The organism is Acinetobacter sp. GD03645 (genome assembly GCF_029845285.1).
Classification (GTDB): domain Bacteria; phylum Pseudomonadota; class Gammaproteobacteria; order Pseudomonadales; family Moraxellaceae; genus Acinetobacter; species Acinetobacter corruptisaponis.
Genome location: NZ_JAOCLL010000006.1, coordinates 1 through 57671 on the forward strand (window position 1 = coordinate 1; position 57671 = coordinate 57671).

A 57671-nucleotide genomic window follows, 5' to 3' on the forward strand; every position below is an offset into this window, starting at 1 on the left:
AAGGATACCTGAAATGGGTATCCTTTAGTCTAGTGCTTTAAATTAAGGGGCAGTCTGTTCAACATCTGAGTCTGAAACAGGCGGCGCTGGTTGCATTGGAGGAACATCTACAGGCATAGGGGCACTGACAGGACGTGGCTCAGACTGGGTTTGCGACATGCGGCTCTGGGTTTCAGGCGTTGTACCCGCTGGTGGAGCAGGTGGCTGGAAAGCTAGTTTGCCAGCATCATCATTTTCACAAACACCGTTGAAAACAACACCCTTATAGGCAAATGAAACGGCATCGCCCTGTTTTTTACCTTTACATACCTGTTGATACTTCTGTGTTTGCGGGTCTTGAGTGGTTTTGGCATTTGCCTGGACTGCAAGGGTAAAACACAGACCACAAATCAGTGATGAAAGTACAAGTTTCGTGTTCATATCATTGTCCTAAGTATTTGTTATGCATGTTTTAGAATAAGAAATTCATCAAATAAAACAGTGGTGATCAAGTTAATAATTATGGGGCGATGTGTTAAAAGTGCGATGAAAATGCAACATAACGTTTCTTTTTGTGTATTCAACAGCGATATCAAATTCTTGCGAGCGGCAAGAATATCGACAGTTTTTGTCAACTTAATAGAAAAGTCCTGTATAATACTCTGTCATTTTTTGAATACACATTTACCACTATGCACTATCCTAAAGTTTACGACGTTATCGTGATTGGTGGCGGTCACGCTGGTACGGAAGCGGCGCTGGCTGCGGCGCGTATGGGACGACAAACCTTATTGTTGACGCATAATATTGAAACTTTGGGGCAGATGAGCTGTAACCCAGCGATTGGTGGTATTGGTAAATCACATCTTGTTCGTGAGATTGATGCGCTTGGTGGTGCAATGGCGCTTGCGGCGGATAAAGGTGGTATTCAGTTCCGTATTCTGAATTCGCGCAAGGGTGCGGCTGTACGTGCAACACGTGCACAGGCTGACCGTGTCCGTTATAAGGCTGCAATTCGTCATACGCTGGAAAATCAGGCAAACCTTGATATTTTCCAGCAAGCGGCGGATGACCTGATTGTTGAGGGAGATACCGTAAAAGGTGTCGTGACACAGATGGGTATTCGTTTTGACACCAAAACGGTGGTGCTTACAACAGGAACATTCCTTGGTGGCGTAATCCATATTGGTTTGCAAAACTCAAGTGGTGGCCGTGCGGGCGATCCTCCATCCATTGCCTTGGCACATCGCCTACGCGAACTTAAACTTCCAGTGGGTCGCCTAAAAACAGGGACACCACCCCGTATTGATGCTCGTAGCGTTGATTTCTCGGTCATGACACCTCAACCAGGTGATTTTCCATCGCCAGTGATGTCATTTATGGGTGATGTGTCGATGCACCCTGAACAGGTGAATTGCTATATCACGCATACCAGTGAAAAAACCCATGACATTATTCGTGGTGGTCTGGACCGTTCACCGATGTATACAGGTGTGATTGAGGGTGTTGGCCCACGTTATTGCCCATCAATTGAAGATAAGATTCATCGTTTTGCTGATAAAGATTCGCATCAGGTGTTTCTGGAGCCTGAAGGTCTGGATACCCATGAGCTTTATCCAAATGGTATTTCGACTTCATTGCCGTTTGATGTTCAGTTCAACTTGGTTCGTTCAATTCGTGGTATGGAAAATGCGCACATTTTGCGTCCTGGCTATGCGATTGAATATGACTACTTCAATCCACAGGCATTGAAGTTCACGCTTGAAACCAAAGCCATTCAAAACCTGTATTTTGCGGGTCAGATTAATGGTACAACAGGATATGAAGAAGCGGGTGCGCAAGGTTTGCTTGCTGGTCTGAACGCTGCGCGCCGTGCATGGGAACAGGAAGAATGGACACCAAAACGTGACCAAGCCTATATGGGTGTGTTGGTGGATGACCTGATTACGTTGGGAACCAAAGAACCGTACCGTATGTTTACCTCTCGTGCTGAATATCGTTTGATGTTGCGTGAGGATAATGCCGATCAGCGTTTAACCCCAATTGGTCGTGAGCTTGGCTTGGTGGATGATGAGCGTTGGGCTGCCTATAGCGAGAAAATGGAAGCGGTTGAGCGTGAAACTTCCCGTTTGCAGCATCTATGGGCTGCACCAAACAATCCAATGGGTAAAAAGTTTGTTGAAATGACAGGGGCTGACCTGAGCAAGGAATGTAGTGCGATTGATTTGCTGAAACGTCCAAATATCAATTTCAGTCAAATTGCTGAATTGACGGGTTCGGAAGTGTCTGAGCAGGTGGGTGAGCAAATCGAGATTGCAGTGAAGTATGAGGGTTACATTAACCGTCAGCATGATGATGTTGCACAAATGAAGCGTCTTGAGGAAACCAGGATTCCTGATGATTTTGAATATGATGGTGTTTCAGGTCTGTCCCGTGAAATCACACAGAAGTTGAAAACTGTACGTCCAGAGACATTGGCACAGGCCAGCCGTATTCCTGGGGTAACACCAGCCGCGGTTCAGTTGGTGATGATTACAATCCGTAAAAACAATATGGCGAAGAAGTCAGCGTAATTTTTGACGATATAAGTTTGATATTGAAAACATCCTTTGATGAAAAGGGTGTTTTTTATTGATTAAAGGTCCCACAAATTTGTGGGAATTTTTTTCTAATAATAAGAGGATATTGGGTAAAGCTGTGTAATACAGCCACTTAGTATTGAGAATAATAGAGAATTGAGGAAATTGATGGAACACCATTGCTCTAAATAAGTTGCTTAGTTTTATAAAAAATGGATTGCTACTGGGCGCTGTATAAGAGTGGATTATCAATAAATAAAAATGTTACAAAAGATTAAATATTTAGAATATTATTTTACTTTTCAGTTATTTATTGCCTATTTATGTCGTTATTTTAAATGTAATTTATAATATTGTAATGAAATTATATTAAAAAATGATGTCTAATCTACATTTTAATAAAGAAAATACTTATTATTTCTCAACTATCTTATTTAGGTATTTAATAAATTCTTTTATATCCTATATGGATAAATCACATAATAAAATTATGGATTTATTTTTTATAACTGCTAGATTAAACAGGCAATTTAAAATAACAAGGAAATGTTAAAAATGTATATTAAGACTCTTGCTGGTTTATGTTTATTGGGACTTAGTCAACTAAGCCTTGCACAATCTCCAGATGATATTATAGGTCGTTGGCAAGCTATCGATGAAAAAACTGGAGAGCCAACTACACAAATTGACATCAAAAGAGAAGCAAATGGGATGTATTCAGGAACAATTAAAGTTCCTACTCCGCGTGTTGGTTATGAACAGCCAACACATTGCGTCAATTGTCCATCCCCTTATACAAATCAGCCAATTGTAGGCTTAAAATTAATGACCAATTTAAAATATGATAAGGAATTAAAATATAAAGATGGTAGTATTATTGATCCCTTTATTGGTAAGGTTTATCGTTTATCGGCAAGACTTAAACCGAATGGACAACGCTTAACTTTACGTGGGTATATTGGGGTTTCAGCTTTAGGGCGTAGTCAAACTTGGGTTCGCGTCAATCAAACAACAGACAAAACCAGTTTGGACAATTAAAATCATACAGAAATATAATTTGATTTCAAATTGATAACAAACCTCACTGAAATAAATTTCAGTGAGGTTTGTATTTTCATGGTAATTGTAGATTTTAAGTCATGTTTTATGGGATGACTTAACTGTGTGAGAGTTACATATTTTTATTAAGATGTGCACTTTGTAAAAAGAAATTGAGCCCAAGTGAGCTCGATTTTGAAGAAATTTATTACTGAATAGACCTTATTTATAACGCCACCTCAATTCCCTGACGTAGATTCAACTGATCAAGCTGGGTGTTTGCATCAATCTTCGCATAGGCTTTGGGTAATAAACGGCGTGCTGCATTATTGACTCTTTTTTCTAACCATTTTGGCATTTTTATTGCCAAAGGATTGGTTTCTGTCACGGATACATCGGTCATTACCCGTGTTCCCATAATGTAGTCAAACCAGGGTTTCGTTACACACCAATTAGCATTCTGGTTGCTGGTCATGTGATGGTCATAATGCCAGGGGATACGTTTCTTTGCGTATTCGGGATCCAGGTGTGACTTTGCATGAACTTTCCAATAGTTCCAGATGCCGTAATACAAACCCGCAGTAAAGAAAGGCGCAACTGGAAGAAAAATGGTGGCTGCTGCCGTTAAGCCAATCAAAGCCGTTTTCTCATTATAAATTTCAGCGTTTTTAAACATGGATTCAGCATAACCCTCATCATGAAAGCCATTTAAACGGGCACGTTTATGATGGGCGATATGGGTAAAGAATGGGCTGTTTCTATTCTTGCTTGGAAATTCATGTAGCCAAACCTTGTGGAAATACCACTCCATGCCATTTGCAACAAAAATACCTGCTGGAAAACCGATCATGCTAGATTACCTCTTAAAACATGAATCAGAGTCTAAAAACAATAGGCTGAAATTGTTTGACTGAATTGCAGGTTTTTTCCTGCCTATAAAATCAAGTCAAGCCTGTTTTCTTTGTCGATAGGCGCTTGGTGTTTCTCCAGTCCAGCGTTTGAATGCCCTGGAAAATGCGGAAGGTTCTGAAAAGCCTGTTAAATAGACAATCTGGTCAATCGATTCCTGTGTATGTGAAAGCAAGCGTCGGGCAAGGCGTTCCCGATAATGTGCAATCACTTTTTCATAGGTTGTGTTCAGTAGTTGTAAATCGGCCCTTAAACTGCGTGCGCTACGGTTTAAACGTTTAGCCACAATATTCTGGTCGAACTCACCTGACTCAAGTATTCCACTGGCCAGAATCTTTTCAATATCATGGATGAGCTGGTGTTTATTAAGCAGCTCAAGTTGTGTTTCGGCAAGCGATTCATGGATTTTGAGCAATTCAGGCTCATGGGCAGGAGATGAGTAAGATAGCAGTGTTGAATGGAAACAAATACAACCATCCGTTTGTCCAAGCCTGACATCACATTCCCATATCTTTTTATATTCTTCCAGCTCTGCACCATGCTGATACGGCAGCCAGATTTCTGTGGGAGCAAAATTGTTTTCACTGATATATTTAAAAAAATTCAGCAAGATGCCAATCGCACATTCCAGATAATGCCGAACAGGATGATTTAGTCCAGAAATTGAAACAGTGTTTCCATCAAGTTTCAGTTTAAAAGACATGGCGTTGGTGAGTAGGGCCTGATAGCGCATTGTCCTTTGCAGGCCCTCACCAAAGGTTGGGCTACTGAGAAATAGATATTCAATCACCTGACCACGAAACGGAGGGACATTTGCACCGACATGCAGGCCAATATCCTGATCCTGACTGATTTCTTCAGCAGCTCGCCAAAAACGTTGCTGGGTTGAATTATCACGGCGAACAAATTTGTCTGGTGGCTGGTCGGGTAAGTGCACACTGGCAAAGATTGCGGCAGCATCAAGATTCATTTTTTGCATGGTCTGGTAAACCATCCATAAAAAGACGCCTGCATCACTGGTGTTTTCTGAGCTCATAAAACGGGATAAATATAGGTTTTAAAACAATATACTATGTTATTTTTATGATAGGAACTGATTGTAATTGGAATAAAAGAAGCAAAGGCACTTACAAAAAATGTAAATGTAAGTGCCTGAATGGCTTACTCCGTCACTTCAACGGTAACGCTATAGGTGTAGCTTTGAGCAACAGGTGGCTTGGTATTGTCATTGCCAGCTTCTGGATAAGCTGTTGTGATTAAATAGATACCTGCTTCATTGAATTTAACTTCAACTTCACCTTTGGCATTGGTTTTTACATGAGGCTGTTCACGTTTGGCATTTGGCTGGTAGCTATCCGCACCTTTAAATACATCAACTTCAAGATTTGGAACGGGTTTGCCATCGAGCAAAACCTGCGCTTTCAATGATTCGCCAGCATAAAGCTCATTTGGATGGGTTAGGAACTTGAACTCAAAACCTTTATTGGTCACTGCTGGAACAGGGCTTGGCTTGCCTTTGGTGACAAAACTTTCAGCAATATAGGTATTGATGGTTTGAGCAGTTTTAGCATTGGCTGGAATCTGGTCTTCAGCAATGAAGCGTGGTGGCTGATTTGCTGCTGGTTGTTGTGCTTGAGCATTTTCAGGTTTTTTCTGTTCACCATTACCGCGTTCACCACCCATAGGGCCTGCATTCGCAGGGCGGGGAGCGCGAACACGTAACCAGCGGCCATCAATCAGGGCATATTTTCCTGGCATGCCTACAGCATCCTGAGTACGAATACGGTAAGTCCCTTCATTCGCCAGATTAAACTCACCAACATTGAATTTTTTTAGTTCTGCTGCTGGCTTGATGGTTGCAGTTTTGCCATCAGGGGCTGTGATTTGATAGGTCGTTTTAAAGTTACGGCTCGCCACGAAAAATTTTTCTACGGTAATGCCGCTTTGGAAACTTACATGATCAGATTTGCTGTCAAATACTTCAGGTAATACAAAAGGGCTGGCGGTATGGGCAAAACCCAGAGTTGGCAGGGCAGAAAGCAAGGCGAGGCTAAGCAAATGGCGCATATAAAGATTTCCTAAATAATTAAACAAAATGCAAAAGAATTGCTACAATTTACTTGATAACGAGTATCAGTTGCAATATTATTTCGATAAATTTTAGTCATGATCTCGCTTGCTCAGACATGCTGATTAAAAATATGCTAGTTTGCTAGTCACGATTTAAAACTATTTAGAAATGATTGATTTTATTTGAAAATAATTCATCTTTCTTTAGATGGCTTTAGAGCGCAGATCCTTAGCAATTCAGATAAAGTTAAGTTATTTGCCTTAAAATTTCTTCTATGGTTTTGGTTTAGGCAAATTTTAAAGAATGGAACTTTGTGTATGTCATCAGCTCAACAACTTTTTCGCCCAGTTCAGATCATTTTTCGTTTATCGCCGTTGATGGCAGCTTTGGCTGTATTTATCTCGCCAATCACGACAGTTCAAGCAGATGAGACAACCTCAACTATAAATAAGCTGGAAGTACCTGTTCAGTTACCAAGCTACCGTTTTCATCAGGACCATGTTTTAGGAACCTCTTTAGATGTTGTGGTGACCACAGCAAACCAGAAAGATGCAGAAAAGGCCTTAGAGGCAATCCAGACCGAAATTGCCCGACTTGACCAGATTTTATCGGTTTGGCGTGATGACAGTGAAATTAGCCAACTGAACCGTGAACAAAAAATTTCGGCTTCATCAGAGCTGTATGATGTGATTGCAGCCTGTGAGCAATGGCGCAGTGCAACCTGTGGTGGCTTTGACGCGCGTTTAGGTCAACTGATCAGCCTGTGGGAAAACAGCAATCATGTGCAAACGCTGGATGACCAGACTCAGGAAGCACTACTACAACAGCTAAAAACACAAAGTATTGAGTTAAATCCACAGACCAAACAAATTACGCTGGCTCCAGCCATTAAGGTTGCTCCAGATGCCTATGCAAAAGGCTATGTGATTGACCGTGCCTTGGTTGCGGCACAGCAGGCTGTTCCGCATTTGCAGGGTATCCTGATTGATATTGGTGGTGATATGCGTGTTTGGGGACAGTCTCCACAACAGGCAGGCTGGAAAATTGGTATCCAGAATCCAAATGAACGTTTTGATAATGCGGTACCAGCACAAATCCTCAATGTTAAGGATCAGGCTGTGGCGTTCAGTGGTCAGGGTTATCGTGATCTTGCGGGACAATCTCATCTACTTAACCCACATACAGGTAAGCCTGTGCAAACGGTGGAACAGTGTGTGGTTGTGGGGCAATGCGCTGCTGATGCCGATGCTTTGGCAACCGCTTTAACTGCAATGCCTGCACATGAGGGGATTCAGTTGATTGAACAACTGGTGGGATATGAGGCGCAGTTGGTCAGCACTGATGGTACACAGTATCAAAGTTCGGGCTGGTCAACACTGTTAGATGCCAATCAGCCAGCCATCATGCGCCATGTTGCAGCAGGTGGAGCGGCAACCGCATGGCCAAAAGGCTATCAGGCACAGATCGAAGTCAATATTCCAAAAATTGCGGTAGACAACTATCGTGCGCCGTATGTATCAGTATGGGTGACAGATGCCAATAAGAAACTGGTCCGTACCATTGCGGTTTGGGGTAAGGATGAAAAATGGATCAACTCCAACTATGTTTGGTGGCGCCGTTATGGCCGTCAAATGCCAAATCTGGATGCGGTGGCGAAGCCATCACGTCAACCTGGTCAATATAAATTGGCCTGGGATGGCAAGGATGAAGAGGGCAAGGCTGTGAATGCAGGTAAATACCTGATTCATATCGAGACCTCACGTGAGCATGGTGACCACTCTTATCAAACCATTGAGTTGGATGTTGCACCAAAAGCCGCCACCCAAACGCTTCCTGCACAGGCAGAAATTGGTATTGTTAAATTGAACTTCCAACGTGGTGCTTAATTTAATTTCTTCCTGAATCCATGAGAGGCTTGTCTCTTGTATCAACGCCGTGATTTTTACCGCCATGCACGTTATGTGCATGGCTGGCTTTCTGCCTTTGCCTTTATTGTCCTGCTTTTCTTTGCCGCCACAGGGTTGTTACTGAATCATCCTGAGTGGTTTAGTGCCTCCAATCAGGAACAGACAGTCAAGCTTAGCTTGCCTGAAAGTTTTGTTGAGACAGTTCAACAGCAGGAAAACCCAAGTCAAAGTATCCTTGACTATGTACGTGAAAAACATTCGCTGGTTGGTCGCTATAAGAGTAGTGAGGTACTGGATGGCGAGGTGATGATTCGTCTGGAAAGTCCAGCAGGCTCAACCGATGTATGGGCGTTGCTCGATACAGGTGAGGTTGAGATCACCCAAAAACCTGCAACCACAGTATCCCTACTCAATGACCTGCACCGTGGCAAAAATGTGGGTACAGCCTGGAGTTGGCTGATTGATGTCAGTGCCATCATCATTATCCTGTTGTCGTTGGCAGGTTATATCCTTTTCCTGACCATCAAAACGCGTTTGGTCACACATTTGCTGTTAACCGCATGCAGTTTATTCGCAATCATTCTGCTCATTTGGTCTGCCATCTAAGGTGAAACAATGACTCAAGCTGTCATGACAATTATTGTGATACTCGCAATATTATTGAGTCTACATATTTTTATCATTGTATGGCTGCTATGGCAGCAACGTAATGGCAACAAGTCACGGGTTCAAAACGATCATGCCTATTTGGTGGTCTATGCCAGCCAGTCAGGTCATGCTGAATCCTGGGCAAAACATACCACTGAGCAATTACAGCTTATTCATCAGCACGTCACGCTCAAGAACATTCAAAAATTGACAGCCACTGACTTGATCCAGTATCAACGGATTTTGTGGGTGGTCAGTACCTATGGCGAGGGTGATGCACCTGATGATGCCCAGCATTTTGTGCATAAAATATTGTCACAGCCTGTAGATTTATCACATTTGTCTTTCGCAATCCTTGCGTTAGGTGATAAACGCTATACAAACTTCTGCCAGTTTGGGCAAAGCATTGAACAATGGCTTTTACAGCAAAAAGCCCAACCTTTATTTTCCACAGTTCTGGTGGATCAGCTCAATAGCCGTGATCTGGAACAATGGCTAACAGGGTTGGAACAGTTGACCGCAACCAAGCTGACAGCACTGGACAATAAACGGGAAAATATTGAACTCAAGTTTGCCCATCGTCAGTGTTTAAATGTGGGCAGTGCTGGCGAACCAATTTATAAGATTCAGTTGGTTGCTGAGCAGGAACTGGTTTGGTCATCAGGCGATATTCTGGAAATTCAGTGTGAAAACAACATTACTGAGATTCAACAGTTTCTAGTTGCGCATAAGCAGGATGATTTTAATGATATAGATGTATTAAAAACTCTGAATTTAAGACGATTGCCAAATCGTGAGCATCATTCATTTGCCACATGGCTGGAACATTTTGATCGATTACCCAAGCGTGAGTATTCAATTGCCAGCTTGCCTGAAAATGGCTTGATTGAGCTGGTGGTGAGACAGCAACAGACGGAAACAGGTCTAGGACTGGGTTCTGGCTGGTTGACGGCAGGTTTGCAGCACAACCAGCCTATTCAGGCTTATATACGCAATAACCCAAGCTTTCATCTACAGCATTGTCCACAGCCTTTAATTTTAATTGGTAATGGGACGGGGATTGCAGGTCTGGTTGCGCATTTAAAGCAACGGGAACAGTGGGGCTATGGGCAAAACTGGCTGATTTTTGGGGAAAGACAGCAGCAGTTTGACCATTTATATCATGCGGAAATTCAGTATTGGCAACAGCATGGCTTTTTACAGCATGTTGACTATGCATTCTCACGTGATCAAGCTGAAAAAATCTATGTGCAGGATATTCTAAAACAGCAGTCTACACGTTTAAAACAATGGATCGAACAAGGTGCGGCAGTTTATGTTTGTGGTAGCTTGAATGGTATGGCTGGTGGCGTAGATCAGGTTCTAAAAGAAATTTTAGGTGATGAGCTGGTTGAACAGTTGAAGCATGAGCAGCGTTATCAACGGGATGTTTATTAAAAAATTGACCAAGAAAGAAGCGAGTGGGGTTGAGCTTAATGGTCTTTTATTTAGGTGTTTGAATTATAGAATTCTTTTAACTAAGTTAAAAACTATATATAGATCAATCAATATGGCACAGCCTCATAAGTTTAAAGTTAGCCAAGGCTTTTTGTGTATAGGCGATTTCCTACTTTGTTTTCGGACAAAGTAGGCAAAACCATTTGTTGGACTGACGGTACGTCCTTGCTACCGCAGTCCAACAGGCGGCATCCATGCCACCTACCACGATAGCCACTGTTGATTTTAATTAAATGTCTAAAATTAGAGATTAGTATTAAAATTTCTTTTCAAGCGTAAACTGGAAACTCGGAATAGCTTCGTTATTACGGGCCTGATAAAGGCTGCCATCAGACTGGTTGGTTAAACGCTCTTTATAGTCAGTGCTTAAAATGTTGTTCAGGTTTAGGCTGGCTGACCAGTTTTTGGGAAAGCGTTTGGTCGCTGCAATGTCAACATTGAAACGTTGATTGGTGGTACGGTTATAAGGTTGACCATCCAGGGCACGGGTAAATTCAGGTGTGTAATTGACATTGATGCTGGTGGAGAGCTGCCAAGGCTTGTAGCTGTATGAAATGCCTGAACTCGTGGTATAAGGTGCAACATCACTGACCAGACGGTCATTGTGCTGGGCATCTTCAATGGTTGCACGTACGGTTGAGACTTGTCCATTGAGCATAAAGGCATGTCCAGCTTCAGTCTGTTTCAGTGCATAGCGGCCAGAGAATTCCACACCATAGGTGGTGGCTTCATTCTGGTTTTGTGGGCGTTCAACATAACGGCTACCCTCAAGCGCAATCACTCGTTCAATATAGTCCTTGATTTCACGGTGATAGGCGGTTAAGTTCACGCCACCACTGGCAGAATCAAATGCCAAGGTTGACTCAAATGCCTTGATCTTTTCTGGTTTTAGGTTTGGATTACCCCCACGGTCAGGATTGTTGAGCGAACCCGCATCACTGTCCGTGGAAACTGTTACGTTTGGAATCAGTCGATCAGTGTTTGGACTGCGGAACGCCTGACTTAAATTGGTTTGAATCGACCATTGGTTGGTGAGGTCAAAACGGTAGGCAAGCACAGGGCTTAAATGATGGTCCTGATAATCCACCAGACCTGAACGGTCCAGCCATTCCTGACGCGCACCCAACGTGACAGTTTGGCGGTCAGTAAAGCGCCAGCTTCCCTCACTGTAGAGGGCATAGCGTTGTTCATCCAGACTTTGGCTGACATTGCTGTCCAACTGGCTGTTGTTGGCACTGACTCCAAACTTAATCTGGCGGGTTTGATCAAACTTACGCACGCCATCATAGGCCAAACCATATTCATCCACGGTTTCATCAGTATAAATAGTGTTGAGTGGGGAGCGGGTCAATTGCGTTTCAGTCTGATGTTCAACTGTTAAGCGAACCTTGTCACTGAGGTCTTTATCCTTACGTTCATAACGTGTATTCAGGCGAATACTGTCATTTTTATCATCCTGAATCTGGTCGCCACGTACCCCTGTGCTTTTATTATTGCGATAAAACAGTTCAGCGATGAGTTTTTGCTGGTCATCCAGTTCATATTGCAGACGAGGGGAGAACATTTGGCTGGTACGGTTGGTGGTGCGTAGCTGTTCACGTGTGCCTGTGGCTGTTTCCGTCTTGGTAATGGAGGTGGTGTCATTCCACATCTGGTTGGCAGACAAGCTGTAGACCCACTGATTGTCACGACCATCGGCCTGAACGCTGACCTGTTTGCGTTCGGCTTCCTGCTTGCCACTATCGCGTAAACCATAGCCGAGCTTTACTGAACCATTTAAACGGGTATCCAGCGGTTCCTTTAAAATAATGTTGATGACTGCGGAAGATGCGACAGATGCCTGAGCGACACTTGGCTGCTTGACCACCTCAATCCGTTCGATCATGTCTGGGGTAATGGTATCAACAATCGACATGCCACTACGTGGGCCACCTTGCACAGGTTCACCATTGATCAGGAATGTCGGTGCGCCACCACCACGGAAACGCATGCCAGAAGCACCATTTCCGCCACGTGGGCCTGGGCCACCTGGTAACTGGAAACCAGCGGCACGACGCAAGGCATCCATAACCGTCTGGTCGCCATACTGGAGCATTTCATCACGGGTGATGATGGTTTTAGGCACTGCACTGATATCATCATCTTTTGGTTTTTGTGGTTCCGCCGATGCCTTGAATGACAGTGTAGGGAGTACCTGTGCTGTCTGTTCAGCAGGAGATGAGGCTGGCGCTGTGGTGGATTCAACATCATTTGCTAAAACTGAAAAACTTAGGCTGAGTAAAGCCGAGCTGAGTACGGTCAGCTTTCCATAGCAGAATGGATGCTTCATTGAAATTACCCCAAAACATTGATGATCAAATTATTTTGAATATAGACTAATGTAAAATTGTGTAGAAAAATCGAATATTAAGCAGGGAAAGACCTGAATTTTTACATTTAAATTATTTTCATTCATTTGATCAGAAAATCAGAATAAATATGTAAAAAAAGATGCAAATGAGAATGATTTTTATTAAAATTTGTATTGATTTGTTGTTTTTAAGCTTTGTTAAATTTTTGTCTGAGTTATTTTGGGAAATTCCATGAAACCTTTAAACCTTGGTGCAAGCCACACACCTATTTTTAAGTTTAGCTTGCTCAGTATGATGCTGCTTCAGGCCCAGTATGCTGTTGCGAATGACGAAAATAATAGTCAAACCGCTGTTATGCCAACCATCAAAATTGAAGCCATGAGTGAGCTTGACCCAGTTAAAAGCTATATTGACTATGATCAGGCCAGTGTCACACGGAATGGTTTAAAGAAAAAGGACATTCCACAGACCATTGACACGATTGATGTTCAAAAATATAAAATCTATGGTTCAAATGATTTAAGTGTAATGTTGCAGGGTACACCAGGTGTATCCACCAACTATGACATGCGTGGGGATGGAATTAGCCTACGTGGTTTTAATGCCGATACGGGTGATGTCTATCGTGATGGTATTCGTGAAAGTGGGCAGGTACGCCGTAGCACGGCCAATGTTGAACGCATTGAGATATTGAAAGGGCCAGCTTCTGTGCTGTATGGACGTAGCGCGGGTGGTGGCGTGATCAATATGGTGAGCAAGTTTGCCAATTTTGATTCAAAAAGCTCAGTAGGTGTGTATGGTGGTTCTTATAATAATTATGGAACAACCGTTGATTTTAATCAGGTGTTAAATGACAACCTTGCTGTACGTTTAACAGGTGAATATGGTCAGTCGGATAGTTTCCGTTCAAGTATTGAAAATGAAATTGAAATGCTTTCGCCAAGTTTTACCTATAAGAATGATGATGGCCTAAGCTGGACCATGCAATATACCTACGACAAGCTGCATCGTGTTCCCGACCGTGGCCCGTCATTTACTGCACTTCCAAAGGGTACCTCAATTAAAACTGGATTTGCCCAGGACGGTGACTTTGTCAATGATGTACTACAGGTGGTTCGTTCTGACCTCAACTATCAATTTTTACCCAACTGGAATTTCCATTGGGCGGTGAGCCACCGTCAGGCTGAGCAGAATTTTGACCATTTTTACTTGGGTGGCCTTTGCTTAACAGATGACACCAAAATTTCAAATGCAGGTAGTTGTAATGGCCATGTTGGTGAAATTTCGCAGGTGTATTACTGGCAAGAAACCAGCAATAAAACCACAAGCAATACCTTTGATATTAAGGGCGAGTTTGATACAGGCCGTTTAAAGCATAACGTGGTTGTTGGGGCGGACTGGACCTATGAGCAGCGGGAACCCTTGCTTGCCAATAAAAATCAGAATGGTTCAGCAATTTATGGTTATGTAAATCCACTTACAGGGCAGCGTACAAGTTCTCGTGGAACAGGTGACTTGAGTATAAATACCCACAACTACAATCAGGGTACAAATTATGGTTTGTTTGTACAAGACCTGATTGGCTTAAGTGATCAGCTAAAGCTGATGTTGGGCATGCGTTATGATCATTATGATTTTTCCACAACCAACAAGTTGCCGAATGTTGATCCATTAAAACGTAAAAGAACCGTTAATGACGAATCTTTTAGTCCGAATGTGGGTATTGTTTGGCAACCGACAGATCAGCATAGTTTCTATGCCTCTTATAGTAAAAGTTTTGCACCATTTGGCGGGCAGGTAGGTGTTAGTGTTGTATCCGCTAGCGCTGACCTCAAGGTATTTGATGCAGAGCCACAATATAATGAGCAGTATGAAGTGGGTGTAAAAAGTGACTGGTTGGATGACCGTCTAAATACGCAGCTTTCAGTATATGACATTCGTAAAAACAATATTCGCTATCTGCCAAATCCAGAAAAGACCGATGAATGGGCTGTCGCTGGACAGCATCAGTCTAAAGGGGTGGAAGTCAGCTTTATTGGACGTGTGCTAGATAATCTGTTTATTCGTGGTGGTTATGGCTATACCGACGCAACGGTAAGAAAAGATGTGAAGACACCTGCCAATGTGGGTCATGAATTAGCCTACAACTCAAAAAATACAGGCAACTTATTCATTCGTTATTTACCGATTGAAAAGCTCTATGGTGAAGTGGGTGTGACCTATGTTGGTGCCTACTATACCAATCTGAACAACCTAACGCAGGTGGATGGCTTTAACCGTGTAGATGCTGCGATCGGTTATAAAGATGAGCGTTGGGGCGCGACAGTTGCTGTAAACAACCTGGGCAATAAGGAATATTGGCGTTCTGAGTCCATGCCTGGGACACCACGTAGTTTCCTGGTTCGAATAAATTATCAATTCTAAAAAAACGGTAAGTTTTGCCAATGAAAGTTCAGCATCTTTGCCTGTGCAAAGATGCTTTTTTTATCAATTAAAGCCCTGATAAAGTGTTTAAAAATAAACCTTTTGGTAAATTTTTAAAAATATTTGATATCTATCTTATTGAATAATATAAAAAGTCATTGATTTAAAAAATGGAATATTCTAGTATCTAAATGGGTGAAAAATGTACAAAATTAATATTTAAATGATCATATAATTGTGACTTGTTTTTAGTTTGTGATTATTAAATGTTAAGCAGTTCTCATTTTTGTTCCTTTTTGTTAGTATTAAAGAAAACCATACAATAGAGATAATAATAATGAAGATATTGCTTGCACTGGTTATGGTCTGTTCAGTCCTTGTTTTAGGGTATGCCGCCTATATGGATTCCCAAAACAAGAAACGCCAGGAAATTACTAAAATTGTGAATGATGCTGAACATAGCTTGAATACAATCCAGCATCATACCAATTATGTAAATTCCACCCCTATCTCCTCCTCAAAACACCATAACTAAGGATGGAGTTCTATAATGATGCGGTAGGTGAGGTGCCTGATATTTTTTGAACTCAGGAATCCATGTGCTTTTTTATCTGGCCATGCGCCAGTTTTGTATGGAATCTGCTAAAATATTTACCATTAAATAAAAAGCTGCATCTTGTTATGCGGCTTTTTACGTTCTGATAGCGGAATCGAATTTTATATGGATTGTTTGTGTAACACGTATGAAACTGGCATATAGATTGCTTTGTCGCATGATATGCCGTTTTGTGTCCATTGAAAAAATGTTTGAACACAAGCGTATAGATTTCAATTCTACGATCTTGGATTTTACAGGTGCCATGTTATGACAACGCCTCATGCTTCGGCTGGTTTGTTGGAACGCTTATTTAAACTGAGCGAAAATAAAACCAGCTTTAGAACCGAAGTTCTAGCAGGTGTAACCACATTTTTGACCATGTGTTACATCATTATTGTAAACCCGCTTATCCTGTCTGAAACGGGTATGGATCATGGTGCCGTGTTTGTTGCGACCTGTCTGGCTGCCGCAATCGGCTGTTTGGTTATGGGGCTTGTTGCGAATTATCCAATTGCACTTGCACCTGGGATGGGTCTGAATGCCTATTTTACCTATTCTGTCTGTCTGGGAATGGGGGTGCCGTGGCAAACCGCACTTGCGGCGGTCTTTGTTTCGGGAATTGTGTTTTTAGCGATTAGCTTCTTTAAAATCCGTGAAGCGATTGTCAATGCCATTCCCATGTCGCTGAAATTTGCCATAGGGGGCGGTATCGGTTTATTCCTTGCCTTGATTGCGCTTAAAAATGCAGGAATTATTGTGGATAACCCTGCGACTCTTGTTGGCCTGGGTGACATCAAGCAGCCAACGGTATTGCTTGCGCTGTTTGGCTTCCTGATGATTGTGGTTTTGCATCAGTTTAAGGTACGTGGTGCCATCATCATCAGTATTCTGGTGATTACTGGAATTGCGACAGCCTTGGGCCTAAACGAGTTCAAGGGTGTTGTTGGACAGGTTCCATCCATCGCACCGACATTTATGCAAATGGATTTTGAGGGCCTGTTCACCGCAAGTATGGTGGGCGTGATTTTTGTCTTCTTTATTGTTGACCTGTTTGACAGTACGGGAACACTGGTGGGCGTGTCACATCGTGCTGGTTTGTTGCAGGATGGAAAATTGCCACGTTTGAAAAAGGCCTTGTTCGCAGACTCAACCGCAATTGTTGCGGGTGCGGCCTTGGGTACATCATCCACCACACCTTATATTGAATCTGCTTCTGGGGTTGCGGCAGGTGGGCGTACAGGTTTAACCGCAGTTGTGGTTGCCTTGTTGTTCATTGGCTGTTTATTTCTGGCACCCTTGGCGCAGTCAGTACCTGGCTTTGCGACGGCACCTGCATTGCTGTTCATTGGCGTGTTGATGATTCAGGGCATCACCCATATTGACTGGGAAGATATTACCGAAGCGGTTCCTGCCTTTTTAACCATCGTATTTATGCCATTTACCTACTCAATTGCAGATGGTATCGCGATGGGTTTTATCAGCTATGCGCTGGTTAAATTATTCACGGGCAAGGCAAAGACCGTTCCCTATATGGTTTGGATTATTGCAGCACTTTGGGTATTTAAGTTTATTGCTTTTGGCGGTTAACATATCAATCAATAAAAGGATGTCGTTATGGCTGGCGACATCCTTTTTTCTTTGGAGAAAAATGATGAATGCAATTGAACTGATACAGGCTTTACCAAAAGCTGAATTGCATGTGCATATTGAAGGGACATTTGAACCAGAGTTGATGTTTGCCATCGCACAACGCAACCAGATTCAGATTCCATATCAATCTGTTGAAGAAGTGAAGCAGGCCTATAACTTCCATAATCTTCAGTCTTTTTTGGATATCTACTACGCAGGCGCCAATGTGCTGGTATATGAGCAGGATTTTTATGATCTTGCCTGGGCATATTTTGAGAAATGTGCAGAAGATCGTGTAGTGCATACAGAGATGTTCTTCGACCCTCAAACGCATACTGAGCGTGGGGTGGAATTTGCAACGGTGATTGCGGGCTTAAAACGTGCCTGTCAGGATGCACAGCAAAAGCTAAGGATTAGTTCTCAACTGATCATGTGTTTCCTGCGTCATTTAAGTGAAGAAAAGGCGTTTGAAACTCTTGAGCAGGCATTGCCATTTAAGGATGAGATTATTGCGGTTGGTCTGGACTCAAGTGAAGTTGGACATCCACCTGCGAAGTTTGAACGTGTCTTTGCCAAAGCCCGTGAAGCGGGATTCCTGATCGTGGCACATGCAGGTGAAGAGGGGCCACCCGAATATATCTGGGAAGCGCTGGATTTATTGAAAGTGAACCGTATTGATCATGGCGTGCGCTCAGAGGAGGATAAGCAACTCATGGCCCGCCTGATCGCAGAGAAAATGCCTTTGACAGTTTGCCCACTCAGCAACTTAAAGCTGTGTGTTGTGAATGACATGAAAGAGCATAATATTCGCCGTTTGTTGCAGCAAGGTGTGCATGTCACGGTCAATTCAGATGATCCATCTTATTTTGGTGGTTATATGAATGACAATTTTATTGCGATTCAGCAAGCTTTAGACTTGAGCAATGATGAATTAAAGCAACTTGCGATCAACTCTTTTGAGGCATCATTTATTCCTGATCAGGAAAAGCAGAAGTGGATTGCAGAGATTAAAAAGCTTTAAGTTTAAAAAAAACCGCGTGAAGCGGTTTTTTTATAGCTGTTATTTTATTTAGGTTGTCTCAACATGCTGAGCAAGACATTATCCTTATCAATCACATGATGTTTAATGGCTGCCAGAATATGTCCAGCAATCAATAAACCAGCAAACCATGACAGGTAAATATGCAAGGGTTTGACGATGGCAAGCAGTTCGGGATTGTCCTGTACCAGACGTGGAATTTCAAATAAGTACAGCACAGGTGCAGGGTGGCCAGCACTCCAGCTAAATAAACAGCCTGTGATGGGCAAGGCCAGCAACATTAAATAAAGTAGAAAATGTCCAATGTGTGCCAGTGTTTTCATCATGGGTGACATGCTATCTGGCAGTTTGGGTGCAGGGTGGGTGTAACGCCAGAAAATACGGATTACTACCAGAAAAATGATTGTGGTGGCAATATTCTTGTGCAGGGTAATCACATTGCCTTTGAAACTACCATCCACATCATAACTGAGAAAATTACCGCTATAGAAACCAATCAGCCAGGCAATAATGAAAATAGCGGCCATGAGCCAATGCAACACTTGTGCTGTGCGGGTGTAATACTGTGCTGAGGTTGACATTGCAACATCCTGGCTGTTCGAAATGAACTGATTTTAAATAGGGCTTTTTCTGACTGATACAGCATCGCTGTAACGGAGCGTTTTATGTGTGCAACAGTCCCGATAAAACCTCAATTTGTAATTGTTATATTATGTAAAGATGACTGTGGGTTATTTCATAAAATAAGCCATTTAGGCACAATACGCCTGACAAAATTGAGATACAGGTAAGAATCGTGAAAAAGTTATTATTGATTGCTGCTCCCCTTGTTTTAGCGCTATCTGGATGTGTTGCCCCGAATGGAACGAGTCCAGCAACCACAACTTCACAGCAGTTGGGTATGGCCGCGCTTAAAATCGCTGTAAATGCGAAATGCCTGAATGAGATCAATACATTGCCTGCATGGAAAACAGCGACACGTTATATGACGGCTGACCAGCGTGACAACATCCAAACCAATGTCTGTGGCTGTGTCAGTGACAAGGCACCGAACAGTGTAACTGCTGTTGAACTTGCAACCGCTGCCATTGACCCATCCGCACGCGCAACAATTGTCAATCAGGTGGTTTCACAAACGGTGAATGCCTGTGTTGCTGAAACCTTGAAACAAGTGCAATAACAAAGACCAGGCTGAGAGATCGGCCTTTTGTGAGATGAAGATGAAAATAGCAGGTGTAGATGAAGCTGGAAGAGGGCCACTGGTTGGTTCTGTTGTGGCCGCCGCGGTCATTTTAGATCCAGACAATCCCATTGTGGGCTTGAATGACTCCAAGAAACTGACTGAAAAGAAGCGTGAAAAACTCTTTATCGAGATTCAGGAAAAAGCGTTGGCCTGGTCAATTGCTGAGGCAACACATGCTGAAATTGATGAGTTGAATATCTTACAGGCAACATTTCTTGCCATGCGCCGTGCGGTCGAAAGCTTGAACATCCAGCCAGAAAAAGTCATTGTGGATGGTAATCAAATTCCAAAGGGCATTAGCATTGCATGTGAGGCTATTGTTGGGGGAGATGCCAGTCATGCTGAAATCAGTGCCGCCAGTATTTTAGCGAAAGTGACACGTGACCGACAAATGCAGGCTCTGGATTTAATCTACCCTGATTTTGGGTTTGCCAAACATAAAGGCTATCCAACCAAGGCTCATTTTGAGGCAATTGCTGCACATGGCGTTATTCATGAGCATCGACGTAGTTATGCACCCGTGAAAAAAGCACTGGGTTTATAATAGGTATAAAATACGCATCCCAAACATAATTAAAGCGACTCATATTAGTCGCTTTAATTATTGGAGAAGAATTCTGCGTATTAACGATTAAAGTTATTATGTCGAGGAAAATCGTTATTATCTTCTTCATAGGAAACTTGATAATCTTGATCAAGATGTTGTAAATGCTCATGCATGGCACGTTCATGTTGGATACGTTGGTAAATTTCCTCACGATGCACAGAAACCTCTTTAGGAGCATTTACACCAATACGCACCTGATTGCCTTTTACGCCAAGCACAGTGACACTGACTTGATCCCCAATCATTAATGTTTCTCCGACACGACGGGTCAGAATCAGCATGTTTATCTCCTTGCTAAACGCTTAAACTTGCAACAGGGAATTGTTTGAAAGCACAGCCTTAATATACAGAAAAATCTAAACAGAAATAAGTAAAAACAATATTTTTTTTCGTAAGTTCTGTTGAGATGCTCTGAAAAACATCATGGGTTAATATAACAGAGCCACTGTAGTAAAAACTATAGTGGCTCTTATTTTTTTACTATTTACTTGAAAGTAAATATGTTTAAGCAGCTATTAATTAAGCACGTGCACTACTTTCGCCATGTTCACGGTCTAAACCAAAAGCAGTATGTAAACAACGTACCGCAAGCTCTAAATAGTTTTCTTCAATAATCACTGAAATCTTGATTTCAGAAGTGGAGATCATCAGGATATTGATGCCTTCTTCAGCCAGTGCAGTAAACATTTTGCTTGCCACACCTGCATGCGAGCGCATGCCTACACCCACAATGGACACTTTTACGATATCGTCGCGTGTAGCAACTTCACGTGCGCCAATGGCTGTGGCCGTTTCTTCCAGAATCTTTTTCGCTTTCGCAAGCTCGCCACGGTTTACTGTGAAAGTAAAATCAGTGGTGCCATCTTCTTCCACATTCTGGATAATCATATCCACTTCAATGTTTGCGGCACCGATTGGCGACAAAATTTTGGATGCAACACCTGGAACGTCAGGAACACCCAAAATTGTTAATTTTGCTTCGTCACGGTTAAATGCGATACCTGAGATAATTGGTTGTTCCATGTCGTCTTCTGCCTCAGTGGTAATAAGTGTGCCTACGTTTTGTTTAAATTCTTCATCGAATGCGCCATCGTCATCATTATCAAAGCTTGATAATACGCGTAATGGAACCTGATATTTACCTGCGAATTCAACAGAGCGAATTTGTAAAACCTTTGAACCCAAAGATGCCATTTCCAGCATTTCTTCAAATGAAATACGATCCACTTTTTTAGCTTTAGGTGCAACACGAGGGTCAGTGGTATAAACACCATCCACATCGGTATAGATCTGGCACTCATCTGCCTTTAATGCGGCAGCAAGTGCAACGCCAGAGGTATCAGAACCCCCACGACCTAAGGTTGTGATATTGCCATCGGCATCAAAACCCTGAAAGCCTGCAACAACCAGAACACGGCCTGCATCAAGATCAGTAGACATAACGTCAGTATCAATGGATTCAATACGGGCTTTGGTAAATGCGCTGTCAGTCTTGATACCAACCTGACGACCTGTATAGGATTTAGCTTCCACACCAATCGAGTTCAGCGCCATCGCTAACATGGAAATCGTAACCTGTTCACCCGTTGATACCATTTGATCAAGTTCACGTGGATCAGGTGTGCTGGTAATGGCTTTTGCAAGCGCAAGCAGGCGGTTGGTTTCACCACTCATTGCAGACACAACCACGACCACCTTGTGACCGTGATCATGCCAGCGCTTGACACGACGAGCAACATTTAAAATGCGCTCAGGAGTACCCATAGAGGTGCCGCCATATTTTTGAACGATTAATGCCATAGTTGTTCCATATAAGCCATGACCCTGAGAGGCATCAGGGTCAGTTACACAAAAAGTGAAGTGTTTATTATTGTTCAAGCCAAGCAGGCAGGGCTGCAATCACTTGATCAAACTTCTCGTTGAGTGGCGCGCCACCTTGTGCCAAGTCAGGTTTACCACCACCTTTGCCACCTAGCTCCTGAGCCAGGTGTTTGATGATGTCACCCGCTTTTAGATGTGCAGTATATTGTTTTGCAACGGAGGCGATTAAACTCACTTTATCGCCCTCAACGCCAGCTAAAATAATGACTGCATCATCTAATTTTGATTTTACGCTGTCATGTAGGTTGCGTAATGATTTTGCATCTAAACCTTGTACAGTGGTAATCAGGGTTTGACGACCTGCAATTTCTTTCACCTGATCAAGCAGGTCAGCCGCCTGAAAGCTCGCCAGTTTCTGATTCAGTTGTTCAATTTGCTTCTGTAGGCTTGAAACTGTTTCAACAATCGCTTCAACTTTCTCTACAGTTTGATCTTTCTGCGCCTTTAACAAGGCGTTGATGCTGTGAATGTCAGTATCAACCTTTTGAACCACTTCAAGCGCTTTCGTACCCGTAACCGCTTCAATACGACGGACACCCGCAGCCACACCGCCCTCGGAAGTGATCTTGAATAGGCCAATATCACCTGTACTTTTAACGTGAATACCACCACACAGCTCGATGGAGAAGTTTTTCTCTTCAATTACAGAACCCATAGACAGTACACGAACTTCTTCGCCATACTTTTCACCAAACAGCATCATTGCGCCTTTGGCTTTTGCTGACTCAATATCAAGCAATTCAGTGCTAACTGGTGTGTTGGCGATCACTTCGGCATTCACCAAACGTTCGATCTGCTGCAATTGTTCAAATGAAACAGGTTGGTCATTGGCAAAGTCAAAACGTAGAATGTCGCTGGCAACCAGTGAACCTTTTTGCTGAACGTGTGAACCTAGAATCTGACGTAAAGCGGCATGTAAAAGGTGGGTTGCAGAGTGGTTACGTGCGGTTGCCGCACGAATGTCTGCTTTCACAGTTGCTTCAACGTTTTGTGTCGCTTTGAGGCTGCCCATCGTCACGATACCTTGGTGGACAAATGCACCACCAGATTTCTTTGTATCCTGAACTTCGAAAATACCCGTATCGTTCTTGAATAGTCCTGTATCACCGATTTGACCACCGCTTTCAGCATAGAAAGGGGTTTGGTTCAATACGATAAGCGCTTCATCGCCTTCGTTGATTTCATCAACCTGTACACCATCTTTATAGATCGCAACAATTTGACCTTGGCCTTGAGTTGCGTCATAGCCATCAAACTGGGTTTCGCCCTCAACTTTGACAATGCTGTTATAGTCAACCGCAAACTTGCCTGCATCACGCGCACGTTGACGTTGTGCCGCCATTTCCACTTCGAAACCAGCTTCATCAATGGTTAAGTCACGTTCACGTGCAATATCGGCAGTCAGGTCAGTCGGGAAGCCATAGGTATCATACAGTTTAAATACTGTTTCACCTGCAATGACGTTACCTTTGAGTTGAGCGAGTTCACCCTCAAGCAATTTCAAACCTTGCTCAAGTGTTTTGGCAAACTGTTCTTCTTCACGAATTAAGGTTGCTTCGATTGCATCTTTACGCGCAGCAAGTTCAGGATAGGCTTCACCCATTACTTCGATCAAAGGCTGCAACATTTTGTAGAAGAATGTGCCTGTTGCACCTAACTTGTTACCGTGACGGACTGCACGACGAATAATACGGCGCAATACATAACCACGACCTTCATTGGATGGATTGACACCATCAGCAATCAGGAAGCAGCAAGAACGAGCATGATCGGCAACCACACGTAAAGATGGTTGCCCTTGATCTTCAATACCGATGATGTCAGCAGCAGCTTTTAACAGGTGTTGGAACAAGTCAATTTCGTAGTTTGAATTGACGTGTTGCAATACAGCAGAAATACGCTCCAAGCCCATACCTGTATCAACAGAAGGCGCTGGAAGAGGGTGCATCACACCATCCGCAGTACGGTTGAACTGCATGAAAACATTGTTCCAGATTTCAATGAAACGGTCGCCATCTTCTTCAGGTGTCCCTGGTAAGCCACCCCAGATGTGGTCGCCGTGATCATAGAAAATTTCAGAACAAGGACCACAAGGACCTGTATCACCCATTGCCCAGAAGTTGTCGGAAGCGTATTGACCGCCTTTATTGTCACCAATACGGATAATGCGCGCAGCATCAATACCAATTTCTTTGTTCCAGATATCAAATGCTTCATCGTCAGTATGGTAAACCGTGACATATAGACGTTCTTTAGGCAGTGCCAGCCATTGTTCGCTGGTCAGGAAATCCCATGCAAACTTGAGTGCATCACGCTTGAAATAATCACCAAAAGAGAAGTTACCCAACATTTCAAAGAATGTGTGGTGACGTGCGGTATAACCGACATTATCTAGGTCATTATGCTTGCCACCTGCACGCACACATTTCTGTGATGAAACGGCACGCACGTAATCGCGTTTTTCTAAACCCAGGAAACAATCTTTAAACTGGTTCATACCAGCATTGGTAAACAATAAAGTTGGATCGTTGGCAGGGACAAGAGAACTCGAAGCGACACGTGTATGCCCTTGCGATTCAAAGTAACGCAAAAATGCTTCACGGATTTCAGCGGATGTCATAAAACGAGTACTCACAACCAAGCGTCCATAATTTTGAAAGTGCTAAATTATAGCGGAAAATGTGTGCCCGACCAACGATTTTACAAGCAATCTTAGATAAAACTGTGTTTAGGCTAAAAATCTATATTCAATGCTGGCTTGCATGTTTTACCATATAGCATAGAAAAGATGATGTTTTGATGAATTAAGGGCACCACATGCAACGTATCGCGATTAATGGATTTGGCCGAATTGGCCGCAATGTGCTACGGGCATGGTTTGAAAATCCCAAACAATTCCAGTTTGAAATTGTCGCAATTAACGATATTGCTGATGTTCAGACACTGGCACATTTATTTAAGTATGACACCACACATGGGCGTTTTGCAGGTCAGGTTGAAGTCCAGATAGAAGATGAAAAGATTTTCTTGAATATTCAGTCCAATCAGCGTCATTTACATTTACAGGTACTGAAACAGGCCCAGCCAGAACAACTTCCCTGGAAAGATCTGAATATTGATGTGGTACTGGAATGTACAGGATTGTTTCGTTCCAGAGCCGATGCGACCCGTCACATATTGGCAGGAGCAAAGCGGGTGATTATTGGGGCTGCGCCTTTTGACTCTGTTGATGCTGCAATTGTCTATGGTGTCAATCATGCCGAAGTCAAAGCCACGGACCAGATTATTTCCAGTGTGTCCTGTACCACACAGGCTTTGGTGCCATTGGTGAAAATTATTGATGATGCCTTTGGTATTGAAACGGCATTGATGACCGAAATCCATGCGGTCACTGCGGATCAATCCGTGCTTGATCATGCCCATCGTGATTTGCGTCGTGCGCGTGCGTCGGGACAAAATATTATTCCAACCACATCCAGTGCATTAGGTGCATTAAAACAGGTGATGCCGAAAATGGAAAACCGTATTGATGGTTATTCCATTCGTGTTCCTACAATTAATGTTGCAGCGATTGACCTGACTTTTATTTCCCAGTCACCTATTACCGTACATAAAGTCAATGAAGTCCTGACTAAGGCTGCGAAATTTGACTATGCCCAGATTATGCAGGTCACAGATGAAAACCTTGTTTCAAGTGACTTTAACCACTCACCATATTCCTTAATTGTAGATTTAACCCAGACCATAGTGGTTGGACATCAGGCTAAGGTCTTTGCGTGGTATGATAATGAATGGGGTTATGCGAATCGCTTACTTGATTTATGTGAATCATTTGATTCAAAAAAATATTAAATAACAACGGATTTGGAGAGAGGAATGATATTGATGTTGATTTGGGGTTTTATTGGTCTGTTATTGATTGCAGTTACTTTCTTGTTTTGGTTTCAGTTTAAAAATAAACAGCAACCTGCTACTGATCCGCAAGTATTGTATCTGGAAGAAAAAGTCCTGCATCTGGAATCCCACCTTAAAAAGAGTCTGGAGATTATGCAGGACCTAGCAAAGAAAATGCATGTCCAGCAAGAAGTGTTAGATCGGACTGTTGCAAACATTGCCGCGTTGGAAAAGCAAAATGTTGAGTTGGTCAATGTTTTGGAAGTGGTTGTTAAAAATGGGAAAAATATGTCCTAAATTTGTCCCCCTTGAATAGGGGGTTGACAAATTAATTTGTATAACTATTTGTTTTTGTTAAATATTTTGATACAAATTTAAAGAAATTAAGCAATATATTTCAATCCATAAAATCTATAAAAAACAATTATTAATTTTTGTTGGATGGTTAAATATTTTTTAACTATCCGTTTTGATTACAATCCCACTTGATGTGTATTTAGAACGCTCATTATGATGAATTTGTGCTTCATAAAGCATTGATCGAAAACACATAGGGATGTCTGATAATGAATAAAACAACTTTAAAACGTACTGCAATATGCTCAGCTTTATTGAGTGCTGTTGTCATGGTTGCGGGATGTAATGATGATGACAACTCATCCAGTAATAATTCTGGACAGCAACAAACGACAACCGAAAAGCTTACAGGTACTGCTGCAACTGGAGCTGCTCTAGCTGGTGCGAATATTGAAGTGGTCAATAAAAATGGCACAACTAAATCAGTTGTTGCAGGGACAGATGGTAAATTCAGCATTGATGTTGAAAAGGGAGCACCTTATTTATTAAAGGCAACTAAAGGTACAGGTGAATCCCAGATTACCTTATATTCCTATGCTTCGGCTGCTGGTAATGTCAATGTAACTCAATTAACCACACAGGCAATTTTGGCTGCCAACAAAGCGGATGAAACACGTGATTACAACTCATTGGCAGAAATTTATACCAATTGGGCAAAACTGGCTAAAGACAGTACTACTGATGAAATAAATACTGCTATTGATAAAGCCGCAAAAGAAGTTGTTGCAAACTTAAAGACTGTATTTGATGCAAGTGTAGACACAACTAAAGGTTATCCAAACATTTTTAAAACTGAATTTAATGCAGATTCTACTGGTCTGGACAAGGTTCTGGATCAAGTTAAGATCAATGGTTTGAATAGTAAATGTACGGGTATAGGGAGTACCTATCATTGTGACGTGCAGTACGCAGTTAATGGGCAAAACTTTGCATGGAATTATAGTGTTGATACAACAGGTCTAAAACTTGTTGTTGATTTAAATAGTAATAATAATCCAAACATTCCATCAGGAAACTATAATTTGAATGTTACAACTTCTGTGATGGGGCAAGGTGCAACAGTAACAGTGAAGAATGTTCCAAAACCAGCTAATCAAAATGAATTCTGTGGTTCGGATGATGTGACTTCACAATTGCCAAACGGTCAATTTAAGATTAATAGCTGTAGTTTTAATGGTACGGTAGGTAATATCAATGCGACAGTAAATGCAAACGGTTTCAGTGTTACCTATGATGTGAAGTATGAGTATAGCCCAGCATAATCAAATCTAAAAAACTTGGAATTGATTTTAGGCAATCATTTTGGTTGCCTATTTTTATGCGGGATTTACTAAAATTCTCAGGTGCATCATAGAAATCTTCATGTTACACTACACTGAATCGGGCATTCACCCGATTTTTTTATGTGGTTGCTTTTTATGTGGATGCCTCCACGTTGAACAGATTTTAGGTTTGAAACATGACCATTTCAGAGACATGGTTGCTCCCTGACGGGGTAGCAGATGTATTACCCGAACAAGCGCAAATGGTTGAAACCCTGCGTCGGGAAGCTTTAGATTTCCTCGCTGTTCGAGGGTATCAACTGGTATACACTCCATTTATTGAATACATCGAATCGTTGTCTTCACTTTCAGAATCCAATCAAGATTTAGACTTGGTCACATTCAAGGTGATTGACCAGCTTTCAGGCCGCTTGCTTGGTGTACGCGCGGATATGACTCCACAGGTCGCCCGTATCGATGCGCATGTTCGCCCAATTGAAGGCGTTGCTCGTTATTGCTATGCAGGTACAGTGCTGCATACCAAACCACAGAATTTTAATGCAACACGCGCACCTTTGCAGTTGGGTGCTGAGCTTTATGGCCATGACAGCATCGAAGCCGATGTGGAAATGATTGATGTCATGCTGGGGCTGTTGGAGAAAACTGACAGTTTGCAAGGCGTTCATCTGGATTTAGGTCATGTCGGTTTATTCCGTAGTTTGGTGAAACGTGCTGGTTTAAATAAAAACACTGAAAGCCAGCTTTCTGATTTATATCAACGCAAGGCATTGCCAGAACTGGAAGCGTTTACCAAAGACTTGGTAATGGGTGCAGATTTCTATGCGCTTGGTCGCTATGCAAGTGACCTTGATGCATTACAGGCACATTTAAGCCATGACATTTTAAGTGATGCTGATTTTAAAAACGCGTTTGATGCATTGAAGACAACATTCACTCAAATTCAGTCACGTTGGTCGAATCTGAATATTGGAATCGATGTGATTGAGTTGCGTAGTTATCACTACCACACGGGCCTGATGTACGCCATTTATGCGCCGAATCGCGCTGCGCCGCTTGCGCAGGGTGGACGTTATGATGGCATTGGTGAGCACTTTGGCCGTGCGCGCCCAGCCACAGGTTTTAGTTGCGACTTATATGCCTTGGGTGCTACACAGTTTGCTGAAATTGAAACTGTCGTTGCGCCCAAAGGAAATGATCAGGATTTATTAACCACGATTGCAGATGCACGGGCGAATGGTTCGCGTGTGGTGCAGTTGCTGGGTAATGATGAGTTAAGTTCAGTGCCTTATGCAACCCACCAAATGGTGTTGCAAAATGGGCAATGGATCATTGAAAAAATTTAATTGCCGAGTTGTAAAAACAACTTGGTTTCCAATTCTAACAGCATGATGTAATGAGGCTATTATGGGCAAAAATGTTGTGGTACTTGGTACCCAATGGGGCGACGAAGGTAAAGGTAAGATCGTCGACCTGCTCACAGATCAAGCGGCTGCGGTCGTACGCTACCAGGGCGGGCACAATGCAGGACATACTCTTGTGGTCGGTGGTAAGAAGACTGTATTACACCTCATTCCATCAGGTATCTTACGTGACAACGTATTGTGCTTAATTGGCAATGGTGTCGTTCTTTCTCCTGAAGCACTGATCAAGGAAATGGCGATTTTGGAGGAGGAAGGTGTGCCTGTAAAAGAGCGCCTGCGTATTTCTCCAAACTGTCCGTTGATTTTGCCAAACCATATTGCGCTTGATCAGGCTCGTGAGAAAAAACGTGGTAATGCCAAGATTGGTACAACAGGTCGTGGTATTGGCCCAGCATACGAAGATAAAGTTGCCCGTCGTGCGGTACGCGTTGCAGACTTGGTTCGTGGTGGCGCTAATTTGGAAGAAAAACTCAAGGAAATGCTTGAGCTGCATAACTTCCAACTTTCTCAATTCTATGGCGTTGAAGAAGTTAAGTTTGAAGATGTGTTGGCACTTTGCAACGAATGGCGTGAAGTTCTTACCCCGTTGGTGATTGACGTAACCAAAGTGTTACATGATTACCGTAAAGAGGGTAAGGCAATCATGTTTGAAGGTGCACAAGGTTCATTGCTTGACATCGATCATGGTACCTATCCATATGTAACCAGTTCGAATACAACTGCGGGTGGCGTAAGCTCTGGTTCAGGTATGGGTCCTTTACATTTAGACTATGTATTGGGTATTACGAAAGCCTACACAACACGTGTAGGTGCTGGCCCATTCCCAACTGAATTGCATTATGATGCTGCAACAGATACAGGTGATGCGATTGGTCGTCATTTGGGTACAGTGGGACATGAATTTGGTGCGTCTACTGGTCGTCAACGTCGTTGTGGTTGGTTCGATGCAGAAATTCTACGCCGTTCAGTTGAAGTGAATTCATTGTCTGGTATCTGCTTAACCAAACTTGATGTTCTGGATGGTTTGGAAGAGATCAAGATCTGTGTAGGTTATGAAGATGTGGATTCGGGCTGTGCAGGTTCTTCTGATGCAGTTTCATTTGAAAGTTTAAAGCCGATTTATGAAACTATGCCTGGCTGGAGTGAATCGACTGTTGGCCTGACTCAGGTTGACCAGCTTCCTGCAAATGCCTTGGCTTATGTGAAACGTCTTGAGCAGCTCATTGAGTGTCCAATTGACATTATCTCAACGGGCCCAGACCGTGCAGAAACCATTATTTTACGTCATCCATTTTCAGCTTAAACTGAATAGATAACGTCAAAAGCCTCTTTTTAAAAGGGGCTTTTTTATTTTTATGGATTTATACAGCAAAAAGCTCTAGCAAAAAATCAGCTTTTTATTCCAGTCATTGTTATTTCACAGCATGGAAAATCCCCGTTATATTAACTCTACGTTCAAACAAAGAGGGTTTTAACCATGACGAAAAAAACGATTCGCTATAATGGATATGAACTGGCATGCCAATGTTAGATTGTATCAAGGCGATTAAAAGGGTACAAACCAGTTCTGATCAGGCGGGGAAAGGAATTGGTTTGAACATTTTAATACAATAAGAATAATCCTAAATGTTAAATAAAAAACGAATAAGAAATCTAGGGGAATCTATTGATTCCCTTATTTTTTCTAAAAATAAAAACTCCTGTGCTTTGGAGTGGATAGCACAGCAGTTGTGATCAGTATAAATAATCGTATTGTGAGCTAAATAAAATGGTCTTAGAATTTTAAATTGACAAGATATAAAAATGAAACGGGATCAGCAATGGCAGGTGGTTGGGCGCGTGACGGTGCAGAGCAGGAGCAGATTGATGCAACAATTCATGATGCGATTGCAAAAGCAAGACAAGGTCTTTCTCATAATGAAGATGGAGAAGCCGCATTATATTGTGAAGAATGTGGCGAGCCCATTCCTCAAGCCCGCCGTGAAGTGATGAAAGGCGTGAAATATTGTATTCGTTGCCAGCAACAACTTGAGGAAAAGAGTAAGGCACTGGAACTATTTAATCGGCGGGGAAGTAAGGATAGCCAATTACGTTAAATCTTTTGCCTTGTTAATCTTCTATCTCTTTCACAGCATTATATACAACGCTTGGTTCAATATTGAGCAGCTTTTTACCAAAGCTGCGTAACCACCACACCAGTTGAGACGTAAAGGGAACAGTTGCGCTCACTTCAACGATATTTTCCTCTAGTGCCGTAATGGTCTGGTCTTTACTCAACTGGCTTTCATAAAAGCTTTTGGCTGTATTTTCCGTCATGGTCAGCTTTAATTGAATTTGTTCAGTTGGTTTGCTGTAATCCACACGGAAACCCAGTGCGCCTGAGTCAATGTAATGATCAATATCAAAATTGACAGGATGCAGTGCCCGACTATCCAGAACCGTGGCCGCCTTAAAACGGTGCAGGGCAAAAGTTTGCACTTCAGTTTTATCATTTCTGGTACAGATTAAATAAATCACTGCACCTTTTTGTACCAGTGCCAGAGGATTGAGGATATAGGTTTTATCTTCTCCCTGATGGGTTCTGGCACGATAGATACACTCAATTTGCTTGTCCTGTAACAGTCCCTCATAAATTGCCTGTTGTGCATGTTTATCCACAATTGGCGGAATGAGCGGCTGTGTCGCTGGAACAATACGCACACGGTTGATCCATTGTCTGACATTGTTTTGTGTGGAAAGACTACGTTTTGCCAAGTCGAACCACGGCATCATTTCTTCAAGCAAGCTGGGTGGAAGCAAATGGCGTAAATGCTCTTCCACCATCATAAAGGTGACCGCCTGTGAGCTGGTCATGTGCGGCAAACTCTGGATGGGCGCGTCTGAACGCCAGCGCCAGCCTTGCGGAACCGTTTTATTGCTTTCAATGGGAAAGCGTTGTGCAATCTGGTTTAAATCACGCTGAATGGTACGCAGACTAATCTCAATACCCTCACGTTCCAGAATTTCCTGCAATTCACGCGTGCCCATCCATTTACCCGTAGAAAGGCGGGACAAGATTTGCCATTGACGATAAAGGCTATTTGACGTTTCTTTTTCTTGTATGGATGACATAGGCGTAATATGCAATTCAATGAGCTAGAGCTGACACAATAAAAAAACTCCCGTTATTTAGCAAGTACATCACATTTAGATTACGTATTTACGACTGAAACCAATGCAGATTTGCTTAAAACTTTTAAAACTGCTTCAAAAACGATCATTTTATATAAGTGGCATTGAAATTGCTTATTCATAGGGTCTGGTGACATTTCATGGGTGCTTGCGACAGAGGACATTTTTTAGCTGATACAAGGCATGTTTTGCGAAATTTAGCCATTCTAAATGAGCAAGACATAACGCAGTAGTAGCAAAAAATGTCCCTGTCCCATAGGGTTATGGCTAAAACTGCCCCAAACTTCGTTATGAAACTTGACAAGGGAGTCGCCATTGCCTGCGTTTCATGCCTTGTTTGCGTTGTTTTAGCCGATAACGCAATGCATCGCTGAAACGTCAACAGACCCTAATAGATAAATGATGAGATGAGGTTTCTATGTCAGAACAAGAACACAATCTAAATATCAGTACAGATTATTATTCTCCAGATCAAACGGCAGCGGTTTCGGTACATTCGTCCACATTTATTCCAGATATTCCAGAGCTGAGCAGTATTACCACCAACCTGTTTGAACAACTCAAATCACAGTTTTTTAATGAAATGCTGGATGATAAAAGCTTTAACGGAGAGGCATCAAAAAAGATTGAACAATGGTTAAGTATCCGTAGCCTTGATGAGTTAAAAGTTCTGGGTGCTCAGGCAAAGCAGCATTTTTTGTATCAGGGCATCACCTTTAATGTGTATGGGGATCAGGAGGGAACAGAGCGGACCATTCCTTATGACTTAATCCCGCGTGTCATTGAGAAAAAACAATGGGAGAAAATATCATCAGGCTGTGCACAACGTGTTAAGGCGCTGAATCTATTTCTGGATGACATTTACCATGAACAAAACATTCTTAAGGATGGGTTGATTCCCGCACATCAGGTGATGGCACATGAAGCCTTTCAGCCGCATATGCTCAGGCATCATCTTAAAGGCAAGGTTTATTCACAAATCAGTGGCATTGACATTATTCGGGATGGGCGGGGTGATTTCTTTGTGCTTGAGGACAATTTAAGAACGCCATCAGGGGTATCTTATATGCTGGAAAGCCGAAAAATCAGCCAAAAACTGATGCCTGATTTGTGCAGCAGCAATAATTTACAGGGGATTGAACAATACCCAACTTTATTAAGGGCAATTCTGGAAGAGAATGCCTATGTTGACCAGCCCTTTATTGTGGTGCTGACCCCAGGCCGTTTTAACAGTGCCTACTATGAACACGCCTTTTTGGCGCGTGAAATGGATGTGCCACTGGTGACAAGCCGTGATCTTTTTGTTGAGAATGACAAGGTCTTTGCAAAAACCATTCGCGGTCGTCAGCAGGTGGATGTGATCTATCGCCGTGTCGATGATGACTTTCTAGACCCACTGGTATTCCGTGCTGACAGTACACTTGGTGTAGCGGGTTTGATGTCGGCCTATCTACAAAACAATGTGGTGATTGCCAATGCACCAGGAACAGGGGTTGCCGATGATAAGTCGATCTACCCTTATGTTGACCAAATGATTCAGTATTATCTGGGAGAAACTCCGATCTTAAGTAATGTGCCAACCTATCAATGCCGAGACAGTGAACAACTGGATTATGTGCTCAACAATCTGGAAAAGCTGGTGGTTAAGGAAGCGCAGGGTTCAGGTGGATATGGCATGTTGATTGGACCTCAGGCGGATCAACAGCAAATTGAGCAATTTAGACAGAAAATTATGCAGACCCCGCATTTATATATTGCACAGCCAACCTTGGCACTGTCAGTTGCGCCGACATTGACCACAGATGGCGTTGCTGAGCGACATATTGATTTACGCCCATTTGTATTGAGTTCACCTTACCGTACTGAAATTGTGCCAGGAGGATTAACACGTGTGGCCATGCAGGCAGGTTCGCTGGTGGTCAACTCTTCTCAGGGTGGCGGCATTAAGGATACCTGGGTGGTGGAATCGCTGCACTCCTAACATCTTTCCTAAGCAGCGATAACACTGCACATATCCTTTGTGTGCAGTGGGGTATTTCACAGGAATTTATGATTAATAAGGGAGGATATTTATGCTTTTACTTAGCTCAAGTGCTCAACATATTTATTGGTTAGGTCGTTATTTATTTCGTATTGAGTATATGGTGAGTCATTTACCCTTTACAGATGACCAACAGGCGGCAGGATTTGCACAGGCATTATGCCTGCATATTGATGATGCTGAAAGTTTGAACCAATTTATGCTGGATCGGCAGCAGCCATATTCCTTGATGAGCCAGCTTGAGATTGCTCGGGATAATATTCAGGAACTTAGGGGGCTATTGAGTTCTGAAATTTATGCCGAACTGAACCATTTAATAAAAAATGTTATACCTGATGTGGCAACTATCCAGAACATCGTAAAGGAATGTTGCGCAACCCTGAAAACAGAGCAAGAGGATATTTCCTTATTTTTCCATATTGGACAGGGTATGGAGCAAATCGATACCTATTTTCGGTTTCAGCATAATATTCATGATGTGCTGGATACGATTGATCCAGTGATTGAACGGTTATTTCATTTAGGTTGGGAGGACTTGCAACCAAGTTGGAAAATATTGAAAACTCAACCTGACTTGAACCAGTTTTATGCATTTACCTATAAACTGGAAAATCAATTTGAGGCGTTCGCATGAAACTGATGGTGAATCACCAAACGCATTATCATTATACGCAGGCTGCACGGAATAGTGTGCAGTCGATTAAAATGATACCGCAGAGTTCACGGCACCAGTTGGTTGAGTCCTGGCATATTAGTGTTCCAGGACAACATGCCAGCAAACGTGATGCCTTTAATAACCTATGGATCACGGCAACCCAGCGACATGATTACCATTACCTCACCATTATGGCGCAGGGTGTTGTTGATTTGTATGATACTGAACTGGGTTATGTGGATACTGGTGTTTCACCAATATTGTTTTTACAGGGCACAAAAATGACCTGTTGTGATTTGATGATGCGGGATTTTGCCCAGACTATTGTAAAAGTGAAAGACCGCCACCACCTTATTTTATTAGCAGAGCAGATTTTACAGCAAATCCCTTACCAGCCTGAAAGCACATCTGTAACGACTTCTGCAATAGATTCATTTTATGCTGGTCAGGGTGTGTGTCAGGACCATGCGCATGTGTTCATCGCCATGTGTCGTGCGTTACAATTACCAGCCCGTTATGTGTCTGGTTATTTATATGACCAAAACCAGCCACACCTTGCCAGTCATGCATGGGCAGAAGTTTTTGTGGAAAATGAATGGTATTGTTTCGATATCAGTAACCAGATATTTACGCCCAAAAGTCATATCTATGTCGCAATCGGCCGTGATTATCTGGATGTTGCACCCGTACGGGGGGTGCGTGAACAGGGTGGTGTTGAAAGTATGACATCCAGTGTTCAAGTTTTGGCTTGTTGAGTGTGAAGAGAGAAAGATGACCTATTGTTGTGCATTAAGATTGGAGCAGGGTTTGGTGTTGATTAGTGATACACGAACCAATGCTGGGGTCGATCATATTTCTGTATTCCGTAAACTGCATACATTTGGTGTTGAAAACGAGCGTTTTATCGCCTTGCAGACTGCGGGCAATTTAGCCACCACACAGGCGGTGATTGGACATTTGCAAAATGCGTTGGCTCTGCATCAAGAACCGAATTTGTATAGTGCGAATACCATGTTTGAAGTTGCTGAACTGGTGGGTAAAACCCTGCGTAAGGTATTGGAAGATATCACTACGGATACGCAGGAACAGATGAACTACTCGTGTAGTATTCTGGTGTGTGGGCAGATTCAGGGTGAGGAAATGCAGCTTTATAATGTCTATCCACAAGGCAATTTTATCTGTGCGACAACAGATACCCCATATTTCCAGATTGGTGAAAGTAAATATGGCAAACCAATTTTAGACCGTGCCCTGCATTACACCATGCCGCTTGATGATGCCTTGCGTTGCACGCTCATTTCCTTTGATTCCACCTTACGTTCAAATGTTTCAGTTGGGTTGCCTCTGGATGTGGTGGTCTACCATAAAGACAGTTTTGTGATTCCAGGGGGCAAGCGCATCAGTGAGGAAGATCCTTACTTTACCCAAATTAGTAAACAGTGGTCTGATACCTTGCGCCGTGGTTTGCAGGAGTTACCAAAACCAACAGAAGATTATTGGGTCTAGTCAGCAAAGACAGGCATAATGAACTAAAATGCTTTATAAGTGTAAGAAAAAAATGATATTTCAACTTTGTTATGCTAGTACCAGTACTTCTGAAAAATCACATTTGCCACTTGATTTAAGAGAAGTTTTAAATGAAGCACACCATTTTAATTATGTGAATAATATACATGGTGTGCTGTATTTTGCAGATGGCTATTTTTTCCAGTGTCTAGAAGGTGAACAAGCGGCTATTTTGGAACTGCTTGATAAAATCAAGCAAGACCCTCGCCATCAGCAGATTTATGTTTTTAATCCTCAACACATCTCACAAGGTCATTTCAAAGATTGGTCAATGAAATTTGTGCGGAAAAATAGTCAGGTTTCAGAATTTTTCCAGCAGCATCTGCAACAGGCAGACTTTAATCCCTACTTGTTAAATGAGGGTTCGATTGCAGCATTGATTCCATTGCTTGCGGATATACAAATGGATGAGGTTGCCTAGAAGTTATTTTTGCTATTTTCATCTACTTGCATCGTCTTGATCGGTAGTATTAATATTGATACTATAAATTTATTGGTATAATTGAGTATCCGAATGGCAAACCTTGATCAACTCATCGAGCAAATGCGGAATAATCCTAAAAATGTTCGTTATGCTGATTTAGTCAGGGTTTGTAAGCAATATTTTGGTGAACCAAGGCAAACAGGTGGTAGTCACACTGTATTTAAAACACCGTGGCAAGGCGACCCTCGTATTAATATTCAAGATGATAGTGGAAAAGCCAAACCATATCAGGTGAAGCAAGTATTGGCTGCACTGGATAAACTTAAAGCATTGTGAGGTGTCAAATGGATAGTAAACAATATACTTACCGTGTTATATGGTCGGCTGAAGATAATGAATATGTTGGTTTATGTGCAGAATTCCCATCATTATCTTGGCTTGATGCCGATCAACTGAAAGCGTTTTCAGGAATTGTTGATCTTGTTGCCGAGGTTGTAGCAGAGATGAGCAGCAATAGTGAGAAAGTGCCTACACCACTCTCTGAAAGAAAGTATAGCGGACGGTTTGCTGTTCGTGTTCCATCAATGGTTCATCAAAAACTGGCATTGGAAGCAGCAGAGCGAGGCGTAAGCATGAATCGTTTAGTATCGGCAAAACTGGCTATGTAGTAACGTCATCTTATTAGGTGACTTGCCGTTTTGGTCTTTGACTCAAGCGACATAACAGTTCATAGCCAATGGTGCCATTTGCGGCAGCGACATCATCAACCAAACGAGATTTGCCCCAAAGCTCAACTTTAGTGCCGATCTCTGCCTGAATATGGGTGACATCAATCGCAATCATATCCATGCTGACACGTCCGATCATAGGAATTAACTGCTGATTAATCGTCACAAAATTTGGTTTGATATAAGCTCTTGGATAACCATCACCATAGCCAATTGAGACAATGGCAATATTCATAGGCTGTGTGGCAGTAAAGGTCGATCCATAGCCTACATATTCATTTGCCTGAATCTGGTTTAAGGCAATAATCTCTGCCTCAAAGCTCATGACGGGTTTGAGGTCAAGTGTGTGAACGTTTTGATCTGCAAAAGGCGTCGCGCCATAAAGCATGATACCTGGACGAACAAAGTCGAAATGTAGTTCAGGATATTTATAAATCGCGGCAGAATTGCAACATGATGCCAAAATCGGTTCACAGGCTTGTTTTACTTGTAGAAACTGGTTTTTTTGTTGTTCATTTAATGGATGATCTGAATCAGCGTTGGCAAAGTGCATGGTGAGTACACAGGTAAAACCATGAGATTTTAATTGTTGAATCACTTCAATAATTTCTGTCGCTTTAAAACCCAAACGATTCATGCCACTATTCAGCTTTACCCAGACCTTTAGGTTTAAAGCGTTATAATGATCTTTATGGGCAATTAACCATTCAACTTGTTGGGGCTGATGAACGACACATTCAAGTTTTTGTTCAATCACCTGAGTCATTTCATCATCAGAAAAAATACCCTCAATTAATGTGATGGGTTGGGCATACCCCAATTGCCGAATTTCCAGCGCTTCTTCCAGACAGGCAACACCAAAGGCATCCGTGGCACTTAAGGCGGCTAAACAGTCCTTGACTCCATGTCCGTAGGCATTGGCCTTAACCATGCTTACAATTTTTGAATGTGGTGCAAGTTGTTTGACACGGTTTAAATTATATTGCAGCGCTTCGCTGTCAATATAAACTGTTGCTTGGCGCACCCTGATGTCTCCTTTGGGTCGGCTTGGAAAATATATAAAATAGGTAATTAGTTAAGAATTATTCTTCATCATCATACTGAGCATAGAACTCAGGTGAGAGGTTACTAAAACGGGTATATTGCCCTTCAAACGCAAGGCGGACTGTACCAATTGGGCCGTTACGCTGTTTACCGATAATAATTTCAGCCGTCCCTGCTTCTTTAGACTCTTTGTTATAAACCTCATCACGGTAAATAAACATGATCAAGTCAGCATCCTGCTCAATCGCACCCGATTCACGTAAGTCAGACATAACAGGGCGTTTATTGGGACGGTTTTCCAGACTACGGTTAAGCTGTGACAGGGCAATCACTGGACATTGCATTTCTTTTGCCAATGCTTTCAGGCTTCGGGAAATTTCCGAGATCTCGCCAACACGGTTATCACCCATACCTGGCACTTTCATCAACTGTAAGTAATCGACCATGATGCAGCCAATTTTACCATCGTGCATTTTAGCAATACGTCTGGCACGTGCCCGAACCTCTGTTGGTGGCAGGGCAGACGAATCATCAATATAAAGATGTTTTTCCTGTAACTGCAAAATCGTGCCTGTAACCTTTGACCATTCATCACCATCCAGCTTACCTGAACGCAGATGGCCCTGATGCACTTTGCCATAAGAGGAAATCAAACGCATGGCGATGGAATCTGCTGGCATCTCCATTGAGTAAACAAGGGCAGGGAGATTGCTGTTAAATAAAACGCTTTCAACCAGATTCATGGCGAATGTGGTTTTACCCATAGAGGGACGAGCCGCCACAATAATTAAATCACCAGCCTGCATCCCATAGGTTTTATTGTCCAGTTCAAGGAAACCTGTGGAAAGGCCTGTGATATTGCCATCCATTTTAGACAGCTCATCCAGTTTGCTAATTACATCTGCGGTGACTGAACTAATTGATTTCGGGCCTGAATCCTTTTTATTGTTGTTATGCTGTTCTGCCAACGAGAAAATATTGGTTTCAGCCAAATCCAGAATTTCACTGACAGGGCGACCTTTGGTGTCATAGGCATTTTGTAAAATGTCGCTGCTGACCTTGATCATACTGCGTAAGGTTGAAAACTCCTTAATTTTACTGGCATAGATTTCAAGGTTATAGAAGCTTGATGGAGAATCTGCCATCAATTGCATTAAATACTCTTCACCACCAATCGCATCCAGCAGGTTCTGTTTGAGTAGCCAGTCATTGACCAAGACGGCATCATAAGGGGAGTTTTCCTGTGCCAGTTTTTCAATGGCACGGTAAATATATTTATGGCGTGTAGCGTAAAAATCATTTTCCTTAAGCAGGTCACCGACCTGTTCAAATGACTCGGCAACCGTCATTAATGCCGCCAACACCGCCTGTTCAATGGCCAGATTATGCGGTGGCGTTCTAAATTCTTTCAATTGACCTGAGTCATTCACGTTACTCTCTGTCTTTGGAGTATTTTTTGCAAAACTGGCATTTGCCTGTGACATAACAAGACCTAATAAAAAGATGAAACCGTAAAAGAGTGACTATCTTAATCCAAATGGATGCAGACAGGAGCGTTTAATTGGAAGAAAATTGTGTAAGTGGTGAAAATACAGCTTGATGGTTTTGGCAAACTTTAGACGTAAAAAAGGGCATGTAAAAACATGCCCTTTTCTTTGCAAAAATTACTCAGATACGATAGTAACGAGAACTTCAGCAACAACATCATGGTGCAATTGAATTGCGATGTTGAATTCACCAGTGTGACGAAGTGCACCGTTTGGTAAACGAACTTCTGCACGGTCTACAGCAAGACCAGCATTGGTCAAGGCATCAGCGATGTCACGAGTACCGATCGAACCGAACAGTTTACCTTCATCACCAGCTTTAGCTGTGATCACGATATTTACTTCGTTCAATTGGTCAGCACGTGCATTTGCAGCAGCCAAAATAGCAGCTTCCTGTTTTTCAAGTTCAGCACGACGAGCTTCAAAAGCAGCAGTGTTTGCTTCAGTTGCAGCTACAGCTTTACCTTGAGGGATCAGGAAGTTACGACCGTAACCAGCTTTAACTGATACTTTGTCGCCTAATTTACCAAGGTTCTTAATGCGTTGTAATAAGATAATATCCACGGCTCAACCTCACTTATGATTGTCAGTGTAAGGAATCAACGCTAAATAGCGCGCTTGTTTAATCGCTAACGCTAATTGACGTTGATAACGAGCTTTAGTACCTGTAATACGGCTAGGAACGATCTTGCCGTTTTCAGTGATGTACTGTTTTAAAGTGTCGATATCTTTGTAGTCGATGTACGCAACTTTCTCAGCTGTAAAGCGGCAGAACTTGCGACGACGGTAAAAACGTGCCATTGATGTTCTCCTTATTCAGCTTCTTGAACTGCGTGTTGTGCTTCTTCACGTTGCGCCTTACGGGCACGTTTTTCTTCAGCACTTTTCGCAAGTAGAGATTCTTCAGTGATTGCGTGTTCACGACGGATGATGATGTTGCGAATGATCGCGTCGTTATAACGGAACAATTCTTCGAGTTCATCAAGAGTCGTTTGACCACATTCAACATTCATAAGAATGTAGTGTGCTTTATGAATCTTGTTAATTGGGTAAGCCAATTGGCGACGGCCCCAATCTTCTAAACGGTGAATTTGACCTTCAGCTTCTTTGATCTGAGAGATATAGCGTTCAACCATACCTACAACTTGATCGCTTTGGTCTGGGTGTACCAATAGTACGATTTCGTAGTGACGCATTGTCAGCTCCTTACGGTTTAAGCAGCCCCTAACTTGATAAAGCCAGAAGCAAGGAGTCATAACTAATTTAGTTATGTCGCAAATTGCGAAGCGACAATTCTAGTCATGTTTGGCTTAAATCGCAAGTAAATTCACGCTTTTGATCGAAGTAAAAACACCACATAGCCTTTAAAATAGGGATCTTTTTGTTTTGTACTATTCCCGAACCATGTTCCATGTTGTACCAGCCCAACTTTATAGGGCAAGCGCAGGGCAGAGATACGTTTTAAATATTCAGGATAATTCGGGATTGTGGTCGTGCCCTGATAAGTCTGGATCACCAGTTCATCAATATTTTGCCTAAAAAGGGTTAAGGTGTTCTGGTCTTTAAAATTGGTCCAGTCCAGTAAACCTGTAATACTGAGCCGATATTGTTGGGGTAATTTCTGCCTGAGTTTTTGCAGAAAAATGGCATAGTCTTTCAAACTGTTGGTTTTACTATCAAAATCAATTTGAATGCCTTGAACCTGATTGCCCTGATTTCTCCAGTGTTCCAATCGATTGAGAATGGTTTGGTAATTTTGTTCATTCCACGCCAAATGATGGGTTCGGAGAACCAGCCATATTTTTTGATGGGGTAATTTCAGTATAGATACGCCTTGCGGTGTGAAAGTTGAAATCTGTTTTGATTTTGAATAACGGATTTCACCCTGTAAAATATACAATTCCTGTGCATGAACCAGATAAGGGGCTGTCTGAATATCACCCCAAATCCAGAAAGAAGCAAAATCATTGGCATCAACTTTTGAAGTTGCTGATTGTGTCGGTTGGCAGGCATTCAGGCTAGAAATCAGAAAAATACAGAAAACCGTTTGAAGCAACTTCATGGCTAAAAGTTACCAATAATATTTAAGTGATTTTGCCCAAGTGCTATTTGGATAGTCTCTTTTGATCTGGTCATACCATTGTTTACGAACTGGCTTACTCACTTCTGCATCACCACAATCATTGATTCCACTGGGCGCATAACATTGAATCGAGCGATATAAGGCATAGGCGTGTAAATCATCTTTACTGGATGATTTTAGAATGTCTTTATACACCTGACCACGGGCAAATATTTTTCCCGAAAAACTGGATTTTTGCTGTTCAGCATAAGCCAACTGTTGCAGTGAATACCCTTGTTCACTACGGAAATATTCACCTAAACAGACATTCAATAAAGGGTCTTGAGGTGATTGTGCCAATTGACTGACTAAAGTCTCTAAATTTTCACATTTAAGCTGTGAGGTAATAGTTGCGCCATTCCAGATAAAATTGGAGAAATCAGGCTTATTTTTCAATTGTTCATTTTTGCTGTTATAACCTTGATATAGCACTGCATTTTTAGGTAAGAAAGCAAAGCTTTGTTTAAATAAGTCAAAATTTTGATGAACTAAACTTTTGCTTAACAGGGTATAGGTGGCTGCCTGTTTTTGATCAAGGATACTGTCATTCGACTGGATGATTTTTTGTAAACTGTCTGCATTTGCCAATTGGGTAATAAAATTTCGTTGCAAATTTAACTGGCTGATTTTGGCTTTTTTACCGATAAAAGCTGAATAGTCCTGTTTGGCAGCGAGATGATTGGATAAAGCCGTTTCAAACAGGCCTTTTTGATAACTATCTCTTGCTTGGGCAAACTGTTGATTCCAATAGTGTTCCGTTACCTGTTTCTGTCCAGTTTTCTCTAAAATTTGTCCCTTTAAAAAGCTCTGGCTTAGCTGTAAATAATTGTTGTTCTTAATATTATCTTTAGGTAAATAGCTCAAGGCTTCCTGTGGTTTATTCTGGACAAATAGTAAATGAACTGCCTGTAAATATTGGAATAACTCAGGCTGGGCCTTAAAAAATTCTTTTTGAGCTGCTAATTGTGCCCATGTTATTGGGCGATAAGGATCAGATGCAGGCATTCGCATATACATCAAGTCATAAGTCGCCAGAAAAAATGGATCTTTTAAATTCTTAACATTGAAATATTGACTGTTAAATACCCGACGATCAATTTCGGCAGGTAATTGACTCATCTCCAGATTATAAAATTTTGATTTGGGATTCTGAATTTGCCAAACGATTTCATTGACCAATAAATCCTGCCGTTTTGAAAGCCATAGTCCACGGCGCATAAAGCCGCGTGCGCTCGCAACGTATTGCCCATTTGGATAGGCTTTTAAATAAACCGTAATATGATCTAAAAATTGTTTAAGTAAATTTTGATTGATATTGTCCAGATACACATCACCATACTGATCCACACCTGTTGCATAAGCTGAATTGAGGCTGGTGCGAATCAGCATATATAGTGCAGTTTCTTTTAGCCATGTATCCTCAACAGTACTTAATACCGTATAAATTTTGGTCGCGGCAGAGTAGTTTGCATTATAAAACAGGATGCTGGCATTTAAGTAAGAAGCATATTGACGTGTTGTGGCTGACCAATTTGGATCAACGGCAATCAATGCAATCTTATCACCACACTGATTCATTTTTTGGCGTTCATTAATCAGCAATTGCTTTTCATTGGCTGGAATATTTTTATTGGTTTTAACCTGACTAATAAAAGCAGCATGGCCAGAATTAAAACTGTAGCAACGTTCATCAAAAATGATTTCATCTTTTTGTGATAATTTTTCTCGCTGATTTGCAATCCTGTTTTCAGTCACAGTGGAAATATTTGCGGCATCAAAAGGCACCGTACTGTAGCTTGCATCCCATAAATTACCATCTGCTGTCATGGGCTTGATTGTCGCCAGTCCCAGATCACTGAGCAGCAACACCATATTGGTTTGACTGTCATTGAGTGGAACCAGGACAGGCAGGTTGCTGCAACTATTCAGGCTGCGATCATCCATTGCAAGGTTGGGTTCGCAGATATTCTCAACACCTGCATATATGTTTGAGCCATAACCACAGATGATGAGTAAACTGGAATAAAAAATTGGCTTAATGGATAAAATATTGTGCAGTTTCATTTGAATGATAAGGAATTAAATATTTTTATGGTGGGAAATGATAACAAGCAGGGAAGAGAATAAAAAGATAGAGCGTTCTCTATCTTTTTAAAAAATAGGGAGGAATGGTGCAGGGCTTTTAAAGGTAAAGCTAAAGCTTAGACTAATGACAGTGATGAGGATCACTGAAAATAAGAAAAAGCGTTTTGCCCAAAGCTGATCATTCTGAGCCTTGAATCCTAAAATACCAATGTAGAACCAGTAGGCGCAAAGCAGGTTACAGATCGCCAGAAAAACAACATTGGTGTATCCATAAACATATAGCGCATTCATGGCAAGGGTAAATAAAACCACATAGATCAGTGATTCTATTTTCGTTCTATGGATAGAGCGAGCTACAGGTAAGATCGGCACTCCTGCATTTTTATAATCATCAAAACGATAAATTGCAATTCCCCATGAATGTGGCATTTGCCATAAGGCATAGGCTACAAAAATCAGTAGGGCCGCCATATCGAAATGGTGACTTACAGCCGTATAACCAATGACAGGTGGACTCGCTCCAGAAATACTACCAATAACGGTTTGATGGATTGTGGTACGTTTGGTCCACAAGCTATAGAAACCGACATAGACGACAAAACCAATCACAGCGAATAAAAACGCATACGCATTGACATAAAACCAAAGCATGCCAAAGCCAATCATACCCAACACAAATGCATAAAGCAGTGCAATGGTCGGGGAGATGGTCTTTTTAACAAGTGCACGGTTCATGGTGCGTTGCATTTTTTGATCGATGTCTTGATCAATTACATTATTTACGACACAACCAGACGCAACCACAAAAGTCGTTCCAATCAGTGTAAGTAATAATAAGAGGCAGTCTATGGAGCCTTGAGCGGCTAAGAAAAAGCCGCCCAAGGTGGTAATAAAATTACCGAAGAGAATTCCTGGCTTAGTCAGGAATAAATACTTTTTAAACATGACGACCAGTTTAGATCATCATGTTGTAGTGTAGGTAGTTCATTACCCACACAGAACCGACTAAAAGTACCGCAATACAAAGAATCGTATAGATAAATGCAATCAGGTTCCAGCGTTGTTCAGATGAGGTATTCATGTGTAGGAAATACACAAGCTGTACAATAACCTGAGCAACAGCAGTGATTGCAATCACAGTAACTAAAATGCCACGACCGAAACCACCTGCCATCACCATCCCGAATGGGATGATGGTAAGGATGACAGATAGGATAAATCCAACCGTGTATTGCTTAAAGTTACCGTGTGATGCACCAGCAGCATTATGGTCATGACTACTCATTAGAGAACTCCCAGTAAGTAAACGACGCTGAATACACAGATCCAAACGATGTCAAGGAAGTGCCAGAACAAGCTTAGACAAGCCAGACGACGTGTATTCGGCAGAGTCAAACCATTCTTCTTGATCTGGTACATCAATACCAGCATCCACACTAAACCAGAGGTTACGTGGATACCGTGTGTGCCAACCAAAGTGAAGAACGACGATAGGAATGCACTGTGCGTTGGACCATGACCTTCATGTACAAGGTGATGGAATTCATAGATTTCCATACCAATGAACGATGCACCAAAAAGGAAAGTAATGAATAACCAGGTGATCACTTGATTGACATTCTTTTTATATGATGCAAGTACAGCAAAACCAAACGTTACCGATGAGATCAATAAGGCAAATGTTTCAGTTAACACGAAGCCTAATGAATCATGGAACAGGTCATATGCACTTGGGGTTCCTGGTGGGATATGACTGCTTAATACAGCGAACGCAATGAAGAGTGATCCGAAAAGAATCAAGTCACTCATCAAGTATGTCCAGAAACCAAAGACCGTTAAGTCCGTATCATCATGTTCATGATGACCATCGTGGCCGTGGTTGTCGTGATGAAGTACTTCAGCCATTTCCTTAGTCCTTCTTCAAGTGTTTTTCAAGTAAAGCATAGCGTTCGTTTTCAATACGCTCAACTTCAGCAGCAGGAACGTAGTAATCCACATTTTTGGTGAATGAGCTTACGATCAAGCTAACAACAGCCGCAACGAATGAAACAACGACTAGCCACCAAATATGCCAGATAAGTGCAAAGCCAAGTAAAGTAATGAACATTGCAATGACAAAACCAGCAGCACGATCAGTCGGCATATGGATGTCTTCATATTTAGTGTTACGTGCGTATGCTACACCATTTTCTTTGTCAGTCCAGAAACGGTCAATGCCGCTAGCTTCTGGTACATGTGCAAAGTTATAGAACGGCGCAGGAGATGAAGTCGCCCATTCAATGGTACGGCTATCCCATGGATCGCCTGTGTAGTCCATGTTGTCCTTACGTTGTAGGAAACCAACAATGATTTGCATTAAGAAACATGCAATACCGATTGCAACAAGAACAGCACCAAACAATGCAATTGCCAAGTACGGATCCCATTCAGGGTTGTCATATGTATTCAAACGGCGCGTCATACCCATGAAACCAAGGATATAAAGTGGCATGAATGCAAAATAGAAACCGAAGAACCAGAACCAGAACGCAGCTTTACCCCATGCTTCATTCAGCTTCCAGCCAAACATTTTCGGCCAGTAGAAGATGATGCCAGCAAACATACCAAACACCACACCACCGATAATCACGTTATGGAAGTGAGCAATCAGGAAGAGTGAATTGTGTACAAGGAAGTCCGCAGGTGGAACAGCCATAAGTACACCAGTTAGACCACCGATACCGAATGTTACAAGGAAGCCAATCGTCCATAACATTGGTGTGGTAAAGCTAATGCGACCTTTATACATGGTGAATAACCAGGAGAAGATTTTCACACCTGTAGGAATCGCAATAATCATGGTCATGATACCGAAGAACGCATTCACGTTCGCACCAGCACCCATAGTGAAGAAGTGGTGAAGCCATACAACAAACGCAAGTACAGTAATCGCAATTGTTGCATACACCATAGACTTGTAACCGAACAACGCTTTACGAGAGAACGTCGCCACGATTTCAGAGTATAGACCAAATGCTGGTAATACCAGAATATATACTTCAGGGTGGCCCCAGGTCCAGATCAGGTTCACATAAAGCATTGGGCTACCGCCAAGCTCATTGGTGAAGAAATGGAAACCGAAGTAACGGTCTAGCGTCAACATTGCAAGTGTACCTGTTAATACAGGGAATGATGCAATGATGAGTACAGCCGTACACAGTGAAGTCCATGTGAAAATTGGCATATCCATCAATTTCATGCCAGGTGCACGCATTTTTATGATGGTAACGAAGAAGTTAACACCAGATAAAAGCGTACCGAGACCAGAAACCTGAAGTGCCCAGATATAGTAGTCAACACCCACACCAGGAGAATATTGAATGCCTGAAAGAGGAGGGTAAGCCATCCAGCCAGTCGCAGCAAATTCACCTAATACCAGTGAAAGCATCATTAAACCAGCAGCACCAGCAAATAGCCAGAAGCTTAAAGAGTTTAATAGTGGGAAAGCAACGTCACGAGCACCAATCTGCAACGGTACAGAGATGTTCATCATACCAACAACAAGACCCATTGCTACGAAGAAGATCATGATTACACCGTGCGCGGTGAAGATCTGGTCGTAGTGGTCAGGATGTAGATAACCTTCGCCGCCACCTTTCGCGAGGAAAAGTTGTAGACGCATCATGATCGCATCGGCAAAACCACGCAGAAGCATGACTACAGATACGAGGATATACATGATACCAATCTTTTTGTGGTCTACAGTGATAAACCACTCATTCCACAAATATCCCCATTTTTTGAAATAGGTGATACCGCCTAAAACAGCAATTGCACCAAGTGCCATAAAGACCATGGTGACAAGTACAAGGGGTTCTGTCGGGATCGAATCCCACCCAAGTTTACCAAAAATCATATCCATGTCTTATTCCCCTTGAGCAGCATGTTCTGCTGCAGCATGAGTTTCTGCTGTTGCATGTCCAGCAGAATGGTCAGCACCGTGATAGTTACTCATATAGTGGTTGATAATTGTTTCAAACAATTTAGGTTCAACTGAAGAGTAATAGGTCACAGGGTGTGGCTTGGTCGGGAACGGTTTCATCGCTTCAGCTTTAGCAAGCGCTTCTTCATCACCAGCAGCTTTAGCACGATTCACTAAATGCTCGATCTGGTGTTTAGAACGATCACCATCTTTAAGCGTTGCCAGCTCAGCCTGATCCAGCGTACCTTTCTGCACAGCTTCAGGGTTAATGCTTGTACCATTACCAGCTTTAACTGCTTCTACCCATTGCGCAAATTCTGGCTCAGTTACGCTATGTGCCTTGAAGCGCATTTGCGAGAAACCGTAACCTGAATAGTTTGCTGAGAAACCACGGAAAACTCCTGGCTCATCTGCTAATAGGTGAAGGTGAGTTTGCATACCCGCCATCGCGTAGATTTGGCCGCCTAACTGTGGAATGAAGAATGAGTTCATTGTGAAGTTAGAGGTTATCTTGAAGCTAATAGGTGTTTTTTCTGGGAAGCGTACTTCGTTTACCGTTGCAATTTCTTGCTCAGGATAGATAAAGATCCATTTAAACTGTTCAGCGACTGCTTGAATAGTTAAAGGTGCTTTGTCTGAATCTAATGGACGGTAAGGGTCGTACTTGTGGGAACCCCACCAAGTTAACCAAGCTAAAATACCAATAATAATGACAGGTACACCCCAAACAACGATCTCAATTGTCGTAGAGTGTGCCCAAGTAGGTTTATAGTCTGCATCTTTATTCGATGCGCGATATTTCCAACTAAACCATAATGCCATCAGGATTGACGGAATTACCACCAACAGCATTAAATAGATCGCAGTCATCATCAGGCTACTTTGACCTTGACCAACTGGACCTTTATTGTTTAGAAGTACCATATCACCGCCACACCCTGTCAAGAGCGCAGCCATCGTTGATAAAGACAATACAGCTAAAATCGTTTGTCTCATTTTACAACCTCGGTGAAGAGTCCCATTCCCTAAATAAATTATGGGATAGCGATTAAAGTGTCGCATGATTGATAAGAAATAATTGTGAATTGCTTAGCAATCATGCGACACCGCTACGTTGTAGGGCATTATGCCTCATATTGAAAAACTAAGCTACTGATAAAGTAGCCTGAAATACTTGTTTTAAAACCCGATTTATTTTGTAGGGATTGGATTAAAGCCCTATCTTTTTTTTATATATCAACACGCTATATTGAAAGGCTGTATAAAATGTATTTTATATACAGCTTTATGCAAATAATTGATGAGGCTTATTTCTGAACCACCTTGGTCTTTGCCAATTTGTCATGTAATGCCTGACGATTTTTCCCCAAGGCAAACAGCGATTCAATCACGGAAATCAGTGGCACAATGATCATGTTTAAAATAACAAAAACCATACTTCTGAGCCAGAATGCCCTTACTGAGCTGACAGGAGCAGACGTTTCAGCATCCACAATCTTGATTTTTAGCAATTTCTTGCCAATGCTTTGACCTGATTTTCCAATCAGGAAAGCCTGTACCATAAGCATGGCAATGATATAGACACACATGGTCATCCAGGCATGGGTGGGAATAATCGCAAGAATTTCAGTCTGGACTTTCTGGGCTAGGGCAATGTCTGATGAGCGGTCTGCCATCAGTCGAAACAGTTGTTCATTCAACTGGGTAAACTTTTGTGCCTGTTCGGGTGTAAAAAAAGCAGTGAGGAGGAATGTTGCGGGAAACCACAAAAATACATCAATCAATTTTGCAAAAAAACGTGAATGGATCGGGGCCAACTGAGATGTCTTTTGTTCGACTTTGATATTAAATGCTGAGTTGGGATGAGTCTCAGTTTTAATCTGGGCACTAAAGGGAGCGTAACCTACAGGTTCGTATACCAGTTTACCTTGTGTAAGTTCACCAAGCGTTTTCCATTCTGCCATACCCTCATGCCAGGCCAAATCTGTGAGTAGAACTTGTTGACTGGCAAGCATTTGGTTCACTTGTTCTAAACTATAAGGTCCAGCTTGTTGGTTGTTACGAGCCAAGTAAATTTGCATAATTTTAAAATCTCAATGACTAAAGATAAAAAAGACCCTGCGAAAGAGGGTCTTTTTCTAAAAAAAGACTAGGCTTTCTTGATTTGTTCTTCAGCAAGGAAGAACCAGGTATCAAGCACTGAGTCAGGATTCAGTGACACAGATTCAATACCCTGTTCCATGAGCCATTTAGCCAGGTCAGGGTGGTCAGATGGACCCTGACCACAGATACCCACGTATTTGCCTGCTTTGCGGCAGGCATGAATTGCCATGGAAAGAAGTGCCTTAACCGCTGGATCACGCTCATCAAACAAGTGAGATACGATACCAGAGTCACGGTCCAGACCCAGTGTAAGTTGTGTTAAGTCATTTGAACCGATAGAGAAGCCATCAAAGTGCTCAAGGAATTGCTCAGCCAATAATGCATTGGTTGGCAATTCACACATCATGATGATTTTTAAACCGTTCTCACCACGTTTCAAGCCATTTTGGGCAAGCAGTTCGATCACACGTTTTGCTTCGGAAACCGTACGAACGAAAGGAATCATGATTTGAATATTGGTGAGACCCATTTCATCACGGACTTTTTTCAGCGCACGGCATTCAAGCTCGAAACAGTCACGGAAGTTGTCAGAAACGTAACGGCTGGCACCACGGAAGCCCAGCATTGGGTTTTCTTCTTCTGGCTCGTATAACTTACCACCAATCAGGTTTGCGTATTCATTTGACTTGAAGTCAGACATACGCACAATCACAGGTTTTTCAGCAAATGCGGCTGCCAGCGTTGAAATGCCTTCAACCAGTTTTTCAACATAGAATTCGATTGGGGAAGAATAACCCGCAGTACGTGTCATTACAGCGGCACGGGTTTCTCTCGGCAGGCTCTCAATGTTCAACAAGGCTTTTGGATGCACGCCGATCATACGGTTGATGATGAACTCTAGGCGTGCAAGGCCAATCCCTTCATTTGGAATCTGGGCAAAGTCAAACGCACGGTCAGGGTTACCCACGTTCATCATGATCTTGAACGGAAGCTTTGGCATCGAGTTGATCGAGTTACGTTGAACCTCAAAGTCCAGTGCACCCTCATAGATGAAGCCCGTATCACCTTCGGCACAGGAAACAGTCACTTCCTGACCATCCGTTAACAGTTCAGTGGCATTGCCACAGCCCACAATTGCAGGAACACCCAGCTCACGCGCAATGATTGCCGCGTGACAGGTACGACCACCACGATTGGTGACAATCGCAGCGGCACGTTTCATGACTGGTTCCCAATCTGGATCGGTCATGTCGGATACAAGTACGTCACCATCCTGAACCTTGTCCATCTCTTTAATTGAGGTCACAACACGGACCTTGCCAGAACCAATGCGCTGACCAATTGAGCGGCCTTCACAAAGCACAGTACCTTTTTGCTTAAGCAGGTAGCGTTCCATCGTGCCGACATTCTGACGGCTCTTCACTGTTTCTGGGCGTGCCTGAACGATATAGATTTGACCATCGTCACCATCTTTTGCCCATTCGATGTCCATTGGGGAACCATAATGTTCCTCAATGATCATTGCCTGTTTTGCAAGTTCATGCAGTTCATGGTCGTTCAATGCAAACTGTTGACGTTCTGGCTTTTCAACATCAACCACAACAACAGATTTACCAGCGGCACCTTCTTCACCATAAATCATTTTCTGGTGCTTGGAACCCAGGTTGCGGCGTAGGACAGCGTGTTTACTACCCTTTAAAAGTGGTTTTGACAGATAGAATTCGTCAGGGTTGACGGCACCTTGCACCACCATTTCACCCAAGCCATAAGATGCTGTAATAAACACCACATCACGGAAACCCGATTCGGTGTCAAGGGTAAACATCACACCCGCAGCACCAGTTTCAGAGCGAACCATGCGTTGCACACCCGCAGAAAGGGCAACCACACTGTGTTCGAAACCTTGGTGGACACGGTAAGCAATGGCACGGTCATTATAAAGGGAAGCAAAAACTTCCTTAATTGCAATCAGGATGTTGTCAATACCGCGAATATTGAGGAATGTTTCCTGTTGGCCTGCAAATGAGGCATCTGGTAAATCTTCAGCGGTTGCAGAAGAGCGTACCGCCACGGCAATGTCTGGATTACCGTTTGAAAGTGCTGCAAATGCTTCACGAATTTCTTGTTCTAATGCGGCAGTCAGTGGAGTATCAACAATCCATTTACGGATTTTTGCACCTGTTTCAGCAAGTGCAAGCACATCATCAACATTCAGTTGAACCAGTTCAGCCTGAATTCGAGCATTTAAGCCGCTTTGATCCAGGAACTCACGATAGGCAGCCGCAGTTGTTGCAAAACCACCTGGTACCGATACACCAGCATTGGATAAATGACTGATCATTTCACCCAGAGATGAGTTTTTCCCACCTACGAGTTCGACATCGTGTTTCCCTAATTTTTCCAGACCGATTACGCGCGCTTCCAAAGTATTTACTCCACTTTTTTTGCAGTATGAATGACTATCATTGGTATGAAATTATACGAAAGTGCCTAGATATAGTGTTTACTAAGCGACAGTCATGTTAGATGAGTTTACTATAAAGATTATAGTGCACTAAGACAAATGTTTAAGGAGAATTTTGATGCCCGAAAGTAAACAAATTAAACGGAGCGTATTTTTTATATCAGATGGTACGGCAATTACCGCAGAAACCCTTGGACATTCACTACTTGCGCAATTTCCAAACGTGGATTTTGACATTCATATCATGCCTTATATTGCCACTGAAGAAGCTGCTATGGTCGCGGTTGCAGAGATCAACGCATGCCAGTCCCGTGATGGTTCCCTGCCACTGGTTTTTGACACTTTGGTTGACCCATTGGTACGCGACATTATCAATACTGCCAAAGCCGTTAATTTGGATGTGTTTGAGGGTTTAATCAGTAAACTTTCAGAAGAGTTGGGAACACCGCCAACCACATTGGTTGGGCAGACCCATGCGGTGACTGACTCTGAATATTATAAGGCACGTATTGATGCGGTTCATTTTGCGCTGGACAATGACGATGGTGCCCGAACACGTCACTACGATAAAGCCGATATTATCCTGATTGGTGTGTCACGTTCGGGTAAAACGCCAACCTCGATTTACCTGTCATTACAGTTTGGTATCCGCGTGGCAAACTATCCACTTACTGAAGAAGACCTGGACGACAACCGTTTACCAAAAGTTCTAAAAGAGCATAAAAACAAGCTGTTTGGTCTGATGATTGATGCAGAACGTCTGGTTGCGATTCGTAATGAACGTAAGGCCAATAGTCGCTATGCAAGTTTTAGCCAGTGTCAGATGGAACTGCGGGCGATTGAGGGGATTTATATTTCAGAAGGCATTAAATATTTAAATGTCACTGAAATGTCGATTGAGGAAATCTCAACCCGTATTTTACAAATGACAGGTTTAAAACGTCGTATTGGCTAAATATGATATTCAAATGAGAAGCGTGGGTGATGGGCTACGCTTTTTTATTTTGAAGAAATAAAACTGGGAACATCATAATGAAAAAACTTGTTTTGTTATTGCCATTTATTTTCGTGACACAAACTTATGCTGAGACACTGGCCAAATTTGAGAAGCAACTGGTAAAGCAATACGACCAGAAAGCTTTTTATGAAGTCAATCAGGAGATTGAGTCGGCTGTGGTGAACAGGATTAAGCAAGATCCATCCAGTTTTAATTATTCCTTTCCTGCTTTTCAGGACCATTATAATTTACGCATTCATTTTTCCCCTGACAAAAGTTTAAAGTTTTATACATTCGATATTGGCAGTGGTGGCACAATGGGAGAATTTTCTTCCTATGTGCAGACTCAAAAGGCAGGCAAAACGGTTTTAACCCCAATTGACACGGGTTTTATTCTGGATGTCAAACAAACCCAGTTATCTCAACAACCTGTTTATTTTGTGGAAAATTATTATAAAGCCAGCAGTTGTATGGGGGCCTATGCAATGAATGCCTTTAAACCAACACAAACAGGTGCAGTTCAGACATTCAAAGTTTTCCAAACCAAAAAAGCGCAACTTGATGCCATTCAGGTTGATTTTGACTGTAAAAACCATGAAAGCTCGGATGAGGCACCTGATTACATCCGTACAGATAAAAACTTGAATAATATTGATATTATGTTGCTGGATAAAAACTATAAACCGCAAGGCAAGTATTTACGTTACAGCAAGAAGACTACCTCCTATCAATACATGGGTGTGGTGAAATAAGCATTGCGGAACAGGGTAATACTTATTTCAAAATAGGATTGTCTACTGGTTTTTTAGCTCCATGAGCAAGCTAAAGTTTTCCAGACGTTTAGGTGTGTCGTAAATATCACAGGTGAAGATAAACTCATCCACATCATATTGTGCGGCAATTTTTTCCAACCCCGCTTTGACAGTTTCCTGCGAGCCAATTTGAGCCATTGCATAGAAATTCTGAATGGCGAGTTGCTCAGCGCTGCTTGCCAGCCCTTGTGTTGATTCAATTGGCGGTTTGAGTTTTAGGCTGTGTCCCCGAATCAGGTTTAAAATACGCTGATAAGAACTGGTGGCTAAATATTGTGCCTCTTCATCTGTAGCGGCAACAACGGTGGGTACACCCATTGAAACATACGGTTGATCCAAATATTCAGATGGCTGGAAATTATCCCGATAAATCTGGATGGCCTGTCCCAACATTCTTGGCGCAAAATGTGAGGCAAAGGAGTAGGGAAGCCCCAACTTTGCGGCAAGCTGTGCGCTAAACAGGCTTGAACCTAGCAACCAGACGGGTACATGGGTGCCCTGGCCTGGAGTGGCAATGATTTTCTGGTTGGGTTGCGGGTCTTTAAAATATTGCAGAATTTCCAGCACATCCTGCGGGAACTGATCTTCAGTTTCCTGATGGCCACGGCGTAAGGCCCGCATGGTCAATGGATCAGTTCCAGGGGCACGGCCTAAGCCAAGCTCAAAACGGTTTGGGTAGAGTGTCGCCAGTGTACCAAATTGCTCAGCCACCACCAAAGGTGCATGGTTTGGAAGCATGACACCACCTGAACCCAGGCGAATCTTTTGGGTGTGGGCGGCAATGAAGCCCAAGAGAACAGCGGTTGCCGAACTGGCGATGCCATCCATGTTGTGATGCTCAGCTAGCCAAAAACGTTCATATCCCAGCTTTTCAGCATGCTGAGCCAATTCAAGTGCGTGGCGTAGAGAAAACTCAATATTTTTATCCTCTCTAACAGGCGCCAACTCTAGAATGGAGAACTTTATGTCTTTTAATATTTTCATTGCTGATTCTCAAAACCATATATCGAAATAATACGATATAAGTTTGGTTTTGTATATCGTTTTTATTCGATTTAATGTTTCTATATTTGTAGATGAAAATGTATAAATAAAAAAAGGCACTCGAAAGTGCCAAAGGGGTAAGGATAAAATCTATTAACGATGTTTGTACCAGCCATGATGCTTGCCATTGTCATGACGATAGTTATAGCGTGAGTTGTAGTAGCGGCGGTCATTGTACGAACGGCGGTTGTCATAACGACGGTCATAGCGTTCCTCTTCGGCACGATCCTGACCCACTTTTTGACCCAATGCCGCACCACCAGCCGCACCCAGTGCCGCACCGATATAACCACCATTGGTTCCACCCATGTTACGGCCTACGGTATAACCACCAGCACCACCTAGACCACCACCAATTGCGGCTTCAGTACGGTCACGCTTATTGCTGGATGCTGCGGCACCACCTGCGCCACCAAGTGCAGAACCAATCATGGCACCTGTCTGTCCGCCAAGCTGTTGACCAATCGCGGTACCCACCACACTACCAAGGGCAGAGGTTGCTGCAACACGTGTTGCGTTGTCTGCATGCGCAACAGACACCATTGACGTGGTTGCCAGGATAACGCTACATAACCAGATATTCGATTTCATGGGGAAACTCCTTGTCCCTTGTTTTGGGACAGCATTTTTTTACTTGAGACCAATTTAGCAGGACATTTGAGTGAAAATGTGGAGCAGCTCCCCATGTGTACGATGTTTTAATGAGGGTTTTGTATATGTTGTATTGCAGATGGAGGGAATATGAATAAATTATAAAAATAAAGAATGAATGTTCAGCGAACAGCGGCGAATAGTTTAATCGAGTACAATAAAGTGATTTCGCTTAGGATGCTTTTATGCTGCTGGAAAAAATTTTGCAATCTCAAGGCTTTGGTTCACGTAAATATTGCCAGCAGTTGATTAGGAATGGTTCTGTCCTTATTGAAAATCAGGTTTGTGACAATCCCAAACAGAACTTTAATACGGATGATCTTAATTTCACTGTTTTTGGTGAACCATACCAATATAGGGAAAATGTCTATATTGCCTTGAATAAGCCACAGGATTATGAATGTTCGCATCAGGCGACACATCACCAAAGCGTATTTAGCCTACTACCTGAAATCCTGATTCATCGCGGTGTGCAATGTGTGGGGCGCTTAGATCAGGATACGACAGGATTACTATTATTAACGGATGATGGTCAGTATCTACAGTCACTGACGCATCCCAGAAAGCATGTACCCAAGATTTATCATGTCACCACAGCCGATCCAGTGACTCCTGAACAAATTCAGGCTCTGGAGCAGGGTGTCGAACTTCGTAATGAAAAAGGGATTTTCGCTGCAACAGATGTACAGTTGATTTCTGCGAACCAGCTTTCCATGACGGTTCATCAGGGTGTATATCATCAAGTTAAGCGTATGCTTGCCGCTGTAGGCAACAAGGTTGACGCGTTGCATCGTCATCAAATTGGGCAGCTTGAACTACCTGGTTTAGCGGAGGGTGAATGGATATATTTAACGTCTTCGCAAAAACAGTTAAGTCAAAATATTGTGCTGGATTACTGATT

54 protein-coding genes (1 of these 54 running past the window's edge) are annotated in these 57671 nt (G+C 42.5%); 27 read left to right on the forward strand and 27 right to left on the reverse strand.

What is annotated here, in order from left to right; genetic code table 11:
* Positions 1-42 precede the first annotated feature (42 nt).
* The gene (locus N5J47_RS05960) at positions 43-420 is read right to left on the reverse strand and encodes a hypothetical protein (RefSeq protein ID WP_279960337.1); all 378 of its coding nucleotides are present in this window, start codon (positions 418-420) and stop codon (positions 43-45) included.
* 251 nt (positions 421-671) lie between these two features.
* Between N5J47_RS05960 and mnmG the strand changes: the two genes are divergently transcribed.
* Both mnmG and N5J47_RS05970 read left to right on the forward strand, forming a co-directional pair.
* The gene (gene mnmG, locus N5J47_RS05965) at positions 672-2552 is read left to right on the forward strand and encodes a tRNA uridine-5-carboxymethylaminomethyl(34) synthesis enzyme MnmG (protein ID WP_279960336.1); all 1881 of its coding nucleotides are present in this window, start codon (positions 672-674) and stop codon (positions 2550-2552) included.
* 561 nt (positions 2553-3113) lie between these two features.
* Positions 3114-3596 carry a DUF2147 domain-containing protein gene (locus N5J47_RS05970; RefSeq protein WP_279960335.1) on the forward strand — a complete coding sequence of 161 codons (483 nt, stop codon included), beginning with the start codon at positions 3114-3116 and terminating at the stop codon, positions 3594-3596.
* 226 nt (positions 3597-3822) lie between these two features.
* Here the strand turns inward: N5J47_RS05970 and N5J47_RS05975 are convergent, their stop codons facing one another.
* From N5J47_RS05975 to N5J47_RS05985, 3 genes are all read right to left on the reverse strand, one after another.
* Positions 3823-4446: a sterol desaturase family protein gene (locus tag N5J47_RS05975; protein ID WP_279960334.1), complete on the reverse strand. Its 624-nt coding sequence runs from the start codon at positions 4444-4446 to the stop codon at positions 3823-3825.
* Positions 4447-4542: 96 nt separating this feature from the next.
* Positions 4543-5541 carry an AraC family transcriptional regulator gene (locus N5J47_RS05980; RefSeq protein WP_279960333.1) on the reverse strand — a complete coding sequence of 333 codons (999 nt, stop codon included), beginning with the start codon at positions 5539-5541 and terminating at the stop codon, positions 4543-4545.
* A gap of 125 nt (positions 5542-5666) precedes the next feature.
* Positions 5667-6572, reverse strand: coding sequence for a DUF4198 domain-containing protein (locus N5J47_RS05985; RefSeq protein WP_279960332.1), 906 nt, complete (start codon positions 6570-6572; stop codon positions 5667-5669).
* Positions 6573-6893: 321 nt separating this feature from the next.
* Here N5J47_RS05985 and N5J47_RS05990 point away from each other — a divergent pair, with 321 nt between their 5' ends.
* Genes N5J47_RS05990 through N5J47_RS06000 form a run of 3 tightly spaced genes read left to right on the forward strand, consistent with a single transcriptional unit; the run spans position 6894 to position 10568 of the window.
* Positions 6894-8462, forward strand: coding sequence for a DUF2271 domain-containing protein (locus N5J47_RS05990; protein ID WP_279960330.1), 1569 nt, complete (start codon positions 6894-6896; stop codon positions 8460-8462).
* A gap of 36 nt (positions 8463-8498) precedes the next feature.
* Positions 8499-9089 carry a PepSY-associated TM helix domain-containing protein gene (locus tag N5J47_RS05995; RefSeq protein WP_279960329.1) on the forward strand — a complete coding sequence of 197 codons (591 nt, stop codon included), beginning with the start codon at positions 8499-8501 and terminating at the stop codon, positions 9087-9089.
* A 9-nt stretch (positions 9090-9098) separates the two neighbouring features.
* The gene (locus N5J47_RS06000) at positions 9099-10568 is read left to right on the forward strand and encodes a sulfite reductase flavoprotein subunit alpha (RefSeq protein WP_279960328.1); all 1470 of its coding nucleotides are present in this window, start codon (positions 9099-9101) and stop codon (positions 10566-10568) included.
* 316 nt (positions 10569-10884) lie between these two features.
* Here N5J47_RS06000 and N5J47_RS06005 read toward each other — a convergent pair whose 3' ends face one another.
* Positions 10885-12957, reverse strand: coding sequence for a TonB-dependent receptor (locus N5J47_RS06005; protein WP_279960327.1), 2073 nt, complete (start codon positions 12955-12957; stop codon positions 10885-10887).
* 253 nt (positions 12958-13210) lie between these two features.
* Here N5J47_RS06005 and N5J47_RS06010 point away from each other — a divergent pair, with 253 nt between their 5' ends.
* The 4 genes from N5J47_RS06010 to N5J47_RS06025 all read left to right on the forward strand — a co-directional run bounded on the left by N5J47_RS06010 (position 13211) and on the right by N5J47_RS06025 (position 18651).
* Positions 13211-15403 carry a TonB-dependent receptor gene (locus N5J47_RS06010; RefSeq protein ID WP_279960326.1) on the forward strand — a complete coding sequence of 731 codons (2193 nt, stop codon included), beginning with the start codon at positions 13211-13213 and terminating at the stop codon, positions 15401-15403.
* A gap of 337 nt (positions 15404-15740) precedes the next feature.
* Complete coding sequence (locus tag N5J47_RS06015) at positions 15741-15938, forward strand: hypothetical protein (protein WP_279960325.1); 198 nt, start codon at positions 15741-15743, stop codon at positions 15936-15938.
* 330 nt (positions 15939-16268) lie between these two features.
* Positions 16269-17588 (forward strand): NCS2 family permease, encoded by a 1320-nt coding sequence (locus N5J47_RS06020; protein WP_004676959.1) that lies wholly within the window; start codon positions 16269-16271, stop codon positions 17586-17588.
* 64 nt (positions 17589-17652) lie between these two features.
* Complete coding sequence (locus N5J47_RS06025) at positions 17653-18651, forward strand: adenosine deaminase (RefSeq protein WP_279960324.1); 999 nt, start codon at positions 17653-17655, stop codon at positions 18649-18651.
* Positions 18652-18695: 44 nt separating this feature from the next.
* Here the strand turns inward: N5J47_RS06025 and N5J47_RS06030 are convergent, their stop codons facing one another.
* Positions 18696-19250, reverse strand: a complete 555-nt coding sequence (locus N5J47_RS06030) for a cytochrome b (protein ID WP_267979020.1) — start codon at positions 19248-19250, stop codon at positions 18696-18698.
* 215 nt (positions 19251-19465) lie between these two features.
* Between N5J47_RS06030 and N5J47_RS06035 the strand changes: the two genes are divergently transcribed.
* Positions 19466-19849, forward strand: a complete 384-nt coding sequence (locus N5J47_RS06035) for a hypothetical protein (RefSeq protein ID WP_267979021.1) — start codon at positions 19466-19468, stop codon at positions 19847-19849.
* A gap of 40 nt (positions 19850-19889) precedes the next feature.
* Complete coding sequence (rnhB, locus tag N5J47_RS06040; protein ID WP_289821545.1) at positions 19890-20456, forward strand: ribonuclease HII; 567 nt, start codon at positions 19890-19892, stop codon at positions 20454-20456.
* Between the two features lie 80 nt (positions 20457-20536).
* On the opposite strand, the gene csrA is transcribed toward rnhB, so the two are convergent.
* The 3 genes from csrA to alaS all read right to left on the reverse strand — a co-directional run bounded on the left by csrA (position 20537) and on the right by alaS (position 25035).
* Positions 20537-20800, reverse strand: a complete 264-nt coding sequence (gene csrA, locus N5J47_RS06045; protein WP_004799412.1) for a carbon storage regulator CsrA — start codon at positions 20798-20800, stop codon at positions 20537-20539.
* Positions 20801-21038: 238 nt separating this feature from the next.
* Positions 21039-22319 carry an aspartate kinase gene (locus N5J47_RS06050; protein ID WP_267979022.1) on the reverse strand — a complete coding sequence of 427 codons (1281 nt, stop codon included), beginning with the start codon at positions 22317-22319 and terminating at the stop codon, positions 21039-21041.
* A gap of 67 nt (positions 22320-22386) precedes the next feature.
* On the reverse strand, positions 22387-25035 hold the full coding sequence (gene alaS / locus N5J47_RS06055; protein WP_279960322.1) for an alanine--tRNA ligase: 2649 nt from the start codon (positions 25033-25035) through the stop codon (positions 22387-22389).
* A 182-nt stretch (positions 25036-25217) separates the two neighbouring features.
* Between alaS and N5J47_RS06060 the strand changes: the two genes are divergently transcribed.
* The 6 genes from N5J47_RS06060 (at position 25218) to N5J47_RS06085 (ending at position 31451) form a co-directional block, all read left to right on the forward strand.
* Complete coding sequence (locus N5J47_RS06060; protein ID WP_279960321.1) at positions 25218-26252, forward strand: type I glyceraldehyde-3-phosphate dehydrogenase; 1035 nt, start codon at positions 25218-25220, stop codon at positions 26250-26252.
* A gap of 24 nt (positions 26253-26276) precedes the next feature.
* Positions 26277-26591, forward strand: a complete 315-nt coding sequence (locus N5J47_RS06065) for a hypothetical protein (RefSeq protein WP_279960320.1) — start codon at positions 26277-26279, stop codon at positions 26589-26591.
* Between the two features lie 269 nt (positions 26592-26860).
* Positions 26861-27913 carry a carboxypeptidase regulatory-like domain-containing protein gene (locus N5J47_RS06070; protein WP_279960319.1) on the forward strand — a complete coding sequence of 351 codons (1053 nt, stop codon included), beginning with the start codon at positions 26861-26863 and terminating at the stop codon, positions 27911-27913.
* Positions 27914-28110: 197 nt separating this feature from the next.
* Positions 28111-29277 carry an ATP phosphoribosyltransferase regulatory subunit gene (locus N5J47_RS06075; RefSeq protein ID WP_279960318.1) on the forward strand — a complete coding sequence of 389 codons (1167 nt, stop codon included), beginning with the start codon at positions 28111-28113 and terminating at the stop codon, positions 29275-29277.
* 61 nt (positions 29278-29338) lie between these two features.
* Positions 29339-30658 carry an adenylosuccinate synthase gene (locus N5J47_RS06080; RefSeq protein WP_279960317.1) on the forward strand — a complete coding sequence of 440 codons (1320 nt, stop codon included), beginning with the start codon at positions 29339-29341 and terminating at the stop codon, positions 30656-30658.
* A gap of 517 nt (positions 30659-31175) precedes the next feature.
* Entirely contained in the window at positions 31176-31451 is a 276-nt protein-coding gene (locus N5J47_RS06085) for a DksA/TraR family C4-type zinc finger protein (RefSeq protein WP_279960341.1), read from the forward strand.
* 13 nt (positions 31452-31464) lie between these two features.
* Here N5J47_RS06085 and N5J47_RS06090 read toward each other — a convergent pair whose 3' ends face one another.
* On the reverse strand, positions 31465-32466 hold the full coding sequence (locus N5J47_RS06090) for a WYL domain-containing protein (RefSeq protein ID WP_267979029.1): 1002 nt from the start codon (positions 32464-32466) through the stop codon (positions 31465-31467).
* A gap of 478 nt (positions 32467-32944) precedes the next feature.
* Between N5J47_RS06090 and N5J47_RS06095 the strand changes: the two genes are divergently transcribed.
* From N5J47_RS06095 to N5J47_RS06125, 7 genes are all read left to right on the forward strand, one after another.
* Positions 32945-34507 (forward strand): circularly permuted type 2 ATP-grasp protein, encoded by a 1563-nt coding sequence (locus N5J47_RS06095; protein ID WP_279960316.1) that lies wholly within the window; start codon positions 32945-32947, stop codon positions 34505-34507.
* A 91-nt stretch (positions 34508-34598) separates the two neighbouring features.
* A complete protein-coding gene (locus tag N5J47_RS06100) occupies positions 34599-35201 on the forward strand; it encodes an alpha-E domain-containing protein (protein ID WP_279960315.1) in 603 nt (200 codons plus the stop codon).
* A complete protein-coding gene (locus N5J47_RS06105; protein ID WP_279960314.1) occupies positions 35198-35977 on the forward strand; it encodes a transglutaminase family protein in 780 nt (259 codons plus the stop codon). The genes N5J47_RS06100 and N5J47_RS06105 overlap by 4 nt, the downstream gene beginning before the upstream one ends.
* 16 nt (positions 35978-35993) lie before the next feature.
* Positions 35994-36728, forward strand: coding sequence for a proteasome-type protease (locus N5J47_RS06110; protein ID WP_267979033.1), 735 nt, complete (start codon positions 35994-35996; stop codon positions 36726-36728).
* Positions 36729-36780: 52 nt separating this feature from the next.
* Positions 36781-37209, forward strand: a complete 429-nt coding sequence (locus tag N5J47_RS06115) for a BLUF domain-containing protein (RefSeq protein ID WP_267979034.1) — start codon at positions 36781-36783, stop codon at positions 37207-37209.
* Between the two features lie 93 nt (positions 37210-37302).
* Positions 37303-37548, forward strand: coding sequence for a toxin HicA (locus tag N5J47_RS06120; RefSeq protein WP_267979035.1), 246 nt, complete (start codon positions 37303-37305; stop codon positions 37546-37548).
* An 8-nt stretch (positions 37549-37556) separates the two neighbouring features.
* Complete coding sequence (locus tag N5J47_RS06125) at positions 37557-37880, forward strand: toxin-antitoxin system HicB family antitoxin (protein ID WP_279960313.1); 324 nt, start codon at positions 37557-37559, stop codon at positions 37878-37880.
* Positions 37881-37893: 13 nt separating this feature from the next.
* Here the strand turns inward: N5J47_RS06125 and alr are convergent, their stop codons facing one another.
* The 14 genes from alr to ppsA all read right to left on the reverse strand — a co-directional run bounded on the left by alr (position 37894) and on the right by ppsA (position 53227).
* Positions 37894-38964, reverse strand: coding sequence for an alanine racemase (alr, locus tag N5J47_RS06130; RefSeq protein ID WP_279960312.1), 1071 nt, complete (start codon positions 38962-38964; stop codon positions 37894-37896).
* A 58-nt stretch (positions 38965-39022) separates the two neighbouring features.
* Positions 39023-40468, reverse strand: a complete 1446-nt coding sequence (gene dnaB / locus N5J47_RS06135; protein WP_267979038.1) for a replicative DNA helicase — start codon at positions 40466-40468, stop codon at positions 39023-39025.
* Between the two features lie 180 nt (positions 40469-40648).
* Positions 40649-41095 (reverse strand): 50S ribosomal protein L9, encoded by a 447-nt coding sequence (gene rplI / locus N5J47_RS06140; RefSeq protein ID WP_004757753.1) that lies wholly within the window; start codon positions 41093-41095, stop codon positions 40649-40651.
* A 9-nt stretch (positions 41096-41104) separates the two neighbouring features.
* On the reverse strand, positions 41105-41332 hold the full coding sequence (rpsR, locus tag N5J47_RS06145; protein ID WP_004676982.1) for a 30S ribosomal protein S18: 228 nt from the start codon (positions 41330-41332) through the stop codon (positions 41105-41107).
* A gap of 11 nt (positions 41333-41343) precedes the next feature.
* On the reverse strand, positions 41344-41727 hold the full coding sequence (gene rpsF, locus N5J47_RS06150) for a 30S ribosomal protein S6 (RefSeq protein ID WP_004676984.1): 384 nt from the start codon (positions 41725-41727) through the stop codon (positions 41344-41346).
* A 131-nt stretch (positions 41728-41858) separates the two neighbouring features.
* Complete coding sequence (locus N5J47_RS06155) at positions 41859-42593, reverse strand: DUF3142 domain-containing protein (RefSeq protein WP_279960311.1); 735 nt, start codon at positions 42591-42593, stop codon at positions 41859-41861.
* A gap of 9 nt (positions 42594-42602) precedes the next feature.
* Positions 42603-44717, reverse strand: a complete 2115-nt coding sequence (locus N5J47_RS06160) for a hypothetical protein (protein ID WP_279960310.1) — start codon at positions 44715-44717, stop codon at positions 42603-42605.
* Between the two features lie 87 nt (positions 44718-44804).
* The gene (gene cyoE / locus N5J47_RS06165) at positions 44805-45683 is read right to left on the reverse strand and encodes a heme o synthase (protein ID WP_279960309.1); all 879 of its coding nucleotides are present in this window, start codon (positions 45681-45683) and stop codon (positions 44805-44807) included.
* Between the two features lie 10 nt (positions 45684-45693).
* Entirely contained in the window at positions 45694-46023 is a 330-nt protein-coding gene (locus N5J47_RS06170; protein WP_267979042.1) for a cytochrome o ubiquinol oxidase subunit IV, read from the reverse strand.
* Positions 46023-46643 (reverse strand): cytochrome o ubiquinol oxidase subunit III, encoded by a 621-nt coding sequence (gene cyoC / locus N5J47_RS06175; protein WP_004771586.1) that lies wholly within the window; start codon positions 46641-46643, stop codon positions 46023-46025. Before cyoC ends, N5J47_RS06170 begins: the two co-directional genes overlap by 1 nt.
* Before the next feature lie 4 nt (positions 46644-46647).
* Positions 46648-48639 (reverse strand): cytochrome o ubiquinol oxidase subunit I, encoded by a 1992-nt coding sequence (cyoB, locus tag N5J47_RS06180; RefSeq protein WP_279960308.1) that lies wholly within the window; start codon positions 48637-48639, stop codon positions 46648-46650.
* Between the two features lie 3 nt (positions 48640-48642).
* Positions 48643-49695, reverse strand: a complete 1053-nt coding sequence (cyoA, locus tag N5J47_RS06185) for a ubiquinol oxidase subunit II (protein WP_279960307.1) — start codon at positions 49693-49695, stop codon at positions 48643-48645.
* A gap of 311 nt (positions 49696-50006) precedes the next feature.
* A complete protein-coding gene (locus N5J47_RS06190; protein WP_267979046.1) occupies positions 50007-50780 on the reverse strand; it encodes an RDD family protein in 774 nt (257 codons plus the stop codon).
* Positions 50781-50848: 68 nt separating this feature from the next.
* Entirely contained in the window at positions 50849-53227 is a 2379-nt protein-coding gene (gene ppsA / locus N5J47_RS06195) for a phosphoenolpyruvate synthase (protein ID WP_279960306.1), read from the reverse strand.
* A 157-nt stretch (positions 53228-53384) separates the two neighbouring features.
* Here ppsA and N5J47_RS06200 point away from each other — a divergent pair, with 157 nt between their 5' ends.
* Both N5J47_RS06200 and N5J47_RS06205 read left to right on the forward strand, forming a co-directional pair.
* On the forward strand, positions 53385-54221 hold the full coding sequence (locus N5J47_RS06200; protein ID WP_267979048.1) for a pyruvate, water dikinase regulatory protein: 837 nt from the start codon (positions 53385-53387) through the stop codon (positions 54219-54221).
* A 77-nt stretch (positions 54222-54298) separates the two neighbouring features.
* Positions 54299-55015 (forward strand): hypothetical protein, encoded by a 717-nt coding sequence (locus N5J47_RS06205; protein WP_279960305.1) that lies wholly within the window; start codon positions 54299-54301, stop codon positions 55013-55015.
* A 42-nt stretch (positions 55016-55057) separates the two neighbouring features.
* Here the strand turns inward: N5J47_RS06205 and N5J47_RS06210 are convergent, their stop codons facing one another.
* Together N5J47_RS06210 and N5J47_RS06215 are read right to left on the reverse strand one after the other, a co-directional pair.
* Positions 55058-56059: an LLM class flavin-dependent oxidoreductase gene (locus N5J47_RS06210; protein ID WP_279960304.1), complete on the reverse strand. Its 1002-nt coding sequence runs from the start codon at positions 56057-56059 to the stop codon at positions 55058-55060.
* A 153-nt stretch (positions 56060-56212) separates the two neighbouring features.
* Positions 56213-56710, reverse strand: coding sequence for a glycine zipper domain-containing protein (locus N5J47_RS06215; protein WP_279960303.1), 498 nt, complete (start codon positions 56708-56710; stop codon positions 56213-56215).
* Positions 56711-56955: 245 nt separating this feature from the next.
* Between N5J47_RS06215 and N5J47_RS06220 the strand changes: the two genes are divergently transcribed.
* A complete protein-coding gene (locus N5J47_RS06220) occupies positions 56956-57669 on the forward strand; it encodes a 16S rRNA pseudouridine(516) synthase (RefSeq protein ID WP_279960302.1) in 714 nt (237 codons plus the stop codon).
* Here N5J47_RS06220 and N5J47_RS06225 read toward each other — a convergent pair whose 3' ends face one another.
* Positions 57670-57671, reverse strand: partial view of a GNAT family N-acetyltransferase gene (locus tag N5J47_RS06225; RefSeq protein WP_267979053.1) — a 2-nt sliver only. It continues 442 nt past the right edge of the window; just 2 of its 444 coding nucleotides fall inside the window; the start codon falls outside the window, past its right edge; the stop codon is cut by the window's right edge — 2 of its three bases fall inside, at positions 57670-57671.

Excerpts from the sequence above, each read along its gene's own strand:
- N5J47_RS06095 (WP_279960316.1), top strand. The coding sequence starts at position 32,945 with ATGTCAGAACAAGAACACAATCTAAATATCAGTACAGATTATTATTCT.
- N5J47_RS06100 (WP_279960315.1), top strand. The coding sequence starts at position 34,599 with ATGCTTTTACTTAGCTCAAGTGCTCAACATATTTATTGGTTAGGTCGT.
- rpsF (WP_004676984.1), bottom strand. The coding sequence starts at position 41,727 with ATGCGTCACTACGAAATCGTACTATTGGTACACCCAGACCAAAGCGAT.
- N5J47_RS06025 (WP_279960324.1), top strand. The coding sequence starts at position 17,653 with ATGAATGCAATTGAACTGATACAGGCTTTACCAAAAGCTGAATTGCAT.
- N5J47_RS06110 (WP_267979033.1), top strand. The coding sequence starts at position 35,994 with ATGACCTATTGTTGTGCATTAAGATTGGAGCAGGGTTTGGTGTTGATT.
- N5J47_RS06070 (WP_279960319.1), top strand. The coding sequence starts at position 26,861 with ATGAATAAAACAACTTTAAAACGTACTGCAATATGCTCAGCTTTATTG.
- N5J47_RS06160 (WP_279960310.1), bottom strand. The coding sequence starts at position 44,717 with ATGAAACTGCACAATATTTTATCCATTAAGCCAATTTTTTATTCCAGT.
- N5J47_RS06010 (WP_279960326.1), top strand. The coding sequence starts at position 13,211 with ATGAAACCTTTAAACCTTGGTGCAAGCCACACACCTATTTTTAAGTTT.
- N5J47_RS05960 (WP_279960337.1), bottom strand. The coding sequence starts at position 420 with ATGAACACGAAACTTGTACTTTCATCACTGATTTGTGGTCTGTGTTTT.
- N5J47_RS06200 (WP_267979048.1), top strand. The coding sequence starts at position 53,385 with ATGCCCGAAAGTAAACAAATTAAACGGAGCGTATTTTTTATATCAGAT.
- N5J47_RS06155 (WP_279960311.1), bottom strand. The coding sequence starts at position 42,593 with ATGAAGTTGCTTCAAACGGTTTTCTGTATTTTTCTGATTTCTAGCCTG.
- N5J47_RS06120 (WP_267979035.1), top strand. The coding sequence starts at position 37,303 with ATGGCAAACCTTGATCAACTCATCGAGCAAATGCGGAATAATCCTAAA.
- N5J47_RS06210 (WP_279960304.1), bottom strand. The coding sequence starts at position 56,059 with ATGAAAATATTAAAAGACATAAAGTTCTCCATTCTAGAGTTGGCGCCT.
- N5J47_RS06085 (WP_279960341.1), top strand. The coding sequence starts at position 31,176 with ATGGCAGGTGGTTGGGCGCGTGACGGTGCAGAGCAGGAGCAGATTGAT.
- N5J47_RS05985 (WP_279960332.1), bottom strand. The coding sequence starts at position 6,572 with ATGCGCCATTTGCTTAGCCTCGCCTTGCTTTCTGCCCTGCCAACTCTG.
- mnmG (WP_279960336.1), top strand. The coding sequence starts at position 672 with ATGCACTATCCTAAAGTTTACGACGTTATCGTGATTGGTGGCGGTCAC.
- cyoB (WP_279960308.1), bottom strand. The coding sequence starts at position 48,639 with ATGGATATGATTTTTGGTAAACTTGGGTGGGATTCGATCCCGACAGAA.
- dnaB (WP_267979038.1), bottom strand. The coding sequence starts at position 40,468 with ATGTCACAGGCAAATGCCAGTTTTGCAAAAAATACTCCAAAGACAGAG.
- csrA (WP_004799412.1), bottom strand. The coding sequence starts at position 20,800 with ATGCTGATTCTGACCCGTCGTGTCGGAGAAACATTAATGATTGGGGAT.
- N5J47_RS06205 (WP_279960305.1), top strand. The coding sequence starts at position 54,299 with ATGAAAAAACTTGTTTTGTTATTGCCATTTATTTTCGTGACACAAACT.
- cyoA (WP_279960307.1), bottom strand. The coding sequence starts at position 49,695 with ATGAGACAAACGATTTTAGCTGTATTGTCTTTATCAACGATGGCTGCG.
- N5J47_RS06030 (WP_267979020.1), bottom strand. The coding sequence starts at position 19,250 with ATGTCAACCTCAGCACAGTATTACACCCGCACAGCACAAGTGTTGCAT.
- N5J47_RS06015 (WP_279960325.1), top strand. The coding sequence starts at position 15,741 with ATGAAGATATTGCTTGCACTGGTTATGGTCTGTTCAGTCCTTGTTTTA.
- N5J47_RS06060 (WP_279960321.1), top strand. The coding sequence starts at position 25,218 with ATGCAACGTATCGCGATTAATGGATTTGGCCGAATTGGCCGCAATGTG.
- N5J47_RS06215 (WP_279960303.1), bottom strand. The coding sequence starts at position 56,710 with ATGAAATCGAATATCTGGTTATGTAGCGTTATCCTGGCAACCACGTCA.
- N5J47_RS06065 (WP_279960320.1), top strand. The coding sequence starts at position 26,277 with ATGATATTGATGTTGATTTGGGGTTTTATTGGTCTGTTATTGATTGCA.
- N5J47_RS06105 (WP_279960314.1), top strand. The coding sequence starts at position 35,198 with ATGAAACTGATGGTGAATCACCAAACGCATTATCATTATACGCAGGCT.
- N5J47_RS06075 (WP_279960318.1), top strand. The coding sequence starts at position 28,111 with ATGACCATTTCAGAGACATGGTTGCTCCCTGACGGGGTAGCAGATGTA.
- N5J47_RS05980 (WP_279960333.1), bottom strand. The coding sequence starts at position 5,541 with ATGAGCTCAGAAAACACCAGTGATGCAGGCGTCTTTTTATGGATGGTT.
- N5J47_RS06115 (WP_267979034.1), top strand. The coding sequence starts at position 36,781 with ATGATATTTCAACTTTGTTATGCTAGTACCAGTACTTCTGAAAAATCA.
- N5J47_RS05990 (WP_279960330.1), top strand. The coding sequence starts at position 6,894 with ATGTCATCAGCTCAACAACTTTTTCGCCCAGTTCAGATCATTTTTCGT.
- N5J47_RS06125 (WP_279960313.1), top strand. The coding sequence starts at position 37,557 with ATGGATAGTAAACAATATACTTACCGTGTTATATGGTCGGCTGAAGAT.
- N5J47_RS06080 (WP_279960317.1), top strand. The coding sequence starts at position 29,339 with ATGGGCAAAAATGTTGTGGTACTTGGTACCCAATGGGGCGACGAAGGT.
- N5J47_RS06020 (WP_004676959.1), top strand. The coding sequence starts at position 16,269 with ATGACAACGCCTCATGCTTCGGCTGGTTTGTTGGAACGCTTATTTAAA.
- N5J47_RS06190 (WP_267979046.1), bottom strand. The coding sequence starts at position 50,780 with ATGCAAATTTACTTGGCTCGTAACAACCAACAAGCTGGACCTTATAGT.
- N5J47_RS06220 (WP_279960302.1), top strand. The coding sequence starts at position 56,956 with ATGCTGCTGGAAAAAATTTTGCAATCTCAAGGCTTTGGTTCACGTAAA.
- cyoC (WP_004771586.1), bottom strand. The coding sequence starts at position 46,643 with ATGGCTGAAGTACTTCATCACGACAACCACGGCCACGATGGTCATCAT.
- N5J47_RS06090 (WP_267979029.1), bottom strand. The coding sequence starts at position 32,466 with ATGTCATCCATACAAGAAAAAGAAACGTCAAATAGCCTTTATCGTCAA.
- cyoE (WP_279960309.1), bottom strand. The coding sequence starts at position 45,683 with ATGTTTAAAAAGTATTTATTCCTGACTAAGCCAGGAATTCTCTTCGGT.
- N5J47_RS06170 (WP_267979042.1), bottom strand. The coding sequence starts at position 46,023 with ATGAGTAGTCATGACCATAATGCTGCTGGTGCATCACACGGTAACTTT.
- N5J47_RS05975 (WP_279960334.1), bottom strand. The coding sequence starts at position 4,446 with ATGATCGGTTTTCCAGCAGGTATTTTTGTTGCAAATGGCATGGAGTGG.
- rnhB (WP_289821545.1), top strand. The coding sequence starts at position 19,890 with ATGAAAATAGCAGGTGTAGATGAAGCTGGAAGAGGGCCACTGGTTGGT.
- N5J47_RS06005 (WP_279960327.1), bottom strand. The coding sequence starts at position 12,957 with ATGAAGCATCCATTCTGCTATGGAAAGCTGACCGTACTCAGCTCGGCT.
- N5J47_RS06000 (WP_279960328.1), top strand. The coding sequence starts at position 9,099 with ATGACTCAAGCTGTCATGACAATTATTGTGATACTCGCAATATTATTG.
- N5J47_RS05970 (WP_279960335.1), top strand. The coding sequence starts at position 3,114 with ATGTATATTAAGACTCTTGCTGGTTTATGTTTATTGGGACTTAGTCAA.
- N5J47_RS06050 (WP_267979022.1), bottom strand. The coding sequence starts at position 22,319 with ATGGCATTAATCGTTCAAAAATATGGCGGCACCTCTATGGGTACTCCT.
- rpsR (WP_004676982.1), bottom strand. The coding sequence starts at position 41,332 with ATGGCACGTTTTTACCGTCGTCGCAAGTTCTGCCGCTTTACAGCTGAG.